Raw genomic sequence first — 57671 nt, forward strand, 5'->3', positions numbered from 1 at the left:
TGACTATATTGTGCAAGTCTATATTCTTCATAACCTTCCAAGTTAACTGGGCTAATTTCATATTTTTTTGACACCCCATTTTCCTGAAAATCATAATAAGAAAACTTTGTTTTATCAACAACAGCTCCTGCTATTTTCCTAAATATAGTAATCCCAAAATCCTGCTGTTCAAAAGGAAGAAAATTTAATGCTATTTTTTTCATACTTAAATTTAAACTCTATATTATCAAATTTTGTCGTGTTATTTATTTTCAACACAACTCTGTCATTACTCTGCCATGATTACTTCGTTCGATCTTTGTATTCTCTCTCGTATTTCTCCCAATGTCCATTCCTTTACCAAATTACCATCTTTAAACACTGTTTTCAATTCACTTTGCTGTTCTTCCTCCCAGCCTACTTTATCGATCAGCACATAAGAACCATTTTCTTTTTTAACCTGTAATAATCCTGTTGCTGATTTTTTTGTGCCATCATCTGTAATAGGGTTTTTAAATATTTCTCTTCCTTCTCTACCAATCACCACATAGGTTGCTTTCATTGCTGTACCAAATGTATCACGTGTATTATATTGATAGGTATAACTTCCAATACCAAATACAACCTGTGTGGCAAAACCTTTCGCTTTCAATCCTTCACAAATACGTGTTGCACGATCGATATTAATGCTATCACCATAAATAGCACCAATATGAGCATCCAGTAATTTAAATCCTTTCGTTGTAATCGTTCCGCCAAATACATCCCACAACAGTTCAACCACTCCCTTCCGCTCAACTTCTGTTTCTCCATCAGGGTTACCACAAATGATTTTTACCGGATCTCCACTATCAGGCCGAATCACCACTTTACCATCACGACTTAAAACTGTTTCTTTTAACGCAGGAAGATACTCTGTACACACTTTCCATAAATCCCAGGTATCGCTAACTATACTTACAATACCTGAAGGATACACTTCTGTAATTAAGCGTCTGAATGTTTCCAGCTCGCCATCTTTACTACCACTGCACATTACACTATGTTCTGTTGCTGCAACACTACCACCAATCAATTCTGCATCAGCATTCGCATTGTAATATTGTTCCAGTGCGTCGATAGCTGGAATGGTATCAGTACCGGTAAAACTTAACAAGTGCCCCATACCACTCAACACTGCTGTTTCCAACGAACTCATCCCTCTGAAAGAGAAATCATGTCCCTGCCATTGTACAAACTCCATTGGCATACCCGTTTCTTCTGCATATTTATTCAATAACTTTCTGTAAGTATATGCAATGGTTGCACTGGTACAAGGTTGCCAAATAACAGCACTCAATAACGTTTCCAGAAAATTTGTAAGCCAGTAAAACTCTGCCTTTGTATTTACAATCGTTAAGCAAGGAACACGCATCGGTACTTTACTCCCTTCGGGCAATGCTTTTATTTCAACAGGTAAATAACCTAAATCATGCAAAGCTGAAATATGTTCGTATGATGGCAGGTGTGTGCCTAAAGAAGTAACGATTCTCCGCTTATACTCCGCCATCACTTTTTCTTTTGGTTGTTCAAAAAAGTTTTCATTGAAATAAGTGATCAAATACTCTTTCATGAAATATTGCAAACCAAAGAATACCATTTCATCCACTCCGTTAATACGACTCTTGCGTGGAGTAAGATTGCTATAAACCAGTTCAGTTTTGTCTGGGTATTGGAATACGTGGCCAACTTTATAGTAATCGGTCAATAAAAAAGGATTCGTTTTCATGTTTGTTCTTTTAGAAAGTTGTTTTAAATGGTATTACCTGAACAATAGGTGAATTATACTCCTGCTGATAACTGTTGCTTACAATGATCTGATCAAACGATTTCTCCAATTCTGTAAACCCTTTGCTGAAGATGCCGTGTGTAACGATCAATGTGAGATGTGCAGGCTTTATCTGCTGCGCAATGGCAAGGAAGGTTCCACCACCATCGCACAGATCATCAATGATCACGCAATTTCTGTTCGTGCATTTTTCAGGTTCTATTACCTGTAAGCTGATTCGTCCGTTATTCAAATCACGGGTTTTATTACAGTAAACAGTTTCAACGAGATTGCTATTCCAGCCCGCATAACTGCTGATTTTTTTTGCAGCGCCTTTATCCGGACAGATAAGTATTGCGTTCTCTTTTGCATAAGATTTTACCAATACTTCGTTTATGATGTTGACTGAATTATGAATCAATTCCAGTGAAACTTCGGAATGAACATCGTACAAGTAAACTTTATCAAACTGCATATTGTTGATCAAATCAGCAATTATTTTCAAATCGAAACTATCTCCCGGTAACATCAAGCGGTCATATCTGGCGCCCATGAGATAGGGAATGATCAGATTCGCTTTTTTAGCGTTTACATTTTCAATAGCATTCGCTGTTTGTAATAACTGAAGTAACACTGTGCTATCTGTAATTGAACAGATGACAGTAACCTCATCGTCTTTATTAATATCCTGAATAATAACGTGGGGTTGGTTATCTGGAAACACAAACCGTTTTAAACCCCGGTTATTATTAATATGAATTGTTTTCATTTTGCTTAATTAATAAGCAAATTTAATACGGCTTACTGAAATGGCCAAATTTTGCTTCATTTTGAAGCAAAATAATTTTAGGCCCCTTCCAACTGTCTGAATAATTATTTCCTTTAATTTGTCGTAAAACCGGAATGTTATGGGCTTATTTGATTCATTGTTTGGCCGAAATAATAAAAAACAGGAAATACCAGATGATAAGCATCTTCTGGAACAAGTAGAAGTTGCCCCGGGAATTGTACTTCCAAAACTCTTTGCCGACCACTGGCCTGCAATAGAAAAAGCAGCCATTCCCTTTGTTTCGATTAAGGCACTCCCAAAAGATGACCTTGCACTGGAAGAAAGCAAATTTGGTCATTATCCCTGCATGCCATTAAATTTTGAGTACCCGAAAGATAGCCAAGGAAGATTCATGTATCCACTTGCACAAATTAACTGCAGTGATATCCCTCATTTAGAGGGTTATCCTCAATCAGGCTACTTACAGTTTTATATTTCCGGGTTTGATGATGTCTATGGTTTGGATTTCGACGATCAACAAAATCAAAATAATTTTCGTGTCATATACTTTCAAGAGAATGAAGTTGAACAGTTTAAAGTTGATTTCTCCTTTCTTGATGAAGTAATGCACAGTGATATGCTGCCTGTATTTAAGCCGCATGGCCTTGCATTTTCGAAAAGCGTTGAATATGTGGGTTTACAAGATGTGCATTACGACAAAGTTGAACCGAACCTGCATAATATTGCCAATGCCAATCCTTCTATTCAAGATGATTTAATTGAAATGGCTTATGATACATTTACTAATAATGGTCATAAGATGGGTGGCTATGCTTATTTTACACAGGAAGACCCCCGCAAATACAAAGAAGAATTTGCAGATTTTATTCTGTTGTTTCAATTAGACTCCGACGATCACATTATGTGGGGCGATGTGGGTGTTGCCAACTTCTTTATTCATCCGGATGATTTGGCAAAAAGAGATTTCAGCAAAGTGATGTACAACTGGGATTGCAGTTAAAGAGATGCAATTTCCCTTTCTATATTTTTCTTAGCCGATTCTTCATACTTTTTATAAAAGTGCTCGGTTTTAAAAATCCGATGCATGGAAAGGAAATGCTGCAAAGCTTTCTTTCGTCCAGGCTTGTATAACAGATCAGGATAGATCGCATACTCCTTCCGAACGTTGGAGCAATATGTATTGTATGTTTCCCAATCTTTCCCAAGAATACTTAAATCAGCATCGGTAAAAAGATTCACATCTTCGTCATCAGATAATTGGTGAGACTTTGTTGCAAGTATCAACTTATTTACCTGATCAATTAACGCAGCTTGGCAATTGAGTTGTTGTAAATGCGTATTTGCTAACAATGCACTTTGTTCCTCATTATCTTTTCGATGTGCTTTGTAAACAACGTCGTGATAAAAGATTGCTAATACAATTGCATCCCAATTATTCACGATAGTTTTCAACTCTGTTAACTCAGCAAGAAGATTTTCTAAATGCTTGAGGTTATGGTAATGTCTTTTCCTACCCGAATAATTCTTTTCAATTTCCAACCACAACTTTTGCCGTAAATCAGCATCGTTGGTATATTGACTGATTAATGAAAGAAAAAGCTCTTTAAGCATAGTGTGCTGATTAGATTTCGAAGTGAAAGCCTTCCTTCAACAATTCTTTGTACCGCTTTTGATTAAACTGGTACATTTTACTGGGGCGGCCTTTGCCTTCCGACTTTGATAACTCGCCTGTTTCTTCTAGAAAATCAAAGGAGAGTATTTTCTTACTGAAGTTTCGTCGGTTAATTTCCTTATCCAATAAAGCTGTATAGAGTTTCTCCAGATCGGAAAAGGGGAATTTTTTATCCAGTAGTTCAAAGCCAACCGGCTGATAACGAACTTTTGCACGCAAGCGCTCAATGGCCACCTGCAAAATTTGTTTATGATCAAATGCCAGTGTCGGCAGTTTTTTAATGCTGAACCATTTTGCATTTTCAGCATCCGTACTCGCTTTCAATTCCTGGTATTGCGATGCTTTCACCAATCCAAAATAGGCAACTGCAATAATGCGTTGACGGGGATCACGTTTGGGTTCACCAAACGTATATAACTGTTCAAGGTAGTTGACCGTGATACCTGTTTCTTCTGCCAGCTCTCGCTTTACTGCTTCTTCCAGGCTCTCATCCTCCAATACAAAACCGCCGGGGATAGCCCAGCTGTTTTTGTACGGCTCATATTTACGTTGAATCAGTAGCACAGAAACACCATCTTGTTTTGAATAACCAAAAACAATGGCATCAACAGCTACTTTTATGACAGATGATTTATTTTGCATACAATCAAAGCAAAATTACATGTATTTAGTGATACCCGGGAGACACCAATTGATTACACAGTTTCAATTCGACTATTTAACTTCTTTAATACAGAACGGTCTTTCTCATGCGAAAGATGTTAATGGAAACGAATTACAAATATATGAACCAATTGAAGCGATCATCTTTCCGGTTACATCTGCTAATCACTCTAACACAAGACGAAACCCACTTCCATTTTATTTGCGGGCAATTTCGATTGAAGCAATGGCTGCTGAGTTAAATATACCCGTTTACATTTATGGTATTGACGATGTTGGATCCCTTTCCAATTTTGCGAGCTACACACTGAAACGTATCAAACATGAAAGTGATGGCAAGTTTGATTGTACGCCACAAAACAGCTTGATCGTTTGTTCAACACCTGTTCTGCAATTATATCAGTCACTTGGTTTCAACATCCTACCTGCTGAGCTGGCAGATGTCACAAACTGGAAATATCATTCTTTAATGCCTTGGGATATTGTAGAGCAAATTGCTGCAGCCCCCTACTGGACCGAAGATGAATCGATCAAAGCAGCCATGCATCACTCTTCCTACAATGTTTGGAAAAAGTATGGCGTTGGTGAAAAGGTTAAACTCCTGTTTACCGATCATATGATTGGAAGCGATGGTGATTTAACTGAGACCAGGGATTACAATGTATACGTTCGGCAGATGGATGATATTGCTGAATTAAAATATCATGACACTTCTTCCTATGTTCAACCAGGACGTATTGGTGATATTGGCTGTGCGGTTGGCAGCTGGATGAAGCTTGCTTGCAAAGATGAGCGGTTAAGAGAAAGTGATTTCTATGGTATTGAAGTCAGCCGGCATTTATATCAGATCTGTCAGCAACGAAAAGAGAACGGAGAGTTTCAAAATCCGTTTGTGTTCTTCTCCCAGAAGAATGCGGTTACAGGATTAGTGTATGAGCAAGGTTCAATGAATACAATTCATACTTCTTCACTTACACATGAAATTGAATCGTATGGAAGTCGGGAGGATTTATTGAAGTTTATCAAAAATAGATATGAAGAACTTGCGCCAGGTGGAGTATGGATTAACAGAGATGTTGTTGGACCAAAAAACAAAGAACTGCAAGTGTATATGTGGCTTAATGATGAGGATGGCAGTAATACCGATCTATTTTCACAATTCAACGATCGAAATGACTTATCACATTTTTTACAATCACTTTCTACTTATGCAAGATTTCTTCGCTTTGCAAAAGACTTTAGGAAAAGGGAAGGCTATATTGTAAAGTTTGAAGAGGTTACTATTGAAGAAAAATCCTATATCAAAACATCATTACGCAATGCTTCAGAATTTTTGAGCCGGAAAGATTACACTGATAACTGGGAAAGTGAAATGCATGAAACGTTTTGCTTCTGGGATTTTGAGGAATGGAAAAATCATTTAACTGAAGTAGGATTCCGGATACATGAGTCCTCATCCTCCTATACCAATGACTGGATTGTAAAGAATCGTTGGGTTGGGAAAGCAGATCTATATATGATGAATGAAGAAGGTTTGCAAAAAGTTGCTTATCCCGAGACAACGATGTTGTTGATTGGGGTGAAGTGATATGAGTATACCTCACTAATATTGAATCCTTGAATCTTTGTTCGTTATAAATTGTTCACGATCACTTTCAACCGGCCCAACTTCGTATCCAAATAGCCATAGTACTTGATTCACTTTATCCATGTGCAGTGACTTTTTACCTTGCTCAAGATCACGGACAAATCGAAGACCGACCCCTGCTTTGAGAGACATTTCAAATTGTGTAAGATTTACTTCCTTTCTTTTTTTCTTTACGAATTCATTTATTTTCATAATACATAATCTGAAGTAAATTTAGAGAGGAAGATTATAAATTATACCTGATCGGGTATGAAAATTGAAGTAAACAACTCGATTATACCCGATGGGGTATAAAATAGAGTTACTGAACTTCTTTCCTTGTTCATTGAAGAAAAAGTAAACAAATACGAATCAGCATTTAAAACTATTGGCAATATGCTGTCTCTTAGATATCAAGTTGGTTATAGATAATTTCAGCTGTCTGGGTCGGCAAAAGTCCGGTCGTATCAATCTGGTACTCAGATTCATGTTTTACCTTTAAAACATCCCCGTTCAATTTTCTACAAATTTCAAAGTCACGAAATTCATCTTCAGCCCGAAGGTCTAACCTTCTTCGCAACTCATCCTCTTCTGCATATAATCCAAAAATTCTAATAGAAACATCTTTGTTAAGATGATAGAGAGTGTCAAGATATTTGTCAATCTTATTTCCACTAAAAGTATCAACGATAATTACCGGACTAAGTCCTAATTTAAGAAACTCAGAAACTAATCGTGTTGAAGCTTTCAGTATATTAATATGCTCCTCTTGGTTCGTCCAATCTACTGAAATTACCATCTTGCGCAAAGCATCTACCTCCATCTTTACGCCCTTCGGGAAGAACTTTGTGAGACACTTTGCTGATTGTGATTTTCCAGAGGCCGGAGCTCCTCGAAGGATTATAATATCAAGTTTTTTATCCTGTATCAATTAAAAAGAAGTGTTTGAGGTTTATTACATGACATGTTTTTGCATGGCAGATTGCACGTCTTCATAATCTTAGAAACTTGAGTTGAACGCTTAGTACACAGTATTTCAATTATATCTTGCTTGGCGATATTACCTAATGGTTCTTTTGCCAATGGAATTCTGCGATGGTCGAAGCATTTTACTACATCACCATTTGGATAAATGCAAATATTTTTTCTTGCCGCACACGGTGTTTCATTATCGTAATTAACTATTTCAGTTGACGGATTAGTCCAATGACCACCAAAATCTTGGTAAAATTGTGTGTTGTGTTGAATATTATGCTGCTTACAAAACTCAATAACTTTTGGAATCTCATTTTCAGTCTGTTTAGATAATACAGATTGAATTCTTAACTGATCACCTAAAATTTGCTTTGCCAGCATGATCTTTGGCATGACAATATCAAAATTATTTCTACCTCTGAATTCGTTCCATTTCTCCTTTTCAACAGAATCAACTGAAATTACAAGAATGTGGCCAAGCCGCTTATACCTATTTAAAAAATCCTCATCAAGGAACCTTGCATTTGAAACTATCACCATTGGAACGTCTAACTTTTTTGCCTCTTCAGCAATCAACATTACATCCGCTTTAAATAGAAGTGGTTCACCCCCAGTCAAAGTCACTTGATATAAATTATGATGAAGTCTTCTTAAGCAGTTAATGAAGTAGGAAATCATTAGATGCTGGTCATTGGATTCAGGCCTTTCCCAAATCCCGCATTTTGGACAACGGTCATTACAACGATTAGTAATCATGTAAATCAATTCATTGCCCTTTACTCCGTAAAAACGCCTAATAGGAGTTTTATGCCATCTGTAAATACTCCACTCGATAGTCTTTAAAAAAACAAGTGGCGCCACTAAAAACGGGTTCTTCACTCGCTTTACGAAAGGTCGCATTTCACCAATGTAATCTTGGATTACGTGCGAGATGCCCTGTTGATTTGCTTTTAGACTATATATTAGACTCATGCATATTTCCTTGATAAATTGATTCTGATGCGTCCCACATTAATACAGTGTGCCCTTCGTACACAGTAGCACTAGAACTTTTATATTTCTTGAATAATTTCATGAATTTATTAAATCCTGAAATTGAATTCTTGTACCCGTAGTCATGCCATAATTTCGCATCAGGGCAAAAGCCGATCTTATATTTGCTTCTCATACGTAAACACAAATCAACATCTTCGCCAGCAGCATTTGGAAATCTTTCATCGAAACCAAACTGCTCAACTACAAACGATTTAATTCCAAAATTTAGAGAAGGCATGTACCATAATTCTTTTTTCTCTGGAAGCAACCACTTACCGGCCAATGTTCCATTTATATCGTGGTAATAATCGAGAAGAGTTTTACCCCATGAGTAAGTCATGCCTCCAACTGCTCCAAAGTCAGTTTTCGAAAGGAATGAAGTCATTTGTTCATTCCATTTCTTATCTAAAATACAGTCATGATCGGTAAATAATAGGTATTCAGCACCTATACCGATTGCTTTGTCTATACCAATATTTCTTGCCCTAGCCGGCCCTCCATTTTCATTTAATAGAATATGCTCAACAAACACGTGGTGAAGTTTATATTTCAACGGGCTTGCATCATCAACTAAATAAACGTTGTCAAAAGGCTTAGTTTGCTCTTGCACACTATCAAGTAACCTATCTAGACATTTAACATCCCACTGATTTTTAATATAGCAAGGAATTATTAGAGCATTCATTTACCAACATAATTTAAGTTTACTCTATCATGGTGACGTTGTCTGTCACAAATCATAATTGCAGCATGCATTTATTTTACTATGATACAATAGAAATTTGAAAATTACAATATTGACTTTCAATTTTTTTAAGAAATCAATATTATTTTTAAAGGGGATATGTTGTACTCATTATGTGAACAGATCTGAATATCTCTTTACTTAAAGCAATATAAATTCTCAAAAGATATTTCTCACCTTTTCCATATCCTTATCCACCTTTGAGTTTACAATTTTCGCATAAAGTTGTGTATGCTTTAGCGTTGTGTGGCCTAACATTTTACTGACTGATTCAATGGGAACACCCTGAGATAACGTGACTGTCGTTGCAAAGGTGTGCCTGGCCAGGTGCATGAAAAGTTTACGATCGATACCTGCTAGTTTACCAATGGTTTTTAAGGAAAGGTTCAGCTTCTGGTTGCAAGGTATCAACCATTGAAAATCCCGGCAATCCTCGGTTGGAGAATATTTAAGTAAAATATTCTCTGCTGCTTTTATCAGAGGTATATAACTCAGCACAGTTGATTTGGTCCGATATTTCTCAATGTGCATTTCACCATTAGGATCTACGATAATATGAATTCTTTTTAAGTCCTTAATATCTGAATAGGCTAGACCTGTGAAACATGCCAAAAGAAAAATATCTCTGTTTCGTTCCATAGCCGGGGAAAGATTTTCCAGTTTTTGAAGTAATTTAATTTCATCGGTTGTGAGATATTCTCTATTCACCGGTTTTCGAGTAAGTGATAGGTCTCTAAAAGGATTGTGTCGGATGACTCCAAGTTTTACCGGCTCTTCCAATATTGTTTTTAAGCAATTCATTAATGCAGAAGAAGAATTGTGACTGTTGGCCTTTTCTTTTCTTAGAAATTTGAAAAAGCCTTCCAGAAAATCTTTATTCACTCTGCTTACAGGTAAGTTCTTTTGGCTACGTTTCACTTGCAGATATTCCAAAAGGTATCTTGCAGTTCGCTTGTATTTATACAGGGTAGTTATTGAAAGGTCGACACCGACACGACTTTCAAAATCTTTAATCATCAGATTTACGTAATCCATTAACGTTTGAGGAGGCTCGGCTTTACCTTTTAATCGGTCAATCAACTCATCAAGAGTAAAGTCTACGAGGATCCTTTTCATGGAATTGAATTGTTCTTCCACTTTAATGCTGAGTTTCGCCAGCTCTTTATTAATAAACGAAGCGTTTTTTGATGTAGAATCAACCATTCCTGAACCAGAAATCCAATGATTCGATGAAATGGAAAGACCGGTATTGATTTCTTTCCTCTCCCCCAAATAAACAAGCTTAACTACAATCGGATGTTCTCCGTTTTTGAGTCTGTAGCCATTACGTAAAAGAAAACTGATTGAGATTTCGTCAAGAGAGTGTCTCCTGTTAGAATTTGCCATAACTGAATTTTTAGTTTTACAAAGTTTGAACAGGTATCCAATCTTGGGACCTGCAATTCTCAGCATTTGGCGACAAAATCTATTTCATAATACAGATAACATAAGTCCAGAAAAAATGTCGTTAGAATGTCGTTAGATCTATGCGCTTTTATGCACAGATTTGCATTTTTTCTAAATCAAAAAGGCCTAAAAATCAACGCATTTCATTGATTTTCAGGCCTTTAAGTGGTGTGGGCCGGGATCGAACCGGCGACACAAGGATTTTCAGTCCTTTGCTCTACCGACTGAGCTACCGCACCATTCCTGAAACACATCACTCCGGTAAGTGGAAGCCTATCCTTCGTTTTTGTGCTTCGGGGCTGCAAATATAGAAGAATGAGCTTTAATATCGAAATCTTTGCCCCTTTATTTCAAATTCAATTGGTTTTCACTGATTACAGGGAGGCATTCGCTACGCTCATTTGTTTTTTTGTCCAATGATGTACGCAAATTGACACAAATGAAATTCGCTACGCTCATTTGGTTGTTGCTCACGGATAGCACAGATTTTCACTGATTTCTTTACCCTTGGATTTTGTGCCTTGGGGATTGGGATTTCCCTTCTTGTCCCTTGGATTTTCTTCCCTGTATCTTGTGCCTTGCCTCAGCTTACATTCCGTATTCACTTAAAAACTTAATGCGCATGATCTTCAGCTGTTCCCAGTTGTAACCACCATCTTCCAGTTCCTGCTGCGCAATTTTCAAATCGCTGGTGCTGCAGGTTTTGAAATAATCAATGATCTCTTCCTGTTCGTATTCATCCAGCCATTCGTCGATTGCGTAATCCAAACGGAGTTTGGTGCCACTGGCAGCAATGGTTTCCATTTCTTCCAGCATTTCATCCATGCGCCAGCCTTTGTTCTTGGCAATGGTTTCAAGCGGAATACGTTTGTCAACATTCTGGATGAGGTATACTTTGTTGCCGCTCTTATTTACCACACTCTTCATCACAAACTCATCGGGCTTTTCAATTTCATTTTCCTCTACATACTTCGCAATCATTTCCACAAATGGTTTGCCATAACGGATCGATTTGCCTTTACTCACGCCCTGGCATTTTTCCAGCTCTTCCAACGTAGTAGGATAAAGCGTAGCCATATCAAGCAATGAATTCTCGAGGAAGATCACAAACGGTGGCAATCCTTTTTTCTTTGCTTCTTTCTGCCGCAGTTCTTTCAGCATTTCAAACAACTTATCGTCTGATGCCAAACCACCGCCACCTGCATCTGCTCCTTCATCATCATCAGCAGTGGCTTCTTCGTATAAATTATTGAGAACAATTTTAAAGCTCTTCGGCTTCTTCAAAAATGCTTCACCTGCTTTGGTGAACTTGAGCAAACCATATTCTTCAATATCTTTCTGCACCAACCCATGCAGTAATAACTGACGGATGAGTGAATTCCAGAAATGCATATCCTTTTCTTTACCGCTTCCGAATTCAGCAATCTGATCGTGGCGATACATCTGGCTCTGTGGTGTTAACCTGCCCATGATCACCGGTATCACATATTCTGTTGCAAAACGTTCGCCCAATGCTTTAATAGCTTTAAGTGCAATCACTGCTTCATCTTTTGCTTCGATCTTTTCTTTTGGATGCAGACAGTTATCACAGTTTCCGCAATTCTCTTGCTGGTATTCTTCCCCAAAATAATGCAGCAATATCTTCCGGCGGCAAACAGAGCTTTCTGCAAACGCAACTGTTTCCTGGATCATTTGTGCAGTTACTTCACGTTCACTTAACGGTTTATCACGCATCAAATGTTCCAGCTTGCTCACATCTTTGTGTGAATAGTAAAGAATACATTTTCCTTCCATACCATCTCTGCCGGCACGTCCTGTTTCCTGGTAATAGTTTTCAATACTCTTTGGAATATTGAAGTGAATCACAAAACGTATATCAGGTTTGTCGATACCCATACCGAAGGCAATGGTGGCAACAATTACCTGCACATCTTCATTCAGGAACTGATCCTGTCTGTCGGCTCTTACCTTTCCATCAAAACCGGCGTGGTAAGCAACGGCTTTAATGCCATTTGCCATCAGCATATCGGCTAACTCTTCCGTTGTTTTACGATTGAGGGTGTAGATAATACCGCTCTTGCCTTTGTTTTGTGAAATAAACTTCACAATGCTTTTCACCGTTTGATCTTTTTTGATCTTGGGTTGAATTTCGTAGTAGAGGTTTCCACGGTTGAACGAAGAAATATAAATATCAGGATTACGTAAGCCGAGATTCTTTACAATATCGCTCTGCACTTTTGGTGTGGCAGTAGCTGTTAAGGCGATGATGGGAATATCAGGATTGATCTGGTCCATCATCTCTTTTAATCGACGGTATTCAGGACGGAAATCATGACCCCACTCACTGATACAGTGTGCTTCATCCACAGCAAAAAAGGAGATCTTCAGATCGCTGAAGAATTCCATGTTTTCCTGCTTGGTGAGTGTTTCAGGAGCCACATAAAGCATTTTTGTTTTGCCTGCCAGCAAATCATCATGCACTTCTTTTATTTCCTTCTTGGTTAATGTTGAATTGAGAAAATGTGCCACATCATCTTTACTGCTGTAGCTACGCACCAGATCAACCTGGTTTTTCATGAGGGCAATCAGCGGACTTACAATGATCGCAACCCCTTCACTCACCAATGCCGGCAACTGGTAACATAAACTTTTACCACCGCCTGTGGGCATGATCACAAACGTATCTTTCCCACTCAGCAGGTTGGTGATCACTGCTTCCTGTGTGCCTTTAAATGCATCAAATCCAAAATGTTCGTTGAGAGCTGCGTACAGATCAATACCTGCTACAGTAGCGCCGGATTTTTTGCCATTTGATTTGGCAGTGGCCCCGTCGGTTTTCCGGGCAGGTTTTTTTGCCGTTTCTTTTACGATGGTTGTTGTTTTTGTCGCTTTTGGCGGAGTTTTTTTCTTAACTGTTGTCATCACTTTTTTTCCTTCACTCTTTGGTTTTACAAACTGGACTTTTCAGCGGGCAGTTGAATGTTTCAGCACGGAGGTGCTTTTTTGTAAGGGGCACGAAGTTACTGAAAACGGGGGAGCTTATTCCCTTCCATTCGTCAAAATGCTGCTAAAAAAGCCTTATTTTAAGATAATTGATTTTTCCGGAACGCCGGCCACAAGATTTACACAGTTCACTCTTTTCTGTTCTGCTGAATTACAGTAGGTTTGCCCCGCCAATGGATAAATTACAGCATACTGATCCTCTTGATGTAGCCCGTCGAACGATTGCTTTGGAGGCCGGGGCCATCGAAGGATTATCTTCTCAGCTTACGGACGATTTCAGCAAAATCTGCCAAACCATCCTCGATGCCAAGGGCCGTTTGATCGTGAGCGGTATTGGAAAAAGTGCGGTGATCGCCCAGAAAATTGTGGCCACCTTCAATTCTACCGGCACACCGGCGGTTTACCTGCATGCTGCTGAAGCCATTCATGGCGACCTGGGAATGATCCTGAGTCATGATGTGGTGATGATCATCAGCAAGAGTGGCGAAAGTCCTGAGATAAAGGTGCTGGCACAACTGGTGAAAAACTTTGGCAACCCGGTGATTGGCATGGTGGGTAATCTTGATTCCTATTTAGCCAAACAAAGCGATCTGTTGCTTGATACAACCGTTAGCCAGGAAGCCTGCCCCAACAATCTTGCCCCTACCAGCAGCACCACTGCACAGATGGTGATGGGTGATGCATTAGCCGTTGCCTTAATGGAATTACGTGGTTTTAAGAGTGAAGATTTTGCCAAGTTTCACCCCGGTGGTGCCTTGGGCAAAAAACTCTACCTGCGTGTCGCTGACCTCTACATCCATAATGAACAACCAAAAGTATCGGCCGATGCGATGCTGAAAGAAGTGATTGTGGAGATATCGAAGAAGCGGTTAGGTGCCACAGCTGTTGTAAATGCGGCTGATGAATTATTGGGTGTGATCACTGATGGTGATTTACGTCGCATGTTGGAAAAGAATAACCGTTTAGATGAGGTATCGGCTGTACAGATCATGACCGCAAATCCAAAATCAATTGAAGCAGAAGCATTAGCTATTGATGCGATGGAACTGATGCGGAAAAATAATATCAGTCAATTACTGGTTGTTAACAACAAACAATACCTTGGCATTATACATTTGCACGATTTAATTAAAGAAGGTTTGATCTAAAAGGTTAGTGGTAAGTAGTGAGTAGTTAGTATTCACCACTCGCCATTTGCCACTCACTAATTACTATGAACAAGAATCATTACGTTGCAATCATGGCCGGTGGAATCGGCAGCCGTTTCTGGCCCATGAGTCGCACGGCATTTCCCAAACAGTTTTTAGATATTCTGCATACGGGACGAACATTGATACAGGGCACCTACGACCGTTATCTCCAGTTCATCCCCAACGAAAATATTTACGTAGTTACCTCCACAGAGTATGCCGATATTGTAAAAAAGCAATTGCCTGATCTGCCTGCTGAAAATATTCTATGTGAACCTTCCCGAAAGAATACGGCTCCCTGTGTAGCTTACATTGCACACAAACTGCAACTGATCAATAAAGATGGTTTGCTGATTTGTGCACCTGCCGATCACCTGATCCTTGATGCACCTGCATTTACCAAGGTATGTACCGATGCATTTGAATTCGTGGATAGTATTAACGCACTGGTTACACTTGGCATTAAACCTACTTATGCTAATACCGGCTATGGTTATATTCAGCACGAAGCCATGCCCGTGGCAGATCATGTGTACAAAGTGAAAACATTTACAGAGAAGCCCAATCTTGAGCTGGCAAAAACCTTTCTCGCCAGTGGTGACTTTTTATGGAATGCCGGCATTTTTGTGTGGAAGGTGAAGAATATCATCAAAGCATTTGAAAAGTTTCTCCCTGAGATGAATGAAGTGTTTGTAGCAGAAAAAGAACATTTCAATACTACTACTGAACAGGAAGCCATTGAACGCATCTACCCGCAATGCACCAATATCTCCATCGATTATGGCATTATGGAGAAAGCAGATAATGTATACGTAGTGCCCTCATCATTTGGCTGGAGCGATCTCGGCACCTGGAACAGCGCTTATGAAAATATGGAGAAAGATTATTTTGGTAATGCTGTGGCAGGTAAACATGTAATGATCATTGATGCAACCAAGAACGTGGTGCATGCTCCGGATAAAAAATTAGTGTTGCTGCAAGGCCTTGATGATTTTATAGTAGTTGACACACACGATGTGTTGCTCATCTGCAAAAAAGAAAAAGAGCAGGAGATCAAAGAATATGTGGCAGAAGTAAAACGAAATAAGGGAGATAAGTTTCTGTAAAGAAGAATACAGAAGATAGAATTCAGGAGACAGAAAAAGGGAGATAATGAATTATCTCCCTTTTTATTATTTATTCCAGCTTCTGTATTCTATCTACTCAATTCTTGTTACTGATAAATTCAAATGCAACAAAATCCTTTCGCATGACTGCTTTCTTTACTCTGCCGGATTGTGTGTAAACTTTGTAACGGTTGAGATCGATCAGTTCATGTGCTTTACAGAAATTTTCCAGCTCTTCTACATGATACAATACTTCGTGCAGCCATTCCACTTCGTGATCAATAGCTTCTTTGCTCCGGTGATCATTGTTGAGCAACACAAGTAAATCCCGCCGCTTATTCCGGTTCATCTGCTTCTTTTTTATAAGAAATATTGCCAGATGTTATTCGCCACAAAAATTATCGTCGCATGTTGACACAAATTGCTTGATAATTTTTTGGCTCATTTCATAACAGATAGCAATTTTTTAATACCCCACCATCCCTTTTTTATTAGGGCAGCCACAGCTGTTTTTCTTTGATGCACTGCAACCGCTTCCCAACATAGTAATAGCAACTACTAACAAAAGAAAACCAAACTTAGTTGAACGCTGCATCTGCAAACTCACAAAATTTTTTCGGAACATTGGATATTTGTTTAAATCGTGATTTCTAAAATAACTACTTTCCCCCACAATTATTGTCATTTCTGCGATGAACGGCCAAAAAAAACGACGGATACTGCTGGCACCTCTCGATTGGGGGCTGGGTCATGCCACCCGTTGTATTCCCATTGTCCGTTCCTTACAGGAGAACGGGCACGAAGTTGTACTTGCTGCTGATGGAGCGGCTGCCGCTTTACTCAGCAGTGAATTTCCCGGCATCGAAATCAAATCATTGAAAGGTTACGGTATCAGGTATAGTAAAAACGCATCGCTGTTTGGCAGTATGCTGCAACAATTACCGGGGATTTTAAACAGCATCCGTTACGAACAACGATGGTTGAATGAACTGTTACAGAAAGAACAGTTTCATCTCGTCATCAGTGATAACCGACCGGGATTTTACAGCAAGCAAATTCCTTCTGTTTATATCACCCACCAACTCCTGATCAATTCAGGAAAAGGAAAATGGCTGAATCGTTTGTTGCAACAACTGCACAGCCGTTACATGAACAACTTCAATTCTGTTTGGGTGCCTGATCTTGAAGGCAATGAAAATCTTGCGGGAGAATTGGCACATCCTGCAAAACCACTTGTTCAACCGGTTTATCTTGGTTTGCTTTCACGTATGAATGCAACTACAACCGAATTGAAATATGATCTGATGATCATGTTATCAGGTCCTGAACCACAACGAACAATACTGGAAGAAAAATTGATCGGCCAGCTTTCAACTTATACGAAAACTGTTTTGCTTGTTCGGGGATTGCCTGAGCAACACAGCAGTACATTACAATTACCCTCACACATCACCGTACACAATCATTTACCGGCTGCTGCTTTGCAGGAAGCTATGTGTTCATCGCAACTGATCATTTGCAGAAGTGGTTATACCACGTTGATGGATCTGATTCGATTGAAGAAAAAAGCAGTACTCATTCCAACACCCGGTCAGCCCGAACAGGAATATCTTGCGGAGTATATGCAACAGCAACAACTGTTTCCATTTATATCACAAACTGATGTAAGCATAGATCATGCAATTACTGTTGCTGAAAAATTTTCTTACCGGTATCCTTTTACGGACACTGATTATGAACAATACAAAGAAGTAATAAATAAACAGGTTGAATTACTAACTACAGCGTAACACAAGTATGGCATACGTATGCAGCGTGCGATAATTAGTTAACCGATGAGCTATGTATACCATGCCTACCCTTGAGAATTATTTCCCAATCCAGTTCTTTCGTTCAAACAACCAGGTAAATGGTCTTTGCGTTTCATGTTTAAGTTCAAATCGCTTAATACTTTTCTCTCTTAATACTTCCATTGCTTCTTCAACTGAATCGGTTAAAATAAATAATTGATCATCGTTTGGAGAAATAGTACCACGCTCTTTCATGTGCTGCACATGTTCCATCATTTCTTTATGAAATGCTTTGCCCATTACAATCACCGGGAAATCTTTGATCTTTTTTGTTTGGATCAATGTAATAGATTCAAACAACTCATCCAATGTACCAAAGCCACCCGGCATACAAATGAAGGCGTAAGAATATTTAATGAGTAATGTTTTCCGTACAAAGAAGTAACGGATGTTTACCCATGTATCGAGGTAAGGATTGGGCTCCTGCTCATGCGGCAACACAATATTGCAGCCAACACTACGTCCACCAACTTGTTTTGCTCCACGGTTGGCAGCTTCCATTAAACCCGGACCTCCACCCGTCATAACAGTAAAGCCCATTTTTGCCACTTCAGCTCCAACTTTCTGGGTGAGTTCATAATATTCATGTCCTTCGTTATAACGTGCTGATCCAAAAATGGTCACGCAAGGACCAACAAATGCAAGACTGCGGTAGCCTCTTATAAACTCCAGCAACACTTTCCATGCAAACTTAAATTCACGCCAGCGGCTTTGTGGACCTTCTAAAAATTTTATTTCACTGGGACTATTCATAACGGTTATTTATAACTGAAAGTTAAGGGAACAACAGATCATATCTTGTTGTCTGATAACAGATGAGAAAAAATAACATTTGTATGAACCTGCAGCGAACCGTATTTTTACTGTCTCTCCGTATATCCTGCTGAACGTACCCCTCTTCCTATCAGGACCAATCAATTTAAATCACAAAAAAAGATCAGTAATGAAAAAAATCTTGTTTTTTTCGGCTGTTGCCGTATCCCTGTTTATTGGTTGCGAAAAGAATGCAGACCTCAGCATTGAACAAAAAGAAGCCGCAAGAATTGCTGTTCCTTTCGCTACACTCGGCACTACCCTCCCTGCAACCAGTGAATCAACCTGTGCGGGTCCTTACACTGTTGTATTGGAAAGCGTTACAAGTAATGGTGATGGTACTTACACCTGGACATGGAGTGTACAAAACCCCAACCCGGGTAATGGCACAAACGGAACTATCCAGAATCTCAGTCACTGGGATATTACCTTAGGTGCCTGCGTAACCTTTGAAGATGTGGTGAGTGGTGCTACCAGCACAAACGGAACAGACTGGACAGCGTTCACTCCGTCGTTTGAAGTAGATAATTCGTTCAACACTCCTAACTGTAATATGACTACAGTTAACGTTTTGAAATTTGACTTGGGAACTACAGCTGCTGCAAAAAGTTATTATCGTTTAACAATCGATAAAAACGTAGATGTTGATCCTGCAGTTACCGCTTATTATAAGAGTGGTGCAACAACGAAATGTGGCACATTTTGCTTCGCCGGCTTTGGATGTGAGGTTGAAGAAGGTTGCAGTTTCAGCCAGGGCTACTGGTTTGCAAAACCAAATTTAGTTTGGCCTGATGTGAATGGTGCTGATGAAGGTAATGTAACAATCGGTGGTCACTTTTATACACAAGCTGAGGGCAAAGCCATCTGGAACTCATCAAATGCTGGCGGTATTGCCGATACGAAAAAAGCATTCTTACAGGTTGCAGCTATTAAACTGAGTGCAGATAATGTTTTAGTTACTGCAACTGTTTGGGATGATGTACAGATCGTTGAAACATGGTTAAGCAGTTTACCAAAACTTACACCTGCCAACCTGAAGAACTGGAAAAATAAAGATGCAGCTGCTGCAGCTGGTCGTATAGGTGATTGGATCACACTCAATCATTGCGAATAAAAAACTTACATAATTAACAGCAAAAGCCGGAAGAAATTTCTTCCGGCTTTTTTATGTTGCCTATTTATTCTTCTTTGGCATCCATTCCATTTCAGGAACAAGTGCCGGTTCTTTAAAATAATACAACCGCAAACTATCGTTCCACCCATTGGGGTTTTTATTAAATGTTTTGCTGCTGAAAAAGATCATCCCCTGCATGTTGGGTGTGTTGCGTAGTAATTCGATCTGTCGTGGAATAAGCGTACTGTCTTTCCATGCATCGCTGCTGCCTGCACGATAAATTCCCAAGCCTATATAACAATGTTTGCCATAAGTGTTTTTGCTCCACCAATCGATCAGTATTTCGTAAGGAGCAGCTTTGTGGCCAAACTCCCAATAGAGTTGCGGAGCTACATAATCGATCCAGCCTTTTTGCAACCACAAAAGAATATCTGCATACAAGTCATCGTAGTTTGTTTGTCCGGCTTTGGTGTTGCTGCCTCTTGGGTCTTGATCACTGTTGCGCCAAACACCAAAGGGACTGATGCCAAATTTCACCCAGGGTTTTGTTTGTTTGATCATTCGACTCAACCCAACAATTACCGAATCAACATTACTTCTCCGCCAATCATCTTTTGTAAGTCCGTTTTTATATTGTTGATAGGAGACTGAATCAGGAAATTCTTTCTCTGCAATACGATAAGGATAAAAGTAGTCATCAAAGTGAATGGCATCTACATCATAACGTTCCGTCATATCACGGATTACTTCTACTACAAATGCCTGCGCCTCTTTATTCCCCGGATCGAAATACTTCTTACCCCCATACTCTACAAACCATGTTGGGTGAAGACGTGTAATATGTGATGGGGCGATCGATGCTTTTCCCATACTGAAATCTGCACGGTATGGATTACACCATGCATGAAATTCCATTCCACGTTTATGCGTTTCCGTGATCATAAACGCCAACGGATCGTAATAAGGAGATGGGGGCTTGCCTTGCACACCGCTTAACCATTCGCTCCATGGTTCGTATGGTGATGGATAAAATGCATCCGTTGCGGGTCGCACCTGCATGATCACTGCATTCATACCATTGCTTTTATGCAGATCAAGTATGCGGATGAATTCTGCTTTTTGTGAATCTACAGGAATACCTTTTTTTGATGGCCAATCGATATTATCAACTGTTGCGATCCATACTGCCCTGAACTCCTGTTTAGGTTGGGCTGCAACAACTGATTGCAAAAAAATGAGAACGAACAGAAAATAACCACGTGCCATATCCGAAATTAATCAGAACCACGCACTTTATCGAGCAAAGAGTTGAGTTGCTTGGCATCTTCTACTGAAAGATTATTCATTACACCATCAATGAACGACTGTGTACTGTCCAGTTTATGCAGAAGCTTTTTCCCTTTTGCTGTAATGATCACATCAACAAGCCGTTTATCTTTTTTGCTGATGGTTTTCTTTGCAAGATTTTTCAGGATGAGCCGATCGACAATACGACTGGTATCACTCATTTTATCAAGCATGCGTTCACGAATCTGTAGTGTTGAAAGAGGTGTATCACTGCCACGTAAAATGCGGAGGATGTTGAATTGTTGAAGTGTGAGATCTTCCTGATCCAAAAATTCTTTTAGTTTTTCTGTAACCCAGTTATGCGTAAAGATGAGATTGACAACCGTTTTATGATGTTCATTTCTGAACTTCCGTATTTGTTTGATATCCGTTTCTAAACTCATAAGCTGGTAGTTTTAAATGAAAGGTTTGCACTCAAACGAATTTACTATCCGGCAATTGTTGCATCAGCAAACAATGCGTTTATTTAACAACTCAGTTAATAACATTGCCTGTCACTAAATAGTTTTCAAAGGTAATTGTTGCGTGATTGCTGTTCAATCCTGTTTAATCGGAGGGACGGATAAAAGGCTCTTAATTGCCGGCAAATTTCGATGCGCCAACCAGCAGAATACCCGTAATAGAATCAATGCGGCCATTCTTCAGTTGCTCATCACTTTCAAATCCTTTACCAAAGATGGTTTTTGTTTTCTGTCTTATCTCAACATCTTTGGTGGTATACAGCTTATGCAAATTCTGTTCCCAATAAAGTTCTTCAGTTTTAAGCGTGTCGCCATCGATCCTTATCACCACCACACTGTCAGTGAGCACAATGCGGCTTTGCTGTTCGTAATACCATGCTTTTTTTGCATCGAGGTAACTTTCTATCTGCATGCTGTCGTTATAAAAATCAACATGCAGTGAATTCGGGAACTCAACTCTGGGAACACTATCGAAGTAACGCAGCATGAGCGGTGCGGTAAGTTTGGCTTTCATTCTTCCACCCTGGCTGAGGTAACTGGTTACATTTTTCACCTCATCAACCGAAAGACGGGTGCGTTGCATGTCACGGATTTTTTCAAGATCATTTTCGCATGCCATGAAAAAAAAGCAGCCCATGATTAGTGCTGCTGCTTTCTTTATAGAAAAAATATGGTTGCGAATGTTAATCATATTTCCGTTTAATGAACCAGATATCACTCAACGAGAAGCCAATCGTAAACCTGAAATAATTTTCACGAAGTAACATGGTACGGTTACCACGCTGGCCAAATTCAAAAGCTGTATTTACTATGTTGCTCTTGTTGATTTCCTGGTAAGTAAAACGTTTGATAGGTAATCCTACACCAAATGTAATACCATACGTGTTCATATTGCCATCAACTGTGTATGGTTCTAATCCGTAGTTAAACCCTGCACGGTACATTACCTGGCTCCAGTAAGATTTTGCACGACCGGTAATATCGGGTATAAACTGTCCGCCTACTTTTATCTGCCATCCGTCCTGCAGCATATCTTTTGCTCCGTTGTAACGATAGTCGCCCCATTTCGAGATCACATAATCTGCACCTAAGCGTAAGCTGCTTTTTCCATCGTGTTCATACATCAACCCAAAACCATAAGTTGAAGGAAAGAGAATGTTCCCTTTAATATCTGTTACCTCTGAAATTGAATCAAGTTGCTGATCATTTCCTGTTGACTGATCAATAAGATAAGTTTCATACAGTTCGTCACGGGTTGAACGCATACTGCTTTGTAAGGTTGAGTAAGCACCCAGGTGCAACAAACTTGATTTGCGGTTAACGGTATCAACCTTTAGTTTGATCATGTACTGCACACCCACTTCTGCAAAGGCAGCACCAAACTTATTGCGGATCTTTTTCTGCCCGCTACGGTAGCGGCCAAATGCCGTATCGTTGTAAATATTTACTCTCGTTGTATAATCGGCCGTACCAAAACGGTAGCCGCCATTTACACCAATGCTGAAATTTTTAATACCAATTGCAGTACCTAAAAATGCCTGGTAACTTCCACCGGTTCCTTCGTAAAAGGTAATGACGCTGTCTCCTGAAGAAAGACGGCCGCCCGATTGAATATTGTAACTCACCTTAGTAACCGGGCGAAGGCCAAATGCCAATCCCCAATTTACTTTTGATTTTACGGGTTTGATCTGGAAACCTGCTGCCAGGTAAGGGATCACCGCATTACTGGAGGTATATGTTTCGCCCCTGTTATTACTCAACTTACGGCTGTTGATGTCGATCCCCACTTCAAGGATCGAACGCTGCAGGCCAAAACGGCTGTAAGAAGCAGGGTTTACGAAATTGATTGTTTGAAAGTCGCTATATGCAGCCCCTAAATGGCCCATACCCCTTGTGGCAACATTGCCTGTAGGAACAATATCGCCTAAACCGTAACGGCTCCAGGGCGAATTATCCTGTGAAATAGCGGGAAAAATAACTGATAACGATAGCACGAACACCAACGAAACACGCTTACCGATTGAACTCACTGATTGCATACAGACCTTTAAATATTAGTTGAGGGTCTGCAAATATCTGGTTTTTGAGCAGAGGAGCAAAATGAAGCGTATCGCCCCCGGTTAATTGCACGTTAAAGTTCCCGTACTTTTCAGCATATGCATCAATGATTCCATCGATCTCTTTGGCCATCCCCCAAGCCACACCGCTGAGCAAATTGGTCTTTGTATCGTACCCAATTAAAGGGAAGTGCCACTCCATATTTACCAATGGCAGCTTGGCTGTAAACCCATGCATGGCTTTGAAGCGCATTTCAAGCCCGGGTGAAATACTACCACCCAAAAACTGGTTCTGATTATTGATGAAATTGTAGGTGATGCAGGTACCTAAACCAATGGCTAAATTATTTTTTTGGGGGAAGAGATAAACGGCAGCCGCACAAAGGGCTAACCGATCGGCACCAATGGTTTCTGGTTTACCAACCGGGGTGCTGAATGGCAGTTTTGTGAGATGTGATAATTTATGAAAGTTGGTATGGCTGCTCAACACGTCTTCCACTTCGGGTTGATGATTCACCACCGATGAAAGAATCGTAAACTGTGGTTTGTATTTCTGAACGATCTCTTCAATGGTTGAACGGTTATCATCTGGCAGAATTAGAATTTCTTTCAGTTGATCCTGTTCAAACACCGCTGCTTTTAAACGTGTGTTGCCGAAATCGAAACAAATGGTGATGGACATGTGTGCAAGTTATAGATCAAAATCAAACGATTCCAGGTTCCTGAAATGTCCGTTAAGTTTTACTTTGTCTTTCAGGTTTTCCATTTCCGACAGCATGGGAATTACTTTGCCTAAATGTCGTTTCAGGTATTCCTGCCGCTGCCCTTCACGAAAAAGCCCAAGCAATTCATATTCTTCATCAATATTCAAACCCATATGATGTGCCACATCAAAGGCTTTTAATTCTTCTTCCGGCTTTTTAAAATCTTTACTTACTTCCAGCAGGCGATGCAGTTCTTTAATTCCCTTCACCACTTTTTGCATCAATTCACGTTTGCCGTCATCCGTATCATCTGGATAAGTAACAATAGCCCCACTGTATAGTTTCTCCGGTATTTCTTTAATGAGTTCCAGCAAACGAAACACTTTTATACCACGTGTAGTAATATCCATTTTCCCATCTTCATACACTTTCTTAATAGCTGTTACTTCCACCAATGTACCGAGGTCTTTTAATTCTTTATTTACAACTGCAGGAATGCCAAATGGTTTTTTCTGTTCAAAACATTCGGCAATGAGTTGTTTGTAACGTGGTTCAAATATGTGGAGGTTGAGATTTTCGCCCGGAAAAACAATAATGCTCAAAGGGAAGATGGGAATAAAATTGGTCATGCAGTGGTTGGTTCTGTTTACAAATTAACGAAGAAACCACTTTATTGTTTACCGGCTTTTTGCAGATTATACAGGGTTTGATATTTGATACGGGTGTACCGTTTTGTCATGGCAGCTATCTGCAACCCTTCTTTACCATCGAGAAAGCCCAATTTGAGAACATAGCTGTTAAAAAAAGAAAACAGGTGCGAAAAATAACGTTTATGCCAACCGCCTTTTCTCCCCACCTTAAAATATTGCTCACCGCTTTTAATGCCGTATGCCCTCATTTTTTGCTCATATTGTTCTACAGATTGTACAGTCTTGTGAAGAATACTGCCGCTCAATTTTTTCACCACACAACCATCTTCGTAAATCAGTTTTTCATGTACAAAATCTTCGTTCCATAAAGCCTGGTTGCGGTTGAATAAGCGAAAAGGTTCATCTCTTCGCCAATCACCGTAACGTATCAATTTGTCTTTGAAAAAATTCTTGCGGCGAATAGTGTAAACATATTTCTCATTTGACAGATCGAGGTTCAGTAAAGTTTGAAGCAATTCTTCATCCACTATTTCATCAGCATCCAATTGAAGGATCCAATCATACACCGCCTGCTCGTTGGCAATATTTTTTGTGAGTCCATGGCCCCGCCATTTTTCTTCGATCACAGCAGCACCATTTTTAACCGCAACCGGGATTGTAGCATCGCTGCTGCCGGTATCACATACAACAATATCATCGGTCAGTGATTTTACACTTTGCAATGTGGCTGCAAGCAGATGGGCGGCATTCTTTGTTATAATTACGACAGATATAGGTTGCATACTACTGTTTGACCGGGCGAATAGATAAATTCCAATACAATATAAAAAAACAAAACAAAAACACACCGAATTGATCGTTGATTGTTGACTCGTATAAAAACACGAGATCCATAAACAATACAAAAGCAAGTGCCTGTTTGTTTTGTTGCCAATATCTTCTGAAAAAAGGCAATAACACAACCACTGTAAATAACAGAACGGCTGCAATACCTGCACCGCTTCCACTAAGCATCCAAAGATTAAGCGGAAGAAATTGTTGTGATGACGGTATTTCAGGCGCATTGGCTGCATACCATTTAGCAGCTTCTTCTTTTATATCACCATAACCCACACCCTTCAACCAGTTGTTTTGAAACACATGCCATCCGCTTTTGATAGAAGCCAACCTGTTTACATCACTAAAACTTCCTGCAAATTGCTTCTCCTGCCAATTGTTTTGCTCAAACAACACATACTGCAACCTGATACGAAAAGTTGGTATACTGTAATAAGCTGCAACAGGTAAACAAAATGCAGCTATAAGCGCCGCAGTTGCTATTTGTTTTTTCCCCGTACGATACAGTTGCCAAATGAATAAAGGCAGCACAACAACATACAAACCCATCAGCCCCGTTTTTGCACCGAGTACATGCAGGTAAATAACAAACCATGCAGCTGCAACACGAGAAGTCCATTTAATCAATTGAGAAAAACTGCTCTTCCATTCTTCCAGTTTCAACCATAGCAATAATGCAATTACAATAGCCATGCTGAAACGGATATGATCATTTTCTGCCGGCGTTGGAAGTGTTTTTGATAGGCGATATAAAGCCTGGTAGCTTTCCTGATCGCTTAGGTAATACGCTGCACTCCACAAAGAGCCTGTAAATAATAAGCTCATCCATACCAAAGCGAAATAGAAAAAATGTTTTCGTTCAAAACCTTTCTGTATCGTCATTGCAAATGGCAGCAGAAATAAAGGAAGCATATCCTGCATCATTTCCAGCCAGGCAGATTGATTGCTGCTCCATAAACCGGATATAAAGGGAAGCAAAAAAAGACAGGTGATGCCAGGAAGTAAATAATCTTTTTTAAAAACTCCTACACGTTCTTTCAAATCGCCTTGCAAAAACCCGTTCGCAATAACAGTGATCATGCCAATGCTGAGAAGCGCACGACTAAGAAGGAAACCAACCATCATCAACAGTATACCCGTACAAAAAAGATAAAAATGTATTGTGGACCTGTTTGTTGACATGTTGGAACTGCAAATAAACAAACTTTCAATGTTATAACAACTTCGTTTCATGTACGTGCTGATGTTGCAGATAACTGTGATAAAATCTTACCCGATCCAGCGTAACAACTGCTGTATTGTGTTTTGAATAATTATTTCAGTTAGGTTTGTGTTATGTGGGCCTCTTTACTGCAAGAAGTTAAACAGGGCAATAACAAAAGCCTGGCACGTTGCATTTCGTTGATCGAAAACGAAGTGGAAGGCTATGAAAATTTCTTACAAACCTTGCCTGCATCTGCTACTCCTGTAATTGGATTAACGGGACCACCCGGTGCCGGTAAAAGTACGCTGACGGATAGTTTGATCGGCTTGCTGGTGAAGGAAGGAAAGAAAGTTGCTGTACTTTGTATTGATCCATCTTCACCGTTTAATCTTGGTGCATTGTTGGGCGATCGTATACGCATGAGTAATTGGTATAATCATCCCAATGTCTTTATACGTTCATTGGCTACCCGTGGATCGCTAGGTGGATTGCATCCAAAAATTTTAGAGATCACTGACACTTGTAAAGCAGCCGGGTTCGATTATGTAATTGTCGAAACAGTGGGTGTAGGACAGAGTGAAATTGAAATTGCAGGTTTAGCTGATGTGACTGTTGTGGTATTAGTTCCCGAAGCTGGTGATGAAGTACAAACGATGAAAGCAGGGCTGATGGAGATCGCTGATATTTTTGCCGTGAACAAAGCTGATCGTCCCGAAGCTGATCTGTTTGTTCGTAATCTGCGGTTGATGTTAGCACCTGCTTTTGCAACACATGCGCAGGAAATACCGGTGGTGAAAACAATTGCTACCGAACAAAATGGTGCAGGTGAATTGCTGCAAAACATTCAAATGCTATTGCAACAGCAGCATGTAAACGAAAGAAGAAGCTGGTTACTGGCGGAGAAAGCCTATTATCTTATTCAACAACAACGCATGAAAGATGTATTGAAGAAAGAAATGAAACTGCAGATTGAAGAAGAACTGAAGAAGGGTGATTTTAATTTGTATCGGTTTATTGTAAAATACATGAGCTAAGAGATAGAAGGAGTGAAAAGAGATAAAAAAGAGGAGACCGTTTCGATCTCCTCTTTTTCTTTTTCAACTCTTTCATCTCTTAGCTTACTCCTCGCAACCAATCGGTGCACCCGGCGGTGCTTCTTTATGCAAAGTTGGTTTCGCATCTTTTGGATTCTTCATACGCTCCAATGCCAATTGCAAATGACCGGCCGAAGTGCCTGTTACAGTTTTTAATTGCAACTCAATTTGTTTTTTCAGATCACTCAGTGCTTTTTGGACAACAGCACGAACAAGAAAAGAATTGTTCTCATCAACAGATGACGCAAGCAAATAAGTTAACAATACCTGTTCTGTTTGTTGTTGGATCAATGATTCCATACCGCTCCTGCGTGGAGCTTTCCATGTTTTATCGATTAATGTTTGGATCATTTCAGAAACACCCAAGCCACCGTTTACTTCCTGCTGCACCATTCGGCTCAACCGTTCGCTGTTGAATAAAAAAGAGAAGGGAAGATCAGCGCCTGTTTCTGCGGGTGATAACTGATCGAATGATAAACCGGTTCGCTTGCGGAATAATTCTCTTGAACTGCCATAGCCCGATGGTCGTGGTGGTATCAATGCAGCAATACGATCGGGTATCATCAACACTTTCGGATCAATACAATCAACAATGGCATTTAGTGCTTTGCGTTGTTCTTCCTTCGGCAACATTTTGGTGATGAGTTGACCATCGCCACGTAATGCATAATTATAATACATGCCGCCCACAAGTTTGGTGGCTGCTTCTATTTGATAGCGATGATAAAAGTAAACTGGTACCAACGCATCTTCCAGCATCGCCATCGGCATTCCGGGCACAATATTTTTCTCTCCAAATTGTTGTAACGCTTTGCTGCGTACTTTCATCACTTCTTTTAATTCATCAGCAGCATTTACACCGTTGTCCCACAAATGTGCCTGCGGATGTAATCCACCCGGAGCACGTGCATCCCGGTCGCTGATGAATTGCAATCCTTTTTTATTTGCATCGCTGATAATGTTATTCAGTGCAGTTTTCTCATTCGTTCCTGCAGGAAAATCCTGGTAGCCCCATGTAACAGCCACTTTATCCCAATCACCAATATTATCATCATACACACTGGAGAAATCCATTTCACCAGCCGCATTTACACGAATAGTTGGATGCGGATAATCCATTACACTTGCACGGTTGCTTACACTGGCTGCATAGTTGTGCATCAATCCAATGGTATGGCCAATTTCATGTGCAGATAATTGACGCAACCTTGCCAATGCAGCCTGCAACATTTGATCATTTGCAGGAATACCCGTTTCATAAGGCGATAACAAGCCGGAGAAGATGAGATAATCTTGTCGCACACGTAATGAACCAAGCGATACCTGTCCCTTGATGATCTCACCTGTTCGTGGATCAACAACAGAAGCGCCATAACTCCAGCCACGTGTTGAACGATGCACCCAGTTGATCATATTGTAACGGATATCCATAGGGTCTGCACTATCCGGAAGAATCCGCACATCAAATGCATTCACATAACCCGCTGCTTCAAAAGCCTGGTTCCACCATTTACCACCATCGAGTAAAGCTGAACGAATGGGCTCCGGTGTTCCATTATCCAAATAATAAATGATCGGTTTTACTGCTTCGCTTTTTGCAGCAGCCGGATCTTTTTTCTTTAAGCGATGACGGACGATGTATTGTTTTTCGATGGGGTCACTAACGGGTGACGCATAATCGTAAAACGAAACGGGTATGAAGCTGCTGCGGGGATCAAAAACTCTCGGCTTATAATTATTATCGGGCAATTGCACGAGTGAATGATGAATACGAAGGGTGATCGCTTCTATTGAAGGAGCAACTGATTGTACAAAATTGCCTACTTCACCATCGCTGTTGGTGTAAGTAACGCTTACTTCGAGTTCTGAATTGAGTGGAAAATTTTTGGTGCGTGCAAGGTACATGGCGCTGCATGTTTTATCCAGCGCATAATTTCCTTGTCGCATCCGTCGGATAGTATTACTCACTTTCATGGCATCACGCATCAGAAAATCAGTTGCATCAACAAGGAATTTGCCGTTGCTTTCTGCTTCGGTAGTAAAACCCCACACCGTTGTTTGAGCAAACGCCTGCTCCACTGCCCGTTTTTCTGCCGCATCATTCGATAAGGCCCGGTAGCTGTAATTCGGTTGAATGAGTAAGATCTTGCGACCCACTTTATTGAACTTCACCACACGGTCTTCGCCCAACAAACCACGATCAAGACCAATGTCATTCGATCCCAATCCTGCAGGAAGAGAAACAACATATAAAAATTCTGTATCTAACTTGTCTACTTCCAGCCAAACTTTTCCGGTATTCTCATCCCAGTAAAAGGTAAAGTAACCTTCATATTTTTTCAGGCCGTTTGTCTTTTCTTCAACAGAGGGAAGTTTCTGTGCCGTTATAAAAAGAGGTAACAGCAACAATAGTAAAATTGATTGTCTCATATGCAGTTGATTGATGCATACAAATTACGGGTTGCGGTTGATTGTCTAAAAAGAATTTGATTAATGGTTACTTCACGTCGGACGCCCTCGTAAGACGGAATTAGAATTACCGATGATCAGAATAAAGGGAAAATCAAGCTTGTACTTCTTCGTCTTTCTTTTGCATTTTCCACCAGCGCCAGCCTATGAAACCAATAATGAGTAAGGGAGTGCTCATGAGATAAATGATGGCACCGTTCAAGGCCTTCGCTGGTTTTTCACCAAGCTGTGAAGCAGTTTTTGTACAGATCGAACATTGTGCTTCAGCATCAATACCTGCAAACAGCAATGCAATGGCTAAAAAAACGATCATCAATCCCCACTTTTTCATGTTCTTAGTTTGAACTGCAAAGTTAAGGGAAGAACAGGTAGGAAGAATGGGCAATTGGCAATAAGCACACCGGCACTTACACTAATGGGCGCAATCATTGCTGTGTGGCGATAAAATGATAGCATTAAGCATTACCTTGTTATCACAACCTTATCGCCATGAAGTATCTGCTTCTTCTTTTTGCTTGTTTCACAACTATTCAACTTTCAGCACAAAAACCTTGCAGTGCTCCTGCTTATCGTCAATTCGATTTCTGGATCGGTGAATGGGATGTGTATGGAAAGACGGGAGCCAAAGCCGGCGACAGTAAGATCAGTTTGATACTCGATAGTTGTATTATTCTTGAAGAATGGACAAGTGCCGGAGCAAATCAAGGTTTGCGTTATGCCGGCAAAAGTTTTAATACATGGAACAGGAATACAAAACAATGGCAACAAACCTGGGTTGATAATACAGGCGGCAGTACCGAATATCTCGAAGGGAAATACGATGATCAGAAAATTATCTTTCAAACAAAGCCGTTTCCTTTTTCAAAAGATACTATTGCGGTAAGGAAGTTAACTTTCTTCAATCTGTCGACTGATAAAGTGCGGCAGTTTGCAGAAATTACAAAAGACAATGGCGCTACCTGGCAAACTGAATACGATCTTGAATACCGTCGTAAAAAAGGATGAATGGAGGAAATTCCTCTTTTCTATTTCGGAACTTTAAGAAAAACCTTTATCATGAACCGTAAATCATTTCTGCAGAATGTAGTTGTTGGCAGCGGCATCGTTGCAATCCCATCTATCATATTGGCACAGGAAACAAAACCAATGCAGCGGTCAAAGGTTGATCCATTGCCTGCTGAAAAAGTAAAAGATTTTGTAAGTGCAGGGCATAATAATCTGGATAAAGTAAAACAGTTGCTGGAAGAATTTCCAACACTCATTTACGCCACTTGGGATTTAGGCGGCGGTGATTTTGAAACAGGACTAGAAGGTGCAGGGCATGTAGGCAATAAAGACATTGCCAATTATCTGATTGAAAAAGGAGCACGCACCAATTTGTTTGTGCTCACCATGTTGGGTAAAACACAAATTGTAAAAGCATATATCGAAACGTACCCATCGTACCTGTACGCAAGAGGCCCGCATGGTTTTACATTATTGCATCATGCAAACAGAGGTGGTGAAGAAGCAAAAGAGTTGGTGGAATATTTACAAAGTAAAGGATTGAAAGAAACAAGAGCAGCATTATAATGAAGTGTTTTATAAATACAATTATGCGTGGATTTGTACTTCTCCCGTTCATTGTAACGATGGGCTTAAAAGTCGTTGCACAAAGCAATTCATCGGGTTTATTTTTTAATCAGTCTTCACCCGGCAACAAAGCAATCTTGTTTGCTCCCGGCATTGTATCAGATGAATTGAGCAACAGAGATATGGCGATTTCACCTGCATACGATGAGTTGTTGTACACGGTTCAATACAGGGGCGGCATGTTCAGCACCATCCTGCATGCAGAAAAGAAAAATGGCAAATGGAGTAAACCTGCTGTTGCAAATTTCTCCGGGATGTATAATGATCTGGAGCCTGCGTTTTCACCCGACGGAACGAAATTGTATTTCGCTTCCAACCGTCCATTACCCGGCACTAACACAAAAGATTACAACCTGTGGGTACTAGCAAAAGAAAATGGCAAGTGGAGTAATCCCGTTCCGTTACCTGAGCCGGTGAACAGTACGGCCGATGAATTTTATCCGTCAATCACAAAAAGCGGCAACATTTATTTTACAAGAGTGATGAAAGATAAAGGCGAAGACATTGTGTATTGCAAATGGAACAACAATGTATTTGAGCCAGCCATTAGTTTACCTGATGTGATCAATACAAATGGCGATGAATTCAATGCATTTGTTGATCCTGATGAGCAGTTTGTGATTTACACCGGCTACAAACGGAAAGACGCTTTGGGAACAGGCGATCTTTATATCAGCAAAAAAAATGAACAAGGCGAATGGACGGCATCCGTAAATCTTGGAACAGCAATTAACGGAGCCGGACTTACCTATTGCCCGTACATCAGTCCCGATAAAAAATATTTCTTTTTCAGCAGCAGCCGAAACAGCATCATCAAAACACCATTTGAAAAACAGCAGACCCTAACTGAGTTAAAACAACTCATCAACCAACCGTTGAATGGGTGGGACAATATTTACTGGATCGACGCATCTCAATTTTTTAAATAACCTTAAAACTTACAACATGGATAATGCAATCAGTTGGTTCGAAATTCCGGCCACCGATATTGACCGGGCACAAAAATTTTATGAAGCTGTGTTTAACATTCAAATGCAGGCACTCGATTTTCAGGGCATAAAAATGCGGATGTTCCCGCTTGATGATCCAATGAAAGGAATTGGCGGAACGCTTGTACAGGAAGGCACTAATTTCTACAAACCTTCTGCTACTGATGGCCCGTTGATCTATTTAAATGGCAATCCTGATGTGCAGATCTTTCTTGACCGAATAGAAGCAGCGGGTGGTAAGATACTTGTTCCGAAGACAACGATCTCCGATGAGTATGGCGATATGGCTGTGTTCTTAGATACAGAAGGCAACCGCATTGCACTGCATAACGTTCCTGAAAAATACAGACAATAAAAAATGAAAAAGAACAGCATCGCATTGTTAATGCTACATTCTGTCTGCAGTTTTTCACCTGATCTGTCGGGCATCACTGTAAACATGAAATCATTCAAATGGTTGCAGGGTTCCTGGCAAATGCAAACAAGGCGTGGAATCATTACTGAAAAATGGGCCGTTGCTAACGACAGCACACTTACAGGCGAAAGCATCATGACAGGTTCCGATGGAACAGAAATTCCGTTGGAAAAAATTCAACTGGCATTTCGTAACGGCAACTATTATTATATCCCGACTGTAAAAAATCAGAACGGAGAGCAACCGGTGGAATTTAAGATCACGTCGCATAGCGAAACAGGTTTTGTTGCAGAAAACCCGCAGCATGATTTTCCAAAACGTATCAGTTATACATTGGTGAATAAAGATTCTATCCATGCAGTAATTGACGATGGCGCTGCAACGCCTGTAAAAAAATCAAACTTTTATTATTCACGTAAAAAAGATTGACTATGTCTTCGTTCGATTGGAGCAGGTTTACTGTTCGCATCAATATAAAAAGCAAATCAATTGAACAACTCTATCGTGCATGGGCCACACGGGGCGGTATTGAATACTGGTTTTTAAGAATGAGTGAATACAGTCAGCCAAATGGTTCATTACGAGGTGACGATGAACCTGTTCATAAAGGCGATACTTATCGCTGGCGCTGGTTTGGTTACAACGATGACGTAACCGAGACAGGTGAGATACTTGATTGCAACGGCATTGATTTTTTTAAATTCCGTTTTGGCAAAGCAGGCGATTGCAGTATACGCATTTATGAAGAACAAAATGAAATGATCGTTGAATTGCTGCAGGATAATATCCCAACTGATGACAAGGCAAAAGAGCTATGGCATATCGGTTGCAAAACCGGCTGGACATTTTATCTCGCCAATATGAAATCGATGTTTGAAGGTGGTATTGATCTGCGGAACAAGAATGAAGCCTTGCAAAACGTCATCAGCGCATAAAAAACGCCAAACCTTCAATGAAGAAAAAATGAAGTATCAACAGCAGGAAGCATGTAATATACTCGAACGTACGCCGCTTGTTTTAAGATCATTGCTTGCAGGTTTATCAAATGATCTCATCATAAATAATGAAGGTCCTGATACGTTTTCACCATACGATGTGGTGGGCCATTTAATTCATGGCGAAAAAACAGATTGGGTGGTACGTGCAAAGATCATTTTGGAACATGGCGTAAATAAACCGTTCGATCCATACGACAGGTTTGCACAATATGAAGAAAGCAAAGGCAAAAACTTAGATCAATTGCTGAATGAATTTGATGAGATCAGGAAAGAAAATATTGCATGGCTGCAATCAATACAATTAACGGAAAATGATCTTGAACGAAAAGGAAAGCATCCGGTGTTGGGAGAAGTAACCTTACGAAATCTCTTATCAACGTGGATTGTGCATGATCTTACACATATTGCGCAGATCACAAGAGTTATGTCGAAGCAGTATGTAGAAGAGATGGGGCCATGGCCTCAGTTTTTCAGAATTCTTCAGTTTTGAAAAATACAGGAAGGCAGTTTTTATACTTCTGTGCGAAAACGCAGCGCTAATTCAAGACCGTTTTCAGCAGGCTTAACGGCAATGGCACCGCCAAGTACGGCAGCCATTGGCATGAGCTGTTCCATTTTATTGAAAATATCCGCATTGTAACATCGGCCATTTTCATTTACCTGTAGAAAAACCTGTTGCTGTTGTTCGTAAGCTGAGATGCGGATGCAGTCGCATTCTGTTTGGGCAACTGCTGTTTGTAATAAGTTGCTTAGTACTGATGCAAGCACATCACGGTCGGCTGAAACCTGCAGATCAGCTGCAATGTCGTTAACAAAAAAACTGTTGCGGCTGACAGCAGAAGGTAAAATTGATTGAGCCACATGACCAACGAGTTGTTTAAGGGCAAATTGATTTTTCATATAAAAGATTTGAGGAAGCAAGGATGGTTTACTTTTAAAAACAAAGGGTACAATTCAATTGTTCTCACAGGTGTAAAATAGTTTTCAAAAGAGTATGGATTAAAAACGGGGCCCTCTATAACAATCAACATGAACTTCAATAATGGGTAGTCGGGTACGGATCAAACATCGGGTTTCATAAAATTGGATTTTGGGTAAGCTTTCATAAGGTTTGGTTTCAGAGATAAAGTATTCAAGGGTACGGATCAAACATTGGCTTTTACATACTAGTGGATTTTGAATAATGGTTCCGGTTTTCAGTTCTTCAATTGGAAAAGGATTATTGGTTGATCATTTGGATATTGTTTCAATGTCATTGACAGTACAAAGTAACAACCGCTGAAAGCCGAAAAAAATAGTACATGAGCTCATTCAAGCGTACTTATTTTAAGGTGGGGTTGTAGTTGAAATTCGGCAGGAGGTAAAGTTATTTCGTCAACAAATGTTGGATTTGAACAACCGGACACAGAAAATGCAGAAGACAGAAACAAGAACGAATGAAAAAATGAATACTTTTTAAGTTGATGTAAGCTTAACAGGACGATTGTAAATTGCTGAATTAGAAAGTGAGAAGTGGTAGCTTAAGATGTAAAAGAAAAAGCTGATCGTAGACACGATTGGCTGATTTTTCGAAACTTAGGTTCCGGGTAAGTTAATCATCATGCAATTTTTCGAAAACCTGGTTTACACAAGTACAGATCAAAACCGGTTTTCTTATAGATATTGGTATTAGAAGTTTGGGTAAACGACCTTAAAAAAGAGCTCTTTGTGGTTTTAGTGGGTTTTGGGTAAACGGTACGGTTAAAAACAGGCTTTTCAATCAGGAATAATTACATGTGGTTTTTGGGTAAACGGTTTTTCGTCGGGATCAATTCGTTCTATATTGTCAGTTAGTAAGCGTTTCTTGTTGTCCGTATCATCACCGTTGCGGATACAAAGTAACAACCCCGGCAAGCCGCCCGCAATAGAACCTTTACTCATTAGCTTGTACTTGTTTCTAGTAGTTATTGTGTAGTCGAAATTCTATAGGCTTGGTTTAAAAGCATAACAGTAAAACCTTAATTTGTAATTCCATTCAAACGAAACAACTTCATTTATGCAATCAACAGCAACATCCCCAGCCGATTATATAGCAGAAATGCCGGAAGAGCGACAGGCAGCATTTAAAAAACTACGGGCCGTGATCAAAAAAAAACTCTCACCCGGATTCAAGGAAATGATGGGCTATGGTATGCTCGGTTATGCAGTACCGCATTCAAAATACCCGGCCGGTTATCATTGCAACCCAAAAGACCCTCTGCCATTTATGGGCATTGCTTCGCAAAAGAATTTTATTGCCGTTTACCACATGGGTATCTATGCAAGCCCTGAGTTACTGAAATGGTTTACCGCTGCTCATGCCAAAGCTTCGGCCAAAAAACTTGACATGGGTAAAAGCTGCATCCGTTACAAAAAGCCGGAGGATATTCCCTTTGAATTGATCGGCGAACTTGCTTCTAAAATGTCGGCCGATGAATGGATCACTCTTTACGAACTAAAATTAAAACGATGAGAATAAAACAACTGCTTACAATTATCTGCTTCTTGTTTGCAACACAGCTATCTGCCCAGGATAAAACAAAAACGCCGCAATGGCTGGGCATTCTTACACTTGCCGATAAATACAAAGATGAAAAAAACTGGACCAAGCAAGACGAGGCCATTACCGGCGAACATTTCCAACGATTGGTAAAGATGAAGAACGAAGGTGTTGTTCTGCTTGCCGGGAGAACACAATTGGAATTAGCTGATGCCGGCATGATGGGCCTGGTGATCTTTTATGCCAAAGATGAAAAAGAAGCGATGCAGTTTATGCAGGACGATCCTGCTGTAAAAAACAAAATCATGCTGGCAAAAGTTGTACCTTATAGTGTAGCAGTGAACAAATGCGAATAGCAAACCATGCATGTGCCGGAAGATGATATTATTACGTTACTTGAATTACATGCTGTAGATGGCATCCGTAATTGCTTTGCACACGGGCTCGATGCAAACAGCTTGCACAATAATCAACCACTTATTTACGAACTGCTGAGTGAGTACACACGCTCTCCCCGTTTCAACGATTGTGTAAAAGCATTTGTAGATGCCGGGTTGCGGTTTGATGACAGGCCTTTACTTGCGGTGTTATTGAATGATGCTGTGATGTTGGAAGAAGAATTAAAAAAAGATCCATCAATTCCTTCAAAACGAATTTCGTTTCGTTCAGCTTACACAGCGCTTGAAGAAGCCACGCTGTTGCATGTATGTGCTGAATTTAATCATGTGGCCTGTGCTGAAGTATTGGTAAAACATGGTGCCGATGTAAATGCAACAGCAGGAACAGATGAATTTGGCTTTGGCACACAAACGCCCATCTTTCATACAGTAAATCAGAATAATCATCAATCAAAAGAGATGATGCATTTTCTGTTAGAGCATGGCGCAAAGCTGGATATTACTGTGAGAGGAATTATTTGGGGAAAAAGTTATCCATGGGAAACGTTGATCCCTTCAGTTAACCCAATCAGTTATGCGATGACGGGATTGCTTCCGCAAATGCACCGAAATGAAAAAACCATTCATGAAGTTGTTTCGCTTTTATTAAAACATCAATATAATATCGACTATACGTCTGCGAATGTTCCGAACAAGTATCTCAATTCCTGATTGTAAAAAAAGACTAAACACTTCTTGTTCAACCACCGTTTGTCATAAATGCCTTTTTTGTTTGCAGATACAGTTTTAACTTCTGGTTATACTTTATGTATGAATAGTATTATGAAAAAAGCCTGGTCTTAAAAATAAATTGTTATACATTTTTATTTCATCACAACCAAACATACATATGAGAAAGCAAATGTTGATACTGGCGATCATGCTGTTGGCGGTAGCCGGTACAAAAGCACAATTAGCCGATTCCATCAAAGCTTATTACATCAAAGATTGGGAACGTGCAAAAGCATATACCAAAGAATACCTTGATGCAATGCCAAAAGACAAATACAGTTTCCGTGCACAGGACAGCATCCGCACATTTGCACAACAAATGCTGCACCTCTCGCAAGGCATTGTTGGTTTTATTGCAAACGGCACCGGTGCGCAACGTATTTCATTCGGGCAAAACCTGGAGCAACGTGCAACAGCACAATCAGCCGACTCTGTACTGTATTTTGTAACGACGAGTTATGATTATGCCATTGAAAGCATCCGTAATATGGATGTAAGTAAGTTAACTGAAACAGCAGGGCGTGGTAATTTTATGTTTTCCCGATTGGTTTGGTTGAATAAAGCCTTTGAACATCAAACACACCATCGTGGACAAACAACCATCTATATTCGTTTGGTTGGTATTAAACCACCGAATGAAAAATTATTCTAAATCGTTCGTTCAGGGTTGCCAACCTTAAATCTTTATGTCAATTTCTTTTAAAAAGAATGAAGGTTGGCAACCCTATTTTATCAATGGAAAAGTTGATCATGCACATGGTCAACTTTTTTATTACCTTTCTTATCCATTTTCAAAACCAACTGTTATGTATAAACGTAAACTTCTCAGCAGTCTATTACTGCTCACCGTCTGCATTACTGTAACCGCACAAAAGAAAACAGCAACTCCACCAAAGGAAGAACCGAAAGATGTTTTTAATACCGGCCTATTAAGTGGTTTGCAGTTCAGAAGTGTAGGCCCTGCTATTACATCGGGTCGTATTGCTGATATAGCTGTGAATCCAAAAAACCACAGTGAGTATTATGTTGCAGCGGCAGCAGGTGGTGTTTGGAAAACAACTAATGCAGGCGTTACCTACACACCCATTTTTGATGGCGAAGGCTCATTTGCCATCGGCTGTTTGGCGATTGACCCAACTAATACAAATGTTGTATGGGTGGGCAGTGGTGAAAATAATAATCAACGTGTGGTTGGGTATGGCGATGGCTTATACAAAAGCGAAGATGGAGGAAAAAGCTTCAAGAATGTTGGATTAAAAAATTCAGAACATATCGGTCGCATTGCAATCGATCCAACAAACGGTGATATTGTTTATGTAGCAGCCTACGGTCCTGTCTGGAGCAGTGGCGGCGAACGTGGTATTTACAAAACAACTGATGGTGGTAAAACATGGAAGCAGGTGTTGAATGTGAGTGAGCACACCGGTTTTAATGAAGTAATGGTTGATCCCCGCCATCCGAATATTGTGTATGCAGCAGCACATCAACGTCAGCGGAAAGTGTTTACCTATATTGGCGGCGGACCTGAATCGGCATTGTACAAGAGTGTTGATGGCGGAGCCACCTGGAACAAGATGATGAACGGCTTACCTGCCGGTGAGCTTGGAAGAATTGGTTTGAATTATTCACCGGTTAATCCGGATGTGTTGTATTGCGTTGTGGAAGCAACAGAAGGAAAAGGTGGTGTGTTTAAAAGTACCGATCGTGGTGCGAGCTGGGAAAAGCAAAGCAGCTATTCAACTTCGGGTAACTACTACCAGAAAATATATTGCGATCCAAAAGACATCAACAAAGTATTTGTCATCAATGTTTATTTCGGCGTAAGTAAAGATGGTGGTAAAACATTTTCTATTCTTGGTGAAAAAAATAAACACATCGACAACCATGTGATCTGGATCAATCCAAAAAACACCGAGCATTATTTAGTTGGTTGCGATGGTGGTGTGTATGAAAGTTTTGATAGCGGTGAGAACTGGAACTTTAAAGCCAATCTTCCTGTAACACAGTTTTACAAAGTGGCAACCGATAATGCATTTCCGTTCTATCATATTCACGGTGGCACACAGGATAACTTCAGTTTAGGTGGGCCATCACGTACATTAAGTGCCAATGGTATTTTTAATTCTGATTGGTATTTCACAAGTTTAGGTGATGGTTACGAATCACAGATCGATCAAAGTAATCCTGATATTGTTTACTCACAGGCTCAATATGGTGCGTTAACACGTTACGATAAAAAAAGCGGTGAGTTTTTATTTATTCAACCACAGGAACCGGAAGGGGAAGCCTATCGCTGGAATTGGGACGCACCGCTCGTAATTTCAAAATATGATAACAAGCGTCTTTATCATGGAGCGAATAAAGTTTTCAGAACAGATGACCGTGGCAGTACATGGAAAGTGATCAGTCCTGATTTGACAAGACAGATCGATCGTAACAAATTACCTGTGATGGGTAAAGTGTGGAGCATGGATGCAGTTGCAAAAAACGGTTCAACTGATATTTATGGCAACATCACAACCATTGCTGAATCGAAGTTTGATGAGAATACAATTTATGTTGGTACTGATGATGGTTTGATACAGGTTACAACTGATGGCGGCAGCAACTGGATGAAGGTGGATAATATCGCCGGTGTACCTGAGCGTACTTATGTAAATCATATCATCACATCACAGCATGATAAGAATGTGGCTTACGTTACCTTCAATCATCATCGTTATGGCGATTTTCATCCTTATGTTTATAAAACAAGTGATGGCGGTAAAACATGGAAATCAATTACCAATAATTTACCGGAGAGAGGAACATCTTACACCATTGCAGAAGATCATGTAAACAAAGACCTGTTGTTTGTAGGTACTGAGTTTGGTTTGTTTGTAAGTATTGATGGCGGTGCAAAATGGGTGCAGATGAAAGCGGGCTTGCCAACCATTGCCGTGAAGGATCTGGAAATTCAAAAGAGAGAGAACGATCTTATTCTTGCAACTTTCGGTCGTGGCTTCTATGTGCTGGATGATTATACTCCGTTACGCCATTTGAAAAAAGAAGACCTCGATAAACAGGCAGTGATCTTTCCGGTAAAAGATGCGTGGATGTTTATCCAATCGCAACCATTGGGCGTTAGAGGCAAAGGTTTCCAGGGCGAAAGTTTCTTTACCACACCTAATCCGAAAGTGGGAGCGGTGTTTACGTATTATCTGAAAGATGATATTAAAACAATCAAAGAAAAACGCAGAGCAGCTGAAGCAGAAAAAATAAAGAAAGGTGAAGCGCCAACTTATCCATCACCTGATTCACTGCGTTTGGAAGATGAACAACCTGTACCGCATTTGTTATTTACTATTACCGATGAAGGAGGTAATGTTGTTCGCCGATTAAAAGCGCCTGCGAAAAAAGGATTGAAACGTATCGTCTGGGATTTCCGCACTTCACCATTCGGTCCAATTGATTTTACAACGTTTGATGAATCATTTGCATTCAGTTCGCCAGATCAAGGTTATTTCGCTTTGCCGGGCACGTATAAAGTTTCACTCAGCAAATTTGAAGATGGGGTGTACACCGATCTTACCGAACCACAATCGTTCAAAGCAATGACGTTGAACACAGCTACACTTCCAGCAACTGATAAAAACGCATTGGATGATTTCAGTAAGAAAATTGCAGAGTTAAGTCGTGTGGTAGCGGCAACGGATCAGTACCGTGGTGAATTGGTGAATAAAGTGCGTTACTTAAAGCAAGCAATTATTGAAACACCAAAACAATCACTCGATCTGTCGAAAGCATTGCAAGATGTTGAAAAGCGATTGAATGCTGTGAACCGACAACTGAATGGTGATGCATCGGTAGCCAGACGAGAGTTTGAAACAACACCTTCAATTAACGGACGTATTGGTTATGTGATCGGATCGTTGTGGAATACAACGGCTGCACCAACACAAACACAACTCAACTCTTACCAGATTGCAGCGAAGCAATTCACACCTGTTTATAATGAGATCAAAGCCATTGCAGCTGAAGTAAAACGACTGGAAGATATTTTAGAAAAGAATGGTGCACCCTATACACCGGGACGGATGCCTGAGTGGAAAGGGAATTGATAGAGTCGTTCCTGCCCGACGAAGCCATGCAGGCGGAGATGACGCAGATACTACTGATTAACACGGATAAAAATACAGAACAGCCGCCTTAAGAAAGGCGGCTGTTCTGTTATGCGAAATAACTTGCTTTACAAAAAATCCGTGGAAATCTTTTCAATCCGTATCATCTGTGACTCGATCATTTCAACGTATAAAAAAGCCCCTTGTAAAACAAGAGGCTGTATATAAGGCTAATGGTTGACTATTTTTTTACCCGTTTAAATTTTGCTTCCATAAACTTTGCTTCTTTGCCATCAGGTCCATCACCATACATTGTTAATACATAATTATCATCATCAATAAACTTTTGTTCCTGCCGAACTTTTGAATCTTTACCGGTTGTGGGATCGGTTTGTGTGCCGTTCAGGTTCATTGTTTTTGTTGCAGCATCATATTGACCTGTCATGAGCATAAGCCCTGAGCCCAGATTGTCGATCCATGTAAGTGCAAATTGTTTCTTGGCATTGTCGTAGGCCATTATACTCTTTCCGGTGAAAGGCATACCCATCATGGTGCCCGAAAGATTTCCTTCCTGGTACAATCCATTCATCACCATCTTTACTACTTCGGTTGCTTTTGATGTCGATGGTTCAGCTCCGGGCATAAACGAGGTTACTTCAGCATCCCATGTTCCTGCATGACTCGCCATCCATTTGTGCATTTCACCCGGCGTCATGAAATTCTCCCATGCTTTGGCCATTGCAGCTGAATCCATTGCCGGTGCTTCAGGAGTTGTTGTTGGTGCAGCAGCGGTTGTGTCTGTTGCTGTTGATTCTGTTTTGCTTTCGTTATTGCAGGAAGAAAAAATGAACGCAATCAACGAAAGTGAGAGAGTAATTCGTTTCATTTGTTTATTGTTTTAAGGAACAATAAAATACGCTGTTTCCTTTCTTTATGCAAGAAGAAAAAAGATGAAGCCGGAAAATAAGCTGATAAAGATCAATCCATGGCTGCAAATAAACGTTCTGCATCTGCTTTGTGAAAGAGTTGTGTGCCTGCATTCATGGTAGCAGCACTGCCACAAGCCACACCAAAAGAGATCACTTCTTTTAGTGAACGGTTTTGTTGCAACATATACGTCATGCCTGCCACCATACTATCGCCTGCACCCACAGTACTTTTCTTTTCAACTTTTGGTGCGGCAGCAAAATGTTTTTCATCACTGCTCATGAGCCATGCACCATCAGGACCCATACTTACAGCGATCAATTCAGCAAAACCATCACGAATTGCTTGCTGTGCTGCATCGGGTACTTCATTCTTATCAAGCCATTCTACATTCAGCATTTTACACAACTCACCAATATTTGGTTTGATGAGATAAGCACCTTTGCCTTGTAACGCCTGCAATGCAGGTCCGCTTGTATCAACAATGCAACGTGCACCAACAGTTTTTGCATTCTTAACAATCAGTCCATAAAAATAATCAGGTAAGCCCGGAGGTAAGCTTCCGCTCGCAATAACATACGATGGAGTAAAGCTGCGGATATGATCGATCAATGTGATCATGGTTTCTTCCTGCACAGCACGACCTGGAAAAGTAAAACGAAATTGATTGTTCGTTGATGATTCCAAAACGATCCAGTTCTCTCTTGTTTCCACTTTTGTATCTACTGCATGAAATTCAAGATCAGCTTCCCGAAGTAACGAACACAACATATCGCCATTATGTCCGCCCGATGGAAACAAAGCAATCGATGAAGTCTGCAGTTTTTTTAATGCTTTACTTACGTTGATGCCGCCACCGCCTGGTTCATTCACTACTTCCGTGCAACGGAGTTTGCTCTCGGGTTTCAATGTTTCAGCTACAGAACTTTTATCAATGCAGGGGTTGAGCGTTACTGTGAGAATCATTTGGTGGGTTTCAATTAATTATATGAGTGATTTTCTATTTCGGTTAACACCAGATCAATACGTTTAGAGAGTGTATCATAATCAGTATAACCTCTTGCAAGCAGATGGAATTTTGTTTCCGTGAGCTGTATCAAAACTTGCGGGAAACCGGTTACCTGTAATTGCTTACACAATTGAAATTCGTAATAAGCTTTCTCTTTGTATTCTTCCGACTTTAGCTTGGCGTAAAAATCATCTGCATCAATATTATACTTTTCAAGCAAATGACGATAGGCTTCATTATCTGTCAGGTCTCTTCCTTCATAATGCAGACCGTATTGCAGATCGGATGCGAATTGTGCCTGTTGTTCAGGAAATAATTCTTTGAAAATGGATAATGCAATGGCGGGTTTTTCTGATGAAGGGAACCAATCACTTTCTTCAGGATTTTTAATGTGCCAGAGATAATCTTCACCAAACTTTATTCCGGTATAATCTTCCACTGTTTTGTAAGCTTCTTTAATATAACCAGCCGTTACACGGATATGCACGGGTTGCTCAGGTAAGATCATACCTCCACTCAACACTTCGCAATGAAGTGTCTGTTTATATGTTTCGCTGATTTTTTTGATAACAGGACTGAAACCGTAACACCAGCCACAATATGCATCATAACAATAGATCAAGATCGGTTGCATGGCCCAAAGGTAAAATGTTCTGCAATATGAAATTTCATCACCACAAAATCACTCCCTGTTTTACCCTCAGAGAAATATTGTAGGCGTGCTCAAAATCTTCCAATGGGTCTTTTGATAAAATAAGAAAACTTGCTTCATAAGCTTCCTGCAGTTTTGCAATTTTTCTGTTTGGGAAAATTGCAGCAGGTGTTACCTCACACCACATCTTCAACAACTCCAGGTTTGTATAAATATTCAGTTTACGCAAATATTCGATTTCGGTTTGCGCAGTAAGGTTGTAACTATCGCAACCAATTGTTACCGGCACATGATATTTTTTAAGCAACAGCAGGTTTTCCTTTTGCACATTCATTTGAGCTTCACGTTGCTGATTGCTCATTGGCTTTATCTCTGTTTGCAGCAATGAATAAGTTGGGTCAACATACACTCGTTCTTTTTTCATTTTACGCACCAGTTGAGCTGGGAGTTTATAATAAGTTTCGGTGTAACCATCTCTCCACCGCACCTGGTAGCCGGGCAAATGATTGATCTCATCAACACCCGCAGCCAAAGCAACTTTCAGATCGCTTGGGGTTTCCGCATGTGCACTCACTTTCAATCCTGCTGCATGTGCTTTCTTCGTAATGAGCTTTGCCAGCTTTGGATCAATTCCTTTTTTGCCGTTGAAAAGTGTATCATCTTTTCGTTGGTCATACTCTTCTGAAAAAATGAGATAGAATTTGATAAAGCCCGGTTTTTGCGAAAGAATGAACGGCCACTTCTTTTCCAGTTCTTCTTTTGAATTGATGAGATAATAGGCTTCGCCTTCAAAACTTTTTGTTGTCCAACCAGGCAGTGCTTTTTTATAAGTAGTGCCCAGCATGTAGTTATACAATACTGTCGGATGCCCGCCATTTGCAGTAAGTCCGCCATTAGCATAGATCACATCAACGCTTCGTGGATGATTGATCTTGCTTTTTATCTTATTTGTTGCAAACGGAATACTGTTTGGATTTTTGATGTAGAAGATACCATCGGCAAGGTAACGTTCAATAAACACATCAATATCCTGGTCAGTTTCGGGTGAATGATTATGTGCTTCACCAAATGGAGGAATAATAAATTGTTGCTTGAGATCAACAACTGTATCAACAACTGATGGAGCATTCTTTGTGAGAAGTCCGTTCACACTATAAAAATCAGTAGCGGTAAACTCTTTTCCATTGAACCATTGCCCGTTGATGAAGTGAATAGATTTCACCTGCGCTGCAACAGCGAGTTTTATAGAGATACAAACAATCAATAAGAAAAAACGCATCACCGTTTTTGTTTAATGTGCTTCTAACCAATTATCGCCTGTTCCTGCTTCTGCTATTACCGGTACACCATTTGTGAGTGGCATAGCAGTTTGCATGCAATCAATGATCAATGCCTTGATGCCTTCTGCTTCTTCTTTCAGTACATCAAACACTAATTCATCATGCACCTGTAAGATCATTTTGCTTTTGAACGTACTCTTCTTTAATGCATCATGTGTTTTGATCATCGCCAATTTGATCATATCAGCAGCTGTTCCCTGTATCGGCGAGTTGATGGCATTTCGTTCGGCATAACCACGAACTGTAAAGTTGCTGGAATTAATATCACGCAACCAACGTTTGCGGCCCATCAAGGTTTCTACATAACCATTCTCACGTGCAAAGTTCACGGTATCGTCCATGTACTTTTGAATACCTGCAAATTCACGTTTATAGTTATCAATAATTTCCTTTGCTTCGGTTCTGCTGATACCTAAATTATCTGCCAAGCCAAATGCACCTTGTCCGTAAATGATACCGAAGTTTACACTCTTTGCTTTGTAGCGCATCTCTTTGGTAACATCTTTCTCGTCGATCTTATACACTTTGGCTGCAGTGGCAGTATGAATATCTTTCCCTTGAATAAATGCTTCGCACATGGCAGGATCGCCGCTGATAGCAGCAACAATGCGTAATTCAATTTGCGAATAGTCGGCACTCACCAATACATGGTTCGCATCTCTTGGTACAAATGCCTTTCGTATTTCTCTGCCACGTTCTGTACGAACAGGAATATTCTGCAGGTTGGGATTGTTACTTGCCAAACGACCGGTTACTGCAACTGCCTGTCCATACGTTGTATGAACTCTTCCTGTTTTTCGATTGATCAGTTGTGGTAATGCATCAACATAAGTTGATCTTAATTTCGTCAATTCACGGAATGCAAGAATATCTTCTACAATCAGACTTGTATGCGCCAGCTTCAACAACACATCTTCACCTGTTGCATACTGGCCTGTTTTTGTTTTCTTCGCTTTGGGATCAAGCTTTAAATGATCGAACAATACTTCTCCTAATTGTTTCGGCGAAGCAAGATTGAATTTCAAACCGGCTGAACTATATACTCTCTGTTCAGCTTCTTTTGCGTCTTTATCGAGTTGTTTCGAATACTCATTTAAAAAATCAACATCAACACGTATTCCTTCAAACTCCATATCCGTGAGTACTTTCACCAATGGATTTTCCACTTCGTAAAACACACGTTCCACTTCTTTCTCTTTCAACAACGGAAACAACGAATGTTTTAATTGCAATGTGATATCGGCGTCCTCAGCTGCATAATCAGTGATCTTTTCTAATTCCACATCACGCATTGTTCCTTGTTGTTTGGAGGTTGAGTTCTTTGGAACTTTTTTCCCGATCAATTCTTCAATATGCACCGGCTCGTAACCAAGAAACTGTGCGCTCAACTCGTCCATGCTTCGTTTGCCATCCGGTTCAACTACATAATGCGCCAGCATGGTATCAAACAACGGACCTTTCAATTCCACATCGTACCACTTCAATACCAACAGATCATATTTGATATTCTGTCCGATCCATGTTTTGCTTTCATCATCAAACAATGGTTTGAAGATGGAAAGAACTTTTTTTGTTTCAGTTTGATCAACAGGACAAGGAACATACCATGCTTTATGTGGTTGATACGAAAAGCTCATCCCTACAATCTCACAATCATTTGCATCGATGCCTGTTGTTTCTGTATCAAAACAAATTTCGTTTTGCTTTGATAGCTCAGCAACAAGTTCTTTCATTGTTGCTTCCGTTGTTACAGCAATATATTCATGCTCTGTGTTGTTGATATTTTTTGAAGCACCGAGATCCAACACAGTAGCACTTTCTTCTTCAGCGGTTTGCTCAGCTTCGGTTCCATCAGTTGACGCAAAGATTTCTGTTTGTGCAGATTTTGGTGGCGCTTTCTTTTCTTTCCGCACTTCACCCATTGTTGTATCGATCACATTACCGAACAGATCTTTCTGCACGCCAACCGGTGCTGAACTGAATGCATTAAAGTCGTCACCTAAAATCCGTTTGCCAATTGTTTTGAATTCCAGTTCAGCAAACACTGCTGCCAACTCTTCTTTGTTCCATTCTTTCAAACGAAAATCTTCTTCATGAAATTCAACAGGCACATTGGTAATAATGGTGGCGAGTTTCTTACTCATGATCGCAAGATCTTTTCCGGCCGCCACTTTTTCGCCCATCTTTCCTTTAATGTTAGCAGCATTGGCCAATACATTTTCCAACGTATCATACTCTGCTAACAGTTTAGCTGCAGTTTTTTCGCCCACACCGGGAATGCCGGGAATATTATCAACCGAATCACCCATCATACCGAGTATATCAATCACCTGGCTCACATTTTTGATTCCCCATTTGGCACACACTTCTTCCGGACCCATGATCTCCACATCACCACCCTGGTAAGCAGGTTTATAAATTTTCACTTTATCTGTTACAAGCTGGCCATAATCTTTATCGGGTGTAACCATAAACACTTCGTACCCGGCAGCTTCACCCAGTTTACTTAATGTACCGATCACATCATCGGCTTCATAACCATCACTTTCAATTACCGGAATATTAAATCCTTTAATGATGCGCTTAATATCAGGAATAGCCATCAACAGATCTTCAGGTGCTTCCTGGCGATTGGCTTTGTATTCTGCAAAATCGGTGTGACGTTCAGTTGGCGCTGCCGTATCAAAACAAACCGCCATATGTGATGGCTTTTGTTTAGTGATCAATTCGATCAATGCATTGGTAAAACCAAACTGTGCATTGGTGTTTTTTCCTTTGGATGTATTACGTGGGCTGCGAATAAGTGCATAGTATGCACGGAAGATGAGTGCAAACGCATCGAGCAGAAAAACTTTTTTATCATTGGCCATGCCGCTAAGTTAGCATCCTTGCCAAAGAGAAAAAGAGAAATTTTTATAAACGAGAAAAGCCCCGTTTTATAACGTGGTTTTTTTGTAAGCAAAATAAAAACAGGAGGTGGTGGAAACCACCTCCGCAAAACTTACATTATGAGAAAATTCAACACCGGCAGCAAATAAAAATATAGGGTACGGATCGCCGGTTCGTTGACTGCTTAACGAAATAGTTGATGCACAATATGTATTGTGAAATTATTTGCCGCTATTTTCAGCGAGCTCATTTTCTAAAGGCTTTGCTTCCTTAGATTGTTTTTGAGCTGTTTGCTGTTTTGCAACTTCAGATTTGCCTGCAACGACACGTGCCAAGAAAGAATCTTCCTTGTAAAATACGTTCAAATAAATAGCGAAGAGGAAAAATACGAATGAGAAGAAACGCAATGGCTTTTTCATGACATTTGGATTTAGTTTTTTCAAAAGAATTGGACAATTCAAATGTAGATACAGTTTTTGACTTGTGCAACACTTAGCAGCCTATTTTCGAAAATTCAGGGTTAGTACTTAATAGCGATTTGGTAAATTTACGGTCGGCTGAAATCCGCTACTGTATTGAGTTACAGCACTCCTTCCTTGATCTCTTCCCACAAATCCCGATAGCATTGCGCAGCGTAACTGCTGCGTGCAAATTCTTCTAACGGAGCTTTGTGTACACCCATTTTTTCTACATCACTTAAGTAAGGAATATAGTTTTCGAAGAAGCGCTTGTCTTTGTATAATTCTTCCATCACTTCGTTGTGCATGTTGCGACGCAGATCAGTCATAGTGAAGAAGCAGGTCATTTTTTTCTGATCGATATTCTTCTCTTTAAAATAGTCTTTCACCATGTGATAGGTGCGAACAGAAAGTGTTGTGGGTATGATGGGCATCAATACAATATCTGATGCATTAAAAATATTTTCTGCTAATGAACTTAAACCCGGAGGGCAATCAATGAAGATGAAATCATATTCACTCTTCAATTGCTTCAAGATAGTTGCCAAACGTTTTTTTGATGCCTGCATTTCATCGATCATTACATCATGTGCTTTGGCTGTTATATCGGCTGGAATAATATCGAGATTTTCATACTCTGTTGCCATGATGCTGTCGGCCAGCTCCGCATCTTTTCCAACCACATCTTTCATCACCACTTTTTGCTTGGGTTTTACTTTGTAGTAAAAGGAAGTAGCACCCTGCGGATCAATATCCCATAGCAAGGTTTTGTATCCGTCTTTTGCTGCGAGGTATGCAAAGTTTACGCAACTGGCAGTTTTACCAACACCTCCTTTGAGGTTAAATAAAGCAAATGTGAACATGGCTGATTTTTTTGAAAGAGCTTCAAGTTAAGAAAAGACGGGGAGAATTGGAAAACCTTAACTGTAGAAGCCACTTGCGGGTTCAATGTTATTTCTTCATTGCCTCCAGTTCTTTCTGCAACCTGAACATTTCGTCCCTTAACCTTGCTGCCTCCATAAAATCAAGATCACGTGCTGCTTTTTCCATTTGCTTCTTGGTTCGGGCAACCGCTTTCTCCATTTGCGGAATAGTTTGATATACTTCCTGGTCTTCGGCAGCTTCTACCAATTCACCATCGGGTGCAAGCGCATATGATTTTGCAGGATCATATCCTTTGATATCAAGCACTGCAGTTTGGCCCATCACCTGTTCAATACTTTTTTTGATGGTGCGTGGTGTAATGCCATGTTCAATATTGTACTGGATCTGTTTTTCTCTTCGTCTGCTTGTTTCTTCAATGGTGCGGCGCATACTTTCCGTCATCTTATCGGCATAGAAGATAACGAGACCATCCACATTACGTGCAGCACGACCGGCCGTTTGCGTTAAACTTTTTTCGTTACGCAGGAACCCTTCTTTGTCTGCATCAAGAATTGCAACCAATGATACTTCAGGCAAATCCAAGCCTTCACGCAAGAGGTTTACACCAACTAACACATCAATAACACCCAATCGCAGGTCACGCAAAATTTCAATACGCTCCAACGTGTCAACTTCACTATGAATATATTTTGATTTGATGTTGATTCGCTTCAGGTATTTGTCCATCTCTTCTGCCATTCGCTTGGTTAATGTTGTCACCAATACACGATCGCCTTTTTTCACACGTTTATCAATTTCATCCAGCAGATCATCGATCTGGTTTACACTCGGACGAATTTCAATGGGAGGATCTAACAAACCTGTTGGACGAACAACCTGCTCCACCACCACACCACCGGTTTTCTCGAGTTCATAATCATCCGGTGTTGCACTCACAAACACTACCTGGTTGAGTAAACTTTCAAACTCATGAAAATTCTGCGGACGGTTATCCATTGCACTCGGCAAACGGAAACCATAATCAACCAATACCAATTTCCTGCTTCTGTCGCCACCATACATACCACTCACCTGTGGAATGGTTTGATGGCTTTCATCGATCACCATTAAATAATCTTTTGGAAAATAGTCTAACAAACAGAACGGTCTTGTACCAGGTGTACGCCTGTCAAAAAACCTTGAATAGTTTTCAATTCCATTGCAGTAACCCAGTTCACGTATCATCTCCAGATCATAATCGGTCCGTTCTTTCAATCGCTGCGCCTCAATGTATTTGCCTTCACGTTTAAAGTACTCTACCTGTGCAGCTGCCTCATCCTGTATTTCGTATATGATCTGCTGCATCTGATCCTTTGGTGCAATGTATAAGTTGGCGGGAAATATGGCGGCGTTCTCCACTTTGCCAATTCGCTTGCCCGATTTGGTATCGATGGTTTCGATCTCTTCAATTTCATCACCAAAAAAACTGATGCGGTAACCAAAATCAACATAAGGCAGATTAATATCAACGGTATCGCCTTTTACGCGAAATGTTCCTCTTGTAAAATCGCCTTGTGTGCGGCTGTATAAACTATTCACCAATGAATGCAGAAAGCCTTGCCGTGAAAGTGTTTGTTTCTTTTGAATACGGATGATGCCATTTTCAAAATCAACCGGGTTACCCATACCGTAAATGCAACTCACACTTGCCACCACAATAATATCTCTTCGTCCGCTTAACAATTCACTGGTAGCTTGCAAACGCAGTTTGTCAAGCTCTTCGTTAATGCTGAGATCTTTTTCAATGTAGGTGCCACTCACCGGCATATATGCCTCGGGTTGGTAATAATCGTAATAGCTTACGAAATAACCCACTGCATTATCAGGGAAGAATTGTTTGAACTCACCATACAACTGCGCCACCAATGTTTTGTTATGCGTAAGCACAAGCGTTGGTCGTTGCACATTTTGAATAACGTTGGCTATGGTAAATGTTTTACCACTGCCGGTTACACCAAGCAGTGTTTGGAATTTCTCTCCGTTTAAAATTCCTTCGGTGAGCTGTTGAATCGCCTGCGGCTGATCGCCGGAGGGAGAATAAGGTGAATGAAGTTGAAAAGGCATCTGTAAAGTTAGGAAGTGTTGTGTTTACTTGTTGATTGGTCAGGTAACCAACAAAGGTCTAAAAACAAAAAACCGGCTCTCGCCGGTTTCAATGTTATACAGTTTTCTTTTCGTGCATCTTGTGCTTGTGTTTCATCCCTTTTCTATTCGGGTGTTGTTCATGAAACTTTTTCATTTTTTCTTTTTGATCGGGTGTAAATACAGTTTCACGTTGTGTACGGTATTGCTTCTTTAAAGTTTTGAACTGTTCTTTCTTCTGCTCAGCTGAAATGCTACTGTTGTTTTTAATAGCCGTCATTTCTGCTTTTTGCTTTTCATGGATGGCTTTCAACTGTGCTTTCTGCTCGGATGTAAGATTTAACTCCTTGTGCATTTGTTTATGCATCTGCTTGCCCTCTGTGCGAACCTTTGCTTTCTTTTTGGTAGCAACTGTTTGAGCCTGCGCCACTGCGCCGGCCATAAGAAACAACATCAAAAACTGGAATACTTTCATATGTGGTGTTTTAAATTATGAATGATACGCTAAAGACGTTAAATGCACTCCTGCGTTTAATGATCGTTCATAAAGTATTGTTAGAACTCGTTGAGCCATATGCCTCTGGAAATCTGAGAGCTAACGGAACAAAGTGTATATCACTCAAATAAAAAACCGGCTTTCGCCGGTTCACAATTAATTGTTATTTCCTCCGCCTTGCCCACCGGGGCCGCCGCCACCGTTACGTCTCTTTTGCATTTCTTCCTGCATTTCTTTTTGCTTTGCTTTCAACTTCTCTTTTTGCTCTGCGTTCAGTAATGCATCGATCTGCTCACTGTATTTTTTACGGATCTCCATCATTTGCTCACGCTGCTGTTCACGGCTCAGCGAACTGTTGTTGCGTACTGCTTCTGATTCTGTGCGCTGCTTGTCCTGGATGGCTTTTACTTTTTCCTGCTGGTCTTTTGTTAAGTTGAGATCCTTGTACATATCTACACGTGGACCTCTGCCTCTTGAAGTATCGGCTGGCGGCTGTGCCTGTGCCATTGCACCCACACAGATAAATAGGAATAAAAATTGGAGTACTTTCATTGTAATAAAATTTAGTTTGAACAGGATTAGACGGCAGGTCTCCAAAAAGTTTACGCCGTTTGTAAAAAAATCTGAATGAATTATCTCGCCCACGCCTACCTGTCGTTTCACCAGCCCGAGTTACTTGTGGGTAATATGATCAGCGATTATGTGAAAGGCAAAAAGAAATTCGACTATTCGCCAGGTATACAACAAGGCATCGAACTGCATCGCATCATCGATTCATTTACTGATGACCATGCCGCAACGAAAGAAGCAAAAGAAATTTTCAGGCCGCATTATCGCCTGTACGCAGGCGCTTTTGTTGATGTGGTATATGATTATTACCTCGCCTCCGATCCATTGATCTTCAATAATGATTCGCTTGAACAGTTTGCAGCTGATACCTATACGATGCTGGAGCCTTATACCGCTGTTTTCCCCGAACGCTTTGCACGCATGTTCCCTTATATGAAGACACAGAACTGGCTTTATAACTACAGTAATAAATGGGGAATTGAAAATAGTTTACACGGAGTAGTGCGGCGTGCAACTTACTTAACCGAAAGTGCAACAGCCTTTGCTTTGTTTAATGAACATGATACAACCCTGCGGCAATGTTACCAGGCTTTTTTTCCGGAAATGATAGCGGTAGTAAAGAAATGGATACAGGAAAAATAAACAGGTGTGGCATACTTATTATAGTATGCCACACCTGATCAATAATCTCAATGAATATAAGAATCGTAAACCAAAAACTGTTTGAAGCGTTCCACACAAGCTCTCTCCAGCATTTCCCTGTCATCGGGGTGGGCAATATCAATCAAGGCCTTTGCACGCTGACGTAAATTTTTTCCGTACAACGAGGCAATACCATACTCAGTAACCACATAATGAACATGTCCACGTGTGGTTACTACACCTGCACCTTGTTTTAAGAAAGGCACAATGCGGTTTATTCCTTTTGCTGTGCGTGATGTAAGCGCAATAATAGGTTTACCACCTTCGCTCAATGCAGCACCACGCATAAAATCCATTTGTCCGCCAATACCACTGTATTGTGTTGTGCCAATACTATCGGCACAAACCTGTCCTGTAATATCAACTTCAATTGCGCTGTTGATGGCCACCACTTTGGGGTTACGACGGATCACATGCGGATCATTTACATAATCAATATCAAGAAATACAAATGCCGGGTTATCATCAACATATTCGTACAACTTTCGTGTACCTACTGCAAATCCTGTAACTGATTTATTAGGATGAATTTTCTTGTTAACATTGTTGATCACATCACGTTCAACCAGTTCAATTATTCCATCACTCAGCATTTCGGTATGCACGCCGAGATTTTTATGATTATACAATGATTTCAGCACCGCATCCGGTATAGTACCGATACCCATTTGCAGTGTGCTTCCATCTTCGATCATACCTGCAATGTATTGGCCGATTTTCAGTTCATCATCTTTTACTTTTGAACCATAGTCTACTTCCGGCAGAGCTTCTTCACAATACACCATTGATGTAAAGCGATCGGTATGGATCAAACTATCGCCATGTGTACGTGGTACATTGGGGTTTACCTGTGCAATAATGTATTTGGCAGTATTTACGGCACTGCGGGCAATATCAACACTCACACCTAAAGAACAATAGCCATGTTTATCGGGCGGCGATACATGCACCATGGCCACATCAATAGGCATATAACCTTTTTTGAACAGATCGGGTATATCGCTCAGGAACACGGGAATAAAATCGGCCCGGCCTTCATTCACTGCTTTGCGCACACTGTTACTTACGAACATACAGTTGATGTTGAAGATGCCTTCGTATTGCGGCTGATCAACAGTAATATCGCCCTGCACGGTAATGAATACCAACTCCACCTGTTCCAATCTATGTGAATGTTTAGACAGTTCACGTAATAAATAAAGAGGTGTTTGGGCGCTGCCCTGAACAAATATCCGTTGACCGCTTTTAATTACTGAGAGGGCCTGTTCTACTGATTGATAATGGATATGCCTGTACATGATCGAAAGATTAGAATGCAAAAATAAAATACAACAAAGCCACTGAAACTGCCAATAAACAGGATAAATGGTGATTACGGACAGCAATCTTTGGGCTAAATTTGCGTTCTCAAAACAACCTCCGGGAGAAAAAAACAGTCATAATAACTGTCACTAATAAAATAAGATCCAAAAAAAGAACGTATGAAATTGTTATCGATGATCCTTTTATTTGTTGCATTTGGTTTTACAGCAACAGCACAGAACGGAAGCAAATTACCGCCATTGGATAAATCGCCGATGGATATGTCGTATTATCCTGTCAACTATCCTGTTCTTCGTATTCAGCCGAATAAAGTAACCGAACCGTTGATAGCCCGTGTTATTTACAGTCGCCCTTCAAAGAGTGGCCGTAAAGTATTTGGTGAGCTGGTGGAAGATGGAAAGATCTGGCGGCTGGGTGCCAACGAAGCAACCGAGATCGAGTTTTACCGTGATGTAAAAATTGGCGGCAAAACAGTAAAGAAAGGTCGTTATACCATGTATGCATTAGAAAGTGCTGCAAAATGGACCATTATCATTAATAAAGATACTGACGTGTGGGGTGCATTTAAATATGATGCAAATAAAGATGTAGTGCGTGTTGATTGTCCTGTTACAAAAACAGCAGATGTGACCGAATCATTTACGATGTTGTTTGAAAAAGTAACTGACAAAAGTATTAACCTGATTATGGATTGGGATGAAGTGATGGTGAAAATGCCGATCAGCTGGTGATTGGACGTACGATGTTAGATGTATGATGTACGTAGTGAACTAAACTCTTAAGATTTTAATTAATAGTAAGGCTCTGCAGAAATGCAGAGCTTTTCTTTTTGGTTTATCTGCATTGAAAGTTCGATTTTTACAGCATGTGTGGTATTGCCGGAATTATTTCAATGAACCCAAATCATGTTTCAACAGAACGGTTGAAACAAATGACTGACGCCATTGCTCATCGTGGACCGGATGGTGAAGGCTTTTGGTTGAATGAAAATAAAACAGTTGGCTTTGGTCACCGGCGTTTGGCCATTATTGATCTGAGTGAAACCGGTAAACAACCGATGCATTTTCCTTTCCCTACAGGAGAAGTACGCCCTGGTTTGACAGAAAGAGGACCAAGAGAAAGAGCCCGCTACAGTATTACATACAACGGTGAGATCTACAATTATCTTGAGCTGAAAGAAGAGTTGAAGCAGAAGGGTTATACTTTTTTTACCCATTCTGATACAGAAGTTATTCTTGCTGCGTATGATCACTGGAAAGATGAATGCCTGCAACAGTTCGATGGTATGTTTGCGTTTACCATTTGGGATGAACAGGAACAAGCACTCTTTACTGCACGTGACCGGTTTGGTGAAAAACCACTCTATTATTTTTTTGATGGTGAACAGTTTTTGTTCGCCAGTGAAATGAAAGCTCTCTGGGCTGCAGGAGTAGAGAAAAAGATCAACCACGGTATGCTGCTCAACTATATTGGGTTAGGTTGGGTAAAGAATCCTGCTGATCTGTCGCAAACATTTTATGAGCACATCCGCAGTTTGCCACAATCACATTACCTGAAATTAGATCTGAGCAGCGGGAAGAATGAAATTGTGCAGTACTGGGATCTTGATAAAGAAACACAGTCAACCTTAAGCGAAGTCGATGCCATTGAACAGTTTCAGCAACTGTTCAACACATCCGTACAAAGAAGATTGAGAAGTGACGTGGAAGTGGGCACATCGCTGAGTGGTGGACTAGACAGTTCAAGCATTGCAGCGACGATAAAAATCCAAAATCCAGATTCCAAAACCCAAACCTTCACTGCTTCGTTTCCCGGATTTGAAAAAGATGAAACGGCTTAC

The 57671-nt window shown here is 40.4% G+C and carries 59 protein-coding genes and 1 tRNA gene (2 of these 60 cut by a window edge); 22 read left to right on the forward strand and 38 right to left on the reverse strand.

What is annotated here, in order from left to right:
* The 3 genes from VK159_RS09655 to VK159_RS09665 all read right to left on the reverse strand — a co-directional run.
* Positions 1-203, reverse strand: the 5' end (the start) of a protein-coding gene (locus VK159_RS09655) for a Piwi domain-containing protein (protein ID WP_324229926.1). It extends 1681 nt beyond the left edge of the window; only the first 203 of its 1884 coding nucleotides appear in the window; the start codon lies at positions 201-203; its stop codon lies beyond the left edge, outside the window.
* A gap of 65 nt (positions 204-268) precedes the next feature.
* Positions 269-1747, reverse strand: coding sequence for a nicotinate phosphoribosyltransferase (locus tag VK159_RS09660; protein ID WP_324229927.1), 1479 nt, complete (start codon positions 1745-1747; stop codon positions 269-271).
* A gap of 10 nt (positions 1748-1757) precedes the next feature.
* Positions 1758-2555 carry a ribose-phosphate pyrophosphokinase-like domain-containing protein gene (locus VK159_RS09665; RefSeq protein ID WP_324229928.1) on the reverse strand — a complete coding sequence of 266 codons (798 nt, stop codon included), beginning with the start codon at positions 2553-2555 and terminating at the stop codon, positions 1758-1760.
* 139 nt (positions 2556-2694) lie between these two features.
* On the opposite strand from VK159_RS09665, the gene VK159_RS09670 reads away from it, so the two are divergent.
* Positions 2695-3576: a YwqG family protein gene (locus VK159_RS09670; protein WP_324229929.1), complete on the forward strand. Its 882-nt coding sequence runs from the start codon at positions 2695-2697 to the stop codon at positions 3574-3576.
* On the opposite strand, the gene VK159_RS09675 is transcribed toward VK159_RS09670, so the two are convergent.
* Both VK159_RS09675 and VK159_RS09680 read right to left on the reverse strand, forming a co-directional pair.
* Positions 3573-4187, reverse strand: coding sequence for a hypothetical protein (locus VK159_RS09675; protein WP_324229930.1), 615 nt, complete (start codon positions 4185-4187; stop codon positions 3573-3575). The genes VK159_RS09670 and VK159_RS09675 overlap by 4 nt on opposite strands.
* A gap of 10 nt (positions 4188-4197) precedes the next feature.
* On the reverse strand, positions 4198-4890 hold the full coding sequence (locus tag VK159_RS09680; RefSeq protein ID WP_182802606.1) for an NUDIX hydrolase: 693 nt from the start codon (positions 4888-4890) through the stop codon (positions 4198-4200).
* A 19-nt stretch (positions 4891-4909) separates the two neighbouring features.
* Here VK159_RS09680 and VK159_RS09685 point away from each other — a divergent pair, with 19 nt between their 5' ends.
* Positions 4910-6499 carry a transferase gene (locus VK159_RS09685; protein ID WP_324229931.1) on the forward strand — a complete coding sequence of 530 codons (1590 nt, stop codon included), beginning with the start codon at positions 4910-4912 and terminating at the stop codon, positions 6497-6499.
* A gap of 15 nt (positions 6500-6514) precedes the next feature.
* On the opposite strand, the gene VK159_RS09690 is transcribed toward VK159_RS09685, so the two are convergent.
* The 7 genes from VK159_RS09690 to recQ form a co-directional block, all read right to left on the reverse strand.
* A complete protein-coding gene (locus tag VK159_RS09690; RefSeq protein WP_324229932.1) occupies positions 6515-6751 on the reverse strand; it encodes a helix-turn-helix transcriptional regulator in 237 nt (78 codons plus the stop codon).
* Between the two features lie 193 nt (positions 6752-6944).
* The gene (locus tag VK159_RS09695; protein ID WP_324229933.1) at positions 6945-7469 is read right to left on the reverse strand and encodes an AAA family ATPase; all 525 of its coding nucleotides are present in this window, start codon (positions 7467-7469) and stop codon (positions 6945-6947) included.
* On the reverse strand, positions 7466-8413 hold the full coding sequence (locus tag VK159_RS09700) for a radical SAM protein (protein WP_324229934.1): 948 nt from the start codon (positions 8411-8413) through the stop codon (positions 7466-7468). The genes VK159_RS09695 and VK159_RS09700 overlap by 4 nt, the downstream gene beginning before the upstream one ends.
* A gap of 55 nt (positions 8414-8468) precedes the next feature.
* Positions 8469-9233: a glycosyltransferase family 2 protein gene (locus VK159_RS09705; protein ID WP_324229935.1), complete on the reverse strand. Its 765-nt coding sequence runs from the start codon at positions 9231-9233 to the stop codon at positions 8469-8471.
* Positions 9234-9452: 219 nt separating this feature from the next.
* Positions 9453-10679, reverse strand: coding sequence for a site-specific integrase (locus VK159_RS09710; RefSeq protein ID WP_324229936.1), 1227 nt, complete (start codon positions 10677-10679; stop codon positions 9453-9455).
* Between the two features lie 226 nt (positions 10680-10905).
* Positions 10906-10978, reverse strand: a tRNA-Phe gene (locus tag VK159_RS09715).
* Between the two features lie 349 nt (positions 10979-11327).
* Positions 11328-13661, reverse strand: coding sequence for a DNA helicase RecQ (gene recQ, locus VK159_RS09720; protein WP_324229937.1), 2334 nt, complete (start codon positions 13659-13661; stop codon positions 11328-11330).
* A 254-nt stretch (positions 13662-13915) separates the two neighbouring features.
* Between recQ and VK159_RS09725 the strand changes: the two genes are divergently transcribed.
* Together VK159_RS09725 and VK159_RS09730 are read left to right on the forward strand one after the other, a co-directional pair.
* Positions 13916-14890: a KpsF/GutQ family sugar-phosphate isomerase gene (locus VK159_RS09725; RefSeq protein ID WP_324229938.1), complete on the forward strand. Its 975-nt coding sequence runs from the start codon at positions 13916-13918 to the stop codon at positions 14888-14890.
* Between the two features lie 65 nt (positions 14891-14955).
* Complete coding sequence (locus VK159_RS09730; RefSeq protein ID WP_324229939.1) at positions 14956-16038, forward strand: mannose-1-phosphate guanylyltransferase; 1083 nt, start codon at positions 14956-14958, stop codon at positions 16036-16038.
* Positions 16039-16135: 97 nt separating this feature from the next.
* Here VK159_RS09730 and VK159_RS09735 read toward each other — a convergent pair whose 3' ends face one another.
* Positions 16136-16387, reverse strand: a complete 252-nt coding sequence (locus VK159_RS09735) for a hypothetical protein (RefSeq protein ID WP_324229940.1) — start codon at positions 16385-16387, stop codon at positions 16136-16138.
* A gap of 117 nt (positions 16388-16504) precedes the next feature.
* Positions 16505-16663: a hypothetical protein gene (locus tag VK159_RS09740; protein ID WP_324229941.1), complete on the reverse strand. Its 159-nt coding sequence runs from the start codon at positions 16661-16663 to the stop codon at positions 16505-16507.
* Between the two features lie 67 nt (positions 16664-16730).
* On the opposite strand from VK159_RS09740, the gene VK159_RS09745 reads away from it, so the two are divergent.
* Positions 16731-17828 (forward strand): glycosyltransferase, encoded by a 1098-nt coding sequence (locus tag VK159_RS09745; RefSeq protein WP_324229942.1) that lies wholly within the window; start codon positions 16731-16733, stop codon positions 17826-17828.
* A gap of 78 nt (positions 17829-17906) precedes the next feature.
* Here the strand turns inward: VK159_RS09745 and VK159_RS09750 are convergent, their stop codons facing one another.
* Positions 17907-18641 (reverse strand): TIGR00730 family Rossman fold protein, encoded by a 735-nt coding sequence (locus tag VK159_RS09750; RefSeq protein ID WP_324229943.1) that lies wholly within the window; start codon positions 18639-18641, stop codon positions 17907-17909.
* Between the two features lie 190 nt (positions 18642-18831).
* Between VK159_RS09750 and VK159_RS09755 the strand changes: the two genes are divergently transcribed.
* Positions 18832-19815, forward strand: coding sequence for a hypothetical protein (locus VK159_RS09755; protein ID WP_324229944.1), 984 nt, complete (start codon positions 18832-18834; stop codon positions 19813-19815).
* A gap of 60 nt (positions 19816-19875) precedes the next feature.
* Here VK159_RS09755 and VK159_RS09760 read toward each other — a convergent pair whose 3' ends face one another.
* From VK159_RS09760 to VK159_RS09795, 8 genes are all read right to left on the reverse strand, one after another.
* Entirely contained in the window at positions 19876-21081 is a 1206-nt protein-coding gene (locus VK159_RS09760; RefSeq protein WP_324229945.1) for a glycoside hydrolase family 10 protein, read from the reverse strand.
* 8 nt (positions 21082-21089) lie between these two features.
* Entirely contained in the window at positions 21090-21545 is a 456-nt protein-coding gene (locus VK159_RS09765) for a MarR family winged helix-turn-helix transcriptional regulator (protein ID WP_324229946.1), read from the reverse strand.
* A 190-nt stretch (positions 21546-21735) separates the two neighbouring features.
* Positions 21736-22314: an LPS export ABC transporter periplasmic protein LptC gene (gene lptC, locus VK159_RS09770; protein ID WP_324229947.1), complete on the reverse strand. Its 579-nt coding sequence runs from the start codon at positions 22312-22314 to the stop codon at positions 21736-21738.
* Positions 22307-23662 carry a hypothetical protein gene (locus VK159_RS09775; protein ID WP_324229948.1) on the reverse strand — a complete coding sequence of 452 codons (1356 nt, stop codon included), beginning with the start codon at positions 23660-23662 and terminating at the stop codon, positions 22307-22309. Before VK159_RS09775 ends, lptC begins: the two co-directional genes overlap by 8 nt.
* A complete protein-coding gene (locus tag VK159_RS09780; protein ID WP_324229949.1) occupies positions 23637-24362 on the reverse strand; it encodes a type III pantothenate kinase in 726 nt (241 codons plus the stop codon). Before VK159_RS09780 ends, VK159_RS09775 begins: the two co-directional genes overlap by 26 nt.
* Positions 24363-24371: 9 nt before the next feature.
* Positions 24372-25013 (reverse strand): LON peptidase substrate-binding domain-containing protein, encoded by a 642-nt coding sequence (locus VK159_RS09785; protein ID WP_324229950.1) that lies wholly within the window; start codon positions 25011-25013, stop codon positions 24372-24374.
* Positions 25014-25054: 41 nt separating this feature from the next.
* Positions 25055-25816 carry a glycosyltransferase family 2 protein gene (locus VK159_RS09790; protein ID WP_324229951.1) on the reverse strand — a complete coding sequence of 254 codons (762 nt, stop codon included), beginning with the start codon at positions 25814-25816 and terminating at the stop codon, positions 25055-25057.
* A gap of 1 nt (position 25817) precedes the next feature.
* Positions 25818-26993, reverse strand: coding sequence for an O-antigen ligase family protein (locus tag VK159_RS09795; protein WP_324229952.1), 1176 nt, complete (start codon positions 26991-26993; stop codon positions 25818-25820).
* 213 nt (positions 26994-27206) lie between these two features.
* Between VK159_RS09795 and meaB the strand changes: the two genes are divergently transcribed.
* Positions 27207-28109 carry a methylmalonyl Co-A mutase-associated GTPase MeaB gene (meaB, locus tag VK159_RS09800; RefSeq protein WP_324229953.1) on the forward strand — a complete coding sequence of 301 codons (903 nt, stop codon included), beginning with the start codon at positions 27207-27209 and terminating at the stop codon, positions 28107-28109.
* Between the two features lie 84 nt (positions 28110-28193).
* On the opposite strand, the gene VK159_RS09805 is transcribed toward meaB, so the two are convergent.
* Together VK159_RS09805 and VK159_RS09810 are read right to left on the reverse strand one after the other, a co-directional pair.
* Positions 28194-30599, reverse strand: a complete 2406-nt coding sequence (locus tag VK159_RS09805) for a zinc-dependent metalloprotease (RefSeq protein ID WP_324229954.1) — start codon at positions 30597-30599, stop codon at positions 28194-28196.
* A 133-nt stretch (positions 30600-30732) separates the two neighbouring features.
* Positions 30733-30969 (reverse strand): hypothetical protein, encoded by a 237-nt coding sequence (locus tag VK159_RS09810; RefSeq protein WP_324229955.1) that lies wholly within the window; start codon positions 30967-30969, stop codon positions 30733-30735.
* A gap of 158 nt (positions 30970-31127) precedes the next feature.
* Here VK159_RS09810 and VK159_RS09815 point away from each other — a divergent pair, with 158 nt between their 5' ends.
* The 7 genes from VK159_RS09815 to VK159_RS09845 are packed head-to-tail and all read left to right on the forward strand — an operon-like array spanning position 31128 to position 35162.
* Positions 31128-31643 (forward strand): hypothetical protein, encoded by a 516-nt coding sequence (locus VK159_RS09815; protein ID WP_324229956.1) that lies wholly within the window; start codon positions 31128-31130, stop codon positions 31641-31643.
* 51 nt (positions 31644-31694) lie between these two features.
* The gene (locus tag VK159_RS09820; RefSeq protein WP_324229957.1) at positions 31695-32210 is read left to right on the forward strand and encodes a hypothetical protein; all 516 of its coding nucleotides are present in this window, start codon (positions 31695-31697) and stop codon (positions 32208-32210) included.
* Between the two features lie 23 nt (positions 32211-32233).
* Positions 32234-33199 carry a hypothetical protein gene (locus VK159_RS09825; RefSeq protein WP_324229958.1) on the forward strand — a complete coding sequence of 322 codons (966 nt, stop codon included), beginning with the start codon at positions 32234-32236 and terminating at the stop codon, positions 33197-33199.
* A 16-nt stretch (positions 33200-33215) separates the two neighbouring features.
* Positions 33216-33614 (forward strand): VOC family protein, encoded by a 399-nt coding sequence (locus VK159_RS09830; protein WP_324229959.1) that lies wholly within the window; start codon positions 33216-33218, stop codon positions 33612-33614.
* Positions 33615-33617: 3 nt separating this feature from the next.
* Positions 33618-34103: a DUF6265 family protein gene (locus VK159_RS09835; RefSeq protein WP_324229960.1), complete on the forward strand. Its 486-nt coding sequence runs from the start codon at positions 33618-33620 to the stop codon at positions 34101-34103.
* Positions 34104-34105: 2 nt separating this feature from the next.
* Positions 34106-34609 (forward strand): SRPBCC domain-containing protein, encoded by a 504-nt coding sequence (locus tag VK159_RS09840; protein ID WP_324229961.1) that lies wholly within the window; start codon positions 34106-34108, stop codon positions 34607-34609.
* Positions 34610-34637: 28 nt separating this feature from the next.
* The gene (locus VK159_RS09845; protein WP_324229962.1) at positions 34638-35162 is read left to right on the forward strand and encodes a DinB family protein; all 525 of its coding nucleotides are present in this window, start codon (positions 34638-34640) and stop codon (positions 35160-35162) included.
* A 20-nt stretch (positions 35163-35182) separates the two neighbouring features.
* Here the strand turns inward: VK159_RS09845 and VK159_RS09850 are convergent, their stop codons facing one another.
* Positions 35183-35572: a hypothetical protein gene (locus VK159_RS09850; RefSeq protein WP_324229963.1), complete on the reverse strand. Its 390-nt coding sequence runs from the start codon at positions 35570-35572 to the stop codon at positions 35183-35185.
* 855 nt (positions 35573-36427) lie between these two features.
* Positions 36428-36592 (reverse strand): hypothetical protein, encoded by a 165-nt coding sequence (locus VK159_RS09855; RefSeq protein ID WP_324229964.1) that lies wholly within the window; start codon positions 36590-36592, stop codon positions 36428-36430.
* Positions 36593-36707: 115 nt separating this feature from the next.
* On the opposite strand from VK159_RS09855, the gene VK159_RS09860 reads away from it, so the two are divergent.
* The 5 genes from VK159_RS09860 to VK159_RS09880 all read left to right on the forward strand — a co-directional run bounded on the left by VK159_RS09860 (position 36708) and on the right by VK159_RS09880 (position 42459).
* Positions 36708-37163, forward strand: coding sequence for a DUF1801 domain-containing protein (locus VK159_RS09860; RefSeq protein WP_324229965.1), 456 nt, complete (start codon positions 36708-36710; stop codon positions 37161-37163).
* Complete coding sequence (locus VK159_RS09865; protein WP_324229966.1) at positions 37160-37546, forward strand: YciI family protein; 387 nt, start codon at positions 37160-37162, stop codon at positions 37544-37546. The genes VK159_RS09860 and VK159_RS09865 overlap by 4 nt, the downstream gene beginning before the upstream one ends.
* A 6-nt stretch (positions 37547-37552) precedes the next feature.
* Entirely contained in the window at positions 37553-38299 is a 747-nt protein-coding gene (locus tag VK159_RS09870; protein WP_324229967.1) for an ankyrin repeat domain-containing protein, read from the forward strand.
* A 178-nt stretch (positions 38300-38477) separates the two neighbouring features.
* Positions 38478-39011 (forward strand): DinB family protein, encoded by a 534-nt coding sequence (locus tag VK159_RS09875; protein ID WP_324229968.1) that lies wholly within the window; start codon positions 38478-38480, stop codon positions 39009-39011.
* 34 nt (positions 39012-39045) lie between these two features.
* A complete protein-coding gene (locus VK159_RS09880; RefSeq protein ID WP_324229969.1) occupies positions 39046-42459 on the forward strand; it encodes a VPS10 domain-containing protein in 3414 nt (1137 codons plus the stop codon).
* Positions 42460-42700: 241 nt separating this feature from the next.
* On the opposite strand, the gene VK159_RS09885 is transcribed toward VK159_RS09880, so the two are convergent.
* The 10 genes from VK159_RS09885 to VK159_RS09930 all read right to left on the reverse strand — a co-directional run bounded on the left by VK159_RS09885 (position 42701) and on the right by VK159_RS09930 (position 53788).
* Complete coding sequence (locus VK159_RS09885) at positions 42701-43345, reverse strand: DUF1579 domain-containing protein (protein WP_324229970.1); 645 nt, start codon at positions 43343-43345, stop codon at positions 42701-42703.
* Between the two features lie 92 nt (positions 43346-43437).
* Positions 43438-44352 carry a 1-phosphofructokinase family hexose kinase gene (locus VK159_RS09890; RefSeq protein ID WP_324229971.1) on the reverse strand — a complete coding sequence of 305 codons (915 nt, stop codon included), beginning with the start codon at positions 44350-44352 and terminating at the stop codon, positions 43438-43440.
* A 14-nt stretch (positions 44353-44366) separates the two neighbouring features.
* Entirely contained in the window at positions 44367-45029 is a 663-nt protein-coding gene (locus tag VK159_RS09895; protein WP_324229972.1) for a DsbA family protein, read from the reverse strand.
* Between the two features lie 37 nt (positions 45030-45066).
* Positions 45067-46326 carry a hypothetical protein gene (locus VK159_RS09900; RefSeq protein WP_324229973.1) on the reverse strand — a complete coding sequence of 420 codons (1260 nt, stop codon included), beginning with the start codon at positions 46324-46326 and terminating at the stop codon, positions 45067-45069.
* Between the two features lie 12 nt (positions 46327-46338).
* Positions 46339-49257 (reverse strand): DNA polymerase I, encoded by a 2919-nt coding sequence (gene polA / locus VK159_RS09905; protein WP_324229974.1) that lies wholly within the window; start codon positions 49255-49257, stop codon positions 46339-46341.
* 240 nt (positions 49258-49497) lie between these two features.
* Complete coding sequence (locus VK159_RS09910; RefSeq protein WP_324229975.1) at positions 49498-49695, reverse strand: hypothetical protein; 198 nt, start codon at positions 49693-49695, stop codon at positions 49498-49500.
* Positions 49696-49856: 161 nt separating this feature from the next.
* The gene (locus VK159_RS09915; protein WP_324229976.1) at positions 49857-50597 is read right to left on the reverse strand and encodes a ParA family protein; all 741 of its coding nucleotides are present in this window, start codon (positions 50595-50597) and stop codon (positions 49857-49859) included.
* An 88-nt stretch (positions 50598-50685) separates the two neighbouring features.
* Positions 50686-52722, reverse strand: coding sequence for an excinuclease ABC subunit UvrB (gene uvrB / locus VK159_RS09920; RefSeq protein WP_324229977.1), 2037 nt, complete (start codon positions 52720-52722; stop codon positions 50686-50688).
* Positions 52723-52816: 94 nt separating this feature from the next.
* On the reverse strand, positions 52817-53215 hold the full coding sequence (locus VK159_RS09925) for a hypothetical protein (RefSeq protein ID WP_324229978.1): 399 nt from the start codon (positions 53213-53215) through the stop codon (positions 52817-52819).
* A gap of 177 nt (positions 53216-53392) precedes the next feature.
* Entirely contained in the window at positions 53393-53788 is a 396-nt protein-coding gene (locus VK159_RS09930) for a hypothetical protein (RefSeq protein WP_324229979.1), read from the reverse strand.
* A gap of 75 nt (positions 53789-53863) precedes the next feature.
* Between VK159_RS09930 and VK159_RS09935 the strand changes: the two genes are divergently transcribed.
* Positions 53864-54448, forward strand: a complete 585-nt coding sequence (locus VK159_RS09935; protein ID WP_324229980.1) for an ACP phosphodiesterase — start codon at positions 53864-53866, stop codon at positions 54446-54448.
* A gap of 47 nt (positions 54449-54495) precedes the next feature.
* Here the strand turns inward: VK159_RS09935 and VK159_RS09940 are convergent, their stop codons facing one another.
* Entirely contained in the window at positions 54496-55806 is a 1311-nt protein-coding gene (locus tag VK159_RS09940) for an acetyl-CoA hydrolase/transferase family protein (RefSeq protein ID WP_324229981.1), read from the reverse strand.
* Between the two features lie 183 nt (positions 55807-55989).
* Here VK159_RS09940 and VK159_RS09945 point away from each other — a divergent pair, with 183 nt between their 5' ends.
* Together VK159_RS09945 and asnB are read left to right on the forward strand one after the other, a co-directional pair.
* Positions 55990-56562 (forward strand): DUF2911 domain-containing protein, encoded by a 573-nt coding sequence (locus tag VK159_RS09945; protein WP_324229982.1) that lies wholly within the window; start codon positions 55990-55992, stop codon positions 56560-56562.
* A 134-nt stretch (positions 56563-56696) separates the two neighbouring features.
* Positions 56697-57671: the 5' portion of an asparagine synthase (glutamine-hydrolyzing) gene (gene asnB, locus VK159_RS09950; protein ID WP_324229983.1), read on the forward strand. It continues 918 nt past the right edge of the window; only the first 975 of its 1893 coding nucleotides appear in the window; it begins with the start codon at positions 56697-56699; the stop codon falls past the right edge of the window.

The organism is Lacibacter sp. (assembly GCF_035299325.1).
Lineage (GTDB): Bacteria > Bacteroidota > Bacteroidia > Chitinophagales > Chitinophagaceae > Lacibacter.

What these genes read in the sequence shown, in the direction of transcription:
- VK159_RS09660 (WP_324229927.1), bottom strand. Translation starts at nt 1,747, where the DNA reads ATGAAAACGAATCCTTTTTTATTGACCGATTACTATAAAGTTGGCCAC.
- VK159_RS09665 (WP_324229928.1), bottom strand. Translation starts at nt 2,555, where the DNA reads ATGAAAACAATTCATATTAATAATAACCGGGGTTTAAAACGGTTTGTG.
- VK159_RS09670 (WP_324229929.1), top strand. Translation starts at nt 2,695, where the DNA reads ATGGGCTTATTTGATTCATTGTTTGGCCGAAATAATAAAAAACAGGAA.
- VK159_RS09675 (WP_324229930.1), bottom strand. Translation starts at nt 4,187, where the DNA reads ATGCTTAAAGAGCTTTTTCTTTCATTAATCAGTCAATATACCAACGAT.
- VK159_RS09680 (WP_182802606.1), bottom strand. Translation starts at nt 4,890, where the DNA reads ATGCAAAATAAATCATCTGTCATAAAAGTAGCTGTTGATGCCATTGTT.
- VK159_RS09685 (WP_324229931.1), top strand. Translation starts at nt 4,910, where the DNA reads ATGTATTTAGTGATACCCGGGAGACACCAATTGATTACACAGTTTCAA.
- VK159_RS09690 (WP_324229932.1), bottom strand. Translation starts at nt 6,751, where the DNA reads ATGAAAATAAATGAATTCGTAAAGAAAAAAAGAAAGGAAGTAAATCTT.
- VK159_RS09700 (WP_324229934.1), bottom strand. Translation starts at nt 8,413, where the DNA reads ATGCGACCTTTCGTAAAGCGAGTGAAGAACCCGTTTTTAGTGGCGCCA.
- VK159_RS09705 (WP_324229935.1), bottom strand. Translation starts at nt 9,233, where the DNA reads ATGAATGCTCTAATAATTCCTTGCTATATTAAAAATCAGTGGGATGTT.
- VK159_RS09710 (WP_324229936.1), bottom strand. Translation starts at nt 10,679, where the DNA reads ATGGCAAATTCTAACAGGAGACACTCTCTTGACGAAATCTCAATCAGT.
- recQ (WP_324229937.1), bottom strand. Translation starts at nt 13,661, where the DNA reads ATGACAACAGTTAAGAAAAAAACTCCGCCAAAAGCGACAAAAACAACA.
- VK159_RS09725 (WP_324229938.1), top strand. Translation starts at nt 13,916, where the DNA reads ATGGATAAATTACAGCATACTGATCCTCTTGATGTAGCCCGTCGAACG.
- VK159_RS09730 (WP_324229939.1), top strand. Translation starts at nt 14,956, where the DNA reads ATGAACAAGAATCATTACGTTGCAATCATGGCCGGTGGAATCGGCAGC.
- VK159_RS09735 (WP_324229940.1), bottom strand. Translation starts at nt 16,387, where the DNA reads ATGAACCGGAATAAGCGGCGGGATTTACTTGTGTTGCTCAACAATGAT.
- VK159_RS09740 (WP_324229941.1), bottom strand. Translation starts at nt 16,663, where the DNA reads ATGTTCCGAAAAAATTTTGTGAGTTTGCAGATGCAGCGTTCAACTAAG.
- VK159_RS09745 (WP_324229942.1), top strand. Translation starts at nt 16,731, where the DNA reads ATGAACGGCCAAAAAAAACGACGGATACTGCTGGCACCTCTCGATTGG.
- VK159_RS09750 (WP_324229943.1), bottom strand. Translation starts at nt 18,641, where the DNA reads ATGAATAGTCCCAGTGAAATAAAATTTTTAGAAGGTCCACAAAGCCGC.
- VK159_RS09755 (WP_324229944.1), top strand. Translation starts at nt 18,832, where the DNA reads ATGAAAAAAATCTTGTTTTTTTCGGCTGTTGCCGTATCCCTGTTTATT.
- VK159_RS09760 (WP_324229945.1), bottom strand. Translation starts at nt 21,081, where the DNA reads ATGGCACGTGGTTATTTTCTGTTCGTTCTCATTTTTTTGCAATCAGTT.
- VK159_RS09765 (WP_324229946.1), bottom strand. Translation starts at nt 21,545, where the DNA reads ATGAGTTTAGAAACGGATATCAAACAAATACGGAAGTTCAGAAATGAA.
- lptC (WP_324229947.1), bottom strand. Translation starts at nt 22,314, where the DNA reads ATGATTAACATTCGCAACCATATTTTTTCTATAAAGAAAGCAGCAGCA.
- VK159_RS09775 (WP_324229948.1), bottom strand. Translation starts at nt 23,662, where the DNA reads ATGCAATCAGTGAGTTCAATCGGTAAGCGTGTTTCGTTGGTGTTCGTG.
- VK159_RS09780 (WP_324229949.1), bottom strand. Translation starts at nt 24,362, where the DNA reads ATGTCCATCACCATTTGTTTCGATTTCGGCAACACACGTTTAAAAGCA.
- VK159_RS09785 (WP_324229950.1), bottom strand. Translation starts at nt 25,013, where the DNA reads ATGACCAATTTTATTCCCATCTTCCCTTTGAGCATTATTGTTTTTCCG.
- VK159_RS09790 (WP_324229951.1), bottom strand. Translation starts at nt 25,816, where the DNA reads ATGCAACCTATATCTGTCGTAATTATAACAAAGAATGCCGCCCATCTG.
- VK159_RS09795 (WP_324229952.1), bottom strand. Translation starts at nt 26,993, where the DNA reads ATGGTTGGTTTCCTTCTTAGTCGTGCGCTTCTCAGCATTGGCATGATC.
- meaB (WP_324229953.1), top strand. Translation starts at nt 27,207, where the DNA reads ATGTGGGCCTCTTTACTGCAAGAAGTTAAACAGGGCAATAACAAAAGC.
- VK159_RS09805 (WP_324229954.1), bottom strand. Translation starts at nt 30,599, where the DNA reads ATGAGACAATCAATTTTACTATTGTTGCTGTTACCTCTTTTTATAACG.
- VK159_RS09810 (WP_324229955.1), bottom strand. Translation starts at nt 30,969, where the DNA reads ATGAAAAAGTGGGGATTGATGATCGTTTTTTTAGCCATTGCATTGCTG.
- VK159_RS09815 (WP_324229956.1), top strand. Translation starts at nt 31,128, where the DNA reads ATGAAGTATCTGCTTCTTCTTTTTGCTTGTTTCACAACTATTCAACTT.
- VK159_RS09820 (WP_324229957.1), top strand. Translation starts at nt 31,695, where the DNA reads ATGAACCGTAAATCATTTCTGCAGAATGTAGTTGTTGGCAGCGGCATC.
- VK159_RS09825 (WP_324229958.1), top strand. Translation starts at nt 32,234, where the DNA reads ATGCGTGGATTTGTACTTCTCCCGTTCATTGTAACGATGGGCTTAAAA.
- VK159_RS09830 (WP_324229959.1), top strand. Translation starts at nt 33,216, where the DNA reads ATGGATAATGCAATCAGTTGGTTCGAAATTCCGGCCACCGATATTGAC.
- VK159_RS09835 (WP_324229960.1), top strand. Translation starts at nt 33,618, where the DNA reads ATGAAAAAGAACAGCATCGCATTGTTAATGCTACATTCTGTCTGCAGT.
- VK159_RS09840 (WP_324229961.1), top strand. Translation starts at nt 34,106, where the DNA reads ATGTCTTCGTTCGATTGGAGCAGGTTTACTGTTCGCATCAATATAAAA.
- VK159_RS09845 (WP_324229962.1), top strand. Translation starts at nt 34,638, where the DNA reads ATGAAGTATCAACAGCAGGAAGCATGTAATATACTCGAACGTACGCCG.
- VK159_RS09850 (WP_324229963.1), bottom strand. Translation starts at nt 35,572, where the DNA reads ATGAAAAATCAATTTGCCCTTAAACAACTCGTTGGTCATGTGGCTCAA.
- VK159_RS09855 (WP_324229964.1), bottom strand. Translation starts at nt 36,592, where the DNA reads ATGAGTAAAGGTTCTATTGCGGGCGGCTTGCCGGGGTTGTTACTTTGT.
- VK159_RS09860 (WP_324229965.1), top strand. Translation starts at nt 36,708, where the DNA reads ATGCAATCAACAGCAACATCCCCAGCCGATTATATAGCAGAAATGCCG.
- VK159_RS09865 (WP_324229966.1), top strand. Translation starts at nt 37,160, where the DNA reads ATGAGAATAAAACAACTGCTTACAATTATCTGCTTCTTGTTTGCAACA.
- VK159_RS09870 (WP_324229967.1), top strand. Translation starts at nt 37,553, where the DNA reads ATGCATGTGCCGGAAGATGATATTATTACGTTACTTGAATTACATGCT.
- VK159_RS09875 (WP_324229968.1), top strand. Translation starts at nt 38,478, where the DNA reads ATGAGAAAGCAAATGTTGATACTGGCGATCATGCTGTTGGCGGTAGCC.
- VK159_RS09880 (WP_324229969.1), top strand. Translation starts at nt 39,046, where the DNA reads ATGTCAATTTCTTTTAAAAAGAATGAAGGTTGGCAACCCTATTTTATC.
- VK159_RS09885 (WP_324229970.1), bottom strand. Translation starts at nt 43,345, where the DNA reads ATGAAACGAATTACTCTCTCACTTTCGTTGATTGCGTTCATTTTTTCT.
- VK159_RS09890 (WP_324229971.1), bottom strand. Translation starts at nt 44,352, where the DNA reads ATGATTCTCACAGTAACGCTCAACCCCTGCATTGATAAAAGTTCTGTA.
- VK159_RS09895 (WP_324229972.1), bottom strand. Translation starts at nt 45,029, where the DNA reads ATGCAACCGATCTTGATCTATTGTTATGATGCATATTGTGGCTGGTGT.
- VK159_RS09900 (WP_324229973.1), bottom strand. Translation starts at nt 46,326, where the DNA reads ATGCGTTTTTTCTTATTGATTGTTTGTATCTCTATAAAACTCGCTGTT.
- polA (WP_324229974.1), bottom strand. Translation starts at nt 49,257, where the DNA reads ATGGCCAATGATAAAAAAGTTTTTCTGCTCGATGCGTTTGCACTCATC.
- VK159_RS09910 (WP_324229975.1), bottom strand. Translation starts at nt 49,695, where the DNA reads ATGAAAAAGCCATTGCGTTTCTTCTCATTCGTATTTTTCCTCTTCGCT.
- VK159_RS09915 (WP_324229976.1), bottom strand. Translation starts at nt 50,597, where the DNA reads ATGTTCACATTTGCTTTATTTAACCTCAAAGGAGGTGTTGGTAAAACT.
- uvrB (WP_324229977.1), bottom strand. Translation starts at nt 52,722, where the DNA reads ATGCCTTTTCAACTTCATTCACCTTATTCTCCCTCCGGCGATCAGCCG.
- VK159_RS09925 (WP_324229978.1), bottom strand. Translation starts at nt 53,215, where the DNA reads ATGAAAGTATTCCAGTTTTTGATGTTGTTTCTTATGGCCGGCGCAGTG.
- VK159_RS09930 (WP_324229979.1), bottom strand. Translation starts at nt 53,788, where the DNA reads ATGAAAGTACTCCAATTTTTATTCCTATTTATCTGTGTGGGTGCAATG.
- VK159_RS09935 (WP_324229980.1), top strand. Translation starts at nt 53,864, where the DNA reads ATGAATTATCTCGCCCACGCCTACCTGTCGTTTCACCAGCCCGAGTTA.
- VK159_RS09940 (WP_324229981.1), bottom strand. Translation starts at nt 55,806, where the DNA reads ATGTACAGGCATATCCATTATCAATCAGTAGAACAGGCCCTCTCAGTA.
- VK159_RS09945 (WP_324229982.1), top strand. Translation starts at nt 55,990, where the DNA reads ATGAAATTGTTATCGATGATCCTTTTATTTGTTGCATTTGGTTTTACA.